General features: G+C 57.1%; 36 protein-coding genes (1 of these 36 cut by a window edge). 18 read left to right on the top strand and 18 right to left on the bottom strand.

What is annotated here, in order from left to right:
- The coding region (locus CHB79_RS20465; protein WP_217898874.1) for an ESPR-type extended signal peptide-containing protein at nt 1–1,933 on the bottom strand (1,933 nt) is incomplete at its 3' end.
- Between the two features lie 1,384 nt (nt 1,934–3,317).
- The gene (locus tag CHB79_RS20460) at nt 3,318–5,495 is read right to left on the bottom strand and encodes a malate synthase G (protein ID WP_089361249.1); all 2,178 of its coding nucleotides are present in this window, start codon (nt 5,493–5,495) and stop codon (nt 3,318–3,320) included.
- Between the two features lie 351 nt (nt 5,496–5,846).
- On the opposite strand from CHB79_RS20460, the gene CHB79_RS20455 reads away from it, so the two are divergent.
- A complete protein-coding gene (locus CHB79_RS20455) occupies nt 5,847–6,299 on the top strand; it encodes a GNAT family N-acetyltransferase (protein WP_089361248.1) in 453 nt (150 codons plus the stop codon).
- 72 nt (nt 6,300–6,371) lie between these two features.
- Nucleotides 6,372–6,890, top strand: coding sequence for a glycine cleavage system transcriptional repressor (locus CHB79_RS20450; RefSeq protein WP_010485943.1), 519 nt, complete (start codon nt 6,372–6,374; stop codon nt 6,888–6,890).
- Between the two features lie 482 nt (nt 6,891–7,372).
- Here CHB79_RS20450 and rarD read toward each other — a convergent pair whose 3' ends face one another.
- The 5 genes from rarD to CHB79_RS20425 form a co-directional block, all read right to left on the bottom strand.
- Entirely contained in the window at nt 7,373–8,269 is an 897-nt protein-coding gene (gene rarD / locus CHB79_RS20445; protein ID WP_089361247.1) for an EamA family transporter RarD, read from the bottom strand.
- 171 nt (nt 8,270–8,440) lie between these two features.
- Nucleotides 8,441–9,415: a serine/threonine protein kinase gene (locus tag CHB79_RS20440; protein ID WP_010485945.1), complete on the bottom strand. Its 975-nt coding sequence runs from the start codon at nt 9,413–9,415 to the stop codon at nt 8,441–8,443.
- Between the two features lie 191 nt (nt 9,416–9,606).
- Entirely contained in the window at nt 9,607–11,514 is a 1,908-nt protein-coding gene (locus CHB79_RS20435) for a PhoX family protein (protein ID WP_089361246.1), read from the bottom strand.
- Between the two features lie 78 nt (nt 11,515–11,592).
- A complete protein-coding gene (locus CHB79_RS20430) occupies nt 11,593–12,357 on the bottom strand; it encodes a TOBE domain-containing protein (protein WP_089361245.1) in 765 nt (254 codons plus the stop codon).
- A 49-nt stretch (nt 12,358–12,406) separates the two neighbouring features.
- The gene (locus CHB79_RS20425; protein WP_089361244.1) at nt 12,407–13,153 is read right to left on the bottom strand and encodes a ComF family protein; all 747 of its coding nucleotides are present in this window, start codon (nt 13,151–13,153) and stop codon (nt 12,407–12,409) included.
- A gap of 173 nt (nt 13,154–13,326) precedes the next feature.
- On the opposite strand from CHB79_RS20425, the gene bioB reads away from it, so the two are divergent.
- From bioB to CHB79_RS20390, 7 genes are all read left to right on the top strand, one after another.
- Nucleotides 13,327–14,382, top strand: coding sequence for a biotin synthase BioB (gene bioB / locus CHB79_RS20420; RefSeq protein ID WP_089361243.1), 1,056 nt, complete (start codon nt 13,327–13,329; stop codon nt 14,380–14,382).
- Nucleotides 14,383–14,467: 85 nt separating this feature from the next.
- Nucleotides 14,468–15,640, top strand: coding sequence for an 8-amino-7-oxononanoate synthase (gene bioF / locus CHB79_RS20415; RefSeq protein ID WP_089361242.1), 1,173 nt, complete (start codon nt 14,468–14,470; stop codon nt 15,638–15,640).
- Complete coding sequence (locus CHB79_RS20410; RefSeq protein WP_010485951.1) at nt 15,633–16,364, top strand: alpha/beta fold hydrolase; 732 nt, start codon at nt 15,633–15,635, stop codon at nt 16,362–16,364. Before bioF ends, CHB79_RS20410 begins: the two co-directional genes overlap by 8 nt.
- Entirely contained in the window at nt 16,357–17,172 is an 816-nt protein-coding gene (gene bioC / locus CHB79_RS20405; protein WP_089361241.1) for a malonyl-ACP O-methyltransferase BioC, read from the top strand. Before CHB79_RS20410 ends, bioC begins: the two co-directional genes overlap by 8 nt.
- Complete coding sequence (gene bioD, locus CHB79_RS20400; protein ID WP_089361240.1) at nt 17,169–17,852, top strand: dethiobiotin synthase; 684 nt, start codon at nt 17,169–17,171, stop codon at nt 17,850–17,852. Before bioC ends, bioD begins: the two co-directional genes overlap by 4 nt.
- Nucleotides 17,853–17,936: 84 nt before the next feature.
- Nucleotides 17,937–18,185, top strand: a complete 249-nt coding sequence (locus CHB79_RS20395) for a hypothetical protein (RefSeq protein WP_010485957.1) — start codon at nt 17,937–17,939, stop codon at nt 18,183–18,185.
- Between the two features lie 406 nt (nt 18,186–18,591).
- Complete coding sequence (locus CHB79_RS20390) at nt 18,592–20,397, top strand: phenylacyl-CoA dehydrogenase (RefSeq protein WP_089361239.1); 1,806 nt, start codon at nt 18,592–18,594, stop codon at nt 20,395–20,397.
- 189 nt (nt 20,398–20,586) lie between these two features.
- On the opposite strand, the gene CHB79_RS20385 is transcribed toward CHB79_RS20390, so the two are convergent.
- From CHB79_RS20385 to CHB79_RS20365, 5 genes are all read right to left on the bottom strand, one after another.
- Nucleotides 20,587–21,102, bottom strand: coding sequence for an Hcp family type VI secretion system effector (locus tag CHB79_RS20385; protein ID WP_089361238.1), 516 nt, complete (start codon nt 21,100–21,102; stop codon nt 20,587–20,589).
- 283 nt (nt 21,103–21,385) lie between these two features.
- The gene (gene rmf, locus CHB79_RS20380; protein ID WP_010485960.1) at nt 21,386–21,592 is read right to left on the bottom strand and encodes a ribosome modulation factor; all 207 of its coding nucleotides are present in this window, start codon (nt 21,590–21,592) and stop codon (nt 21,386–21,388) included.
- Between the two features lie 157 nt (nt 21,593–21,749).
- Nucleotides 21,750–23,342, bottom strand: a complete 1,593-nt coding sequence (gshA, locus tag CHB79_RS20375) for a glutamate--cysteine ligase (protein WP_089361237.1) — start codon at nt 23,340–23,342, stop codon at nt 21,750–21,752.
- A 181-nt stretch (nt 23,343–23,523) separates the two neighbouring features.
- Nucleotides 23,524–23,910, bottom strand: coding sequence for a PaaI family thioesterase (locus tag CHB79_RS20370; RefSeq protein ID WP_010485961.1), 387 nt, complete (start codon nt 23,908–23,910; stop codon nt 23,524–23,526).
- Complete coding sequence (locus CHB79_RS20365) at nt 23,907–26,228, bottom strand: Tex family protein (protein ID WP_089361253.1); 2,322 nt, start codon at nt 26,226–26,228, stop codon at nt 23,907–23,909. The genes CHB79_RS20370 and CHB79_RS20365 overlap by 4 nt, the downstream gene beginning before the upstream one ends.
- 332 nt (nt 26,229–26,560) lie before the next feature.
- On the opposite strand from CHB79_RS20365, the gene ompR reads away from it, so the two are divergent.
- Complete coding sequence (ompR, locus tag CHB79_RS20360) at nt 26,561–27,298, top strand: osmolarity response regulator transcription factor OmpR (RefSeq protein ID WP_089361236.1); 738 nt, start codon at nt 26,561–26,563, stop codon at nt 27,296–27,298.
- Between the two features lie 87 nt (nt 27,299–27,385).
- Nucleotides 27,386–28,699, top strand: a complete 1,314-nt coding sequence (locus CHB79_RS20355; protein ID WP_089361235.1) for an ATP-binding protein — start codon at nt 27,386–27,388, stop codon at nt 28,697–28,699.
- A gap of 65 nt (nt 28,700–28,764) precedes the next feature.
- Here the strand turns inward: CHB79_RS20355 and rimK are convergent, their stop codons facing one another.
- Complete coding sequence (rimK, locus tag CHB79_RS20350) at nt 28,765–29,670, bottom strand: 30S ribosomal protein S6--L-glutamate ligase (protein ID WP_089361234.1); 906 nt, start codon at nt 29,668–29,670, stop codon at nt 28,765–28,767.
- Nucleotides 29,667–30,134 (bottom strand): retropepsin-like aspartic endopeptidase RimB, encoded by a 468-nt coding sequence (gene rimB, locus CHB79_RS20345; protein ID WP_029529444.1) that lies wholly within the window; start codon nt 30,132–30,134, stop codon nt 29,667–29,669. Before rimB ends, rimK begins: the two co-directional genes overlap by 4 nt.
- Before the next feature lie 75 nt (nt 30,135–30,209).
- Between rimB and CHB79_RS20340 the strand changes: the two genes are divergently transcribed.
- From CHB79_RS20340 to CHB79_RS20320, 5 genes are all read left to right on the top strand, one after another.
- Nucleotides 30,210–30,608 (top strand): RNA-binding S4 domain-containing protein, encoded by a 399-nt coding sequence (locus CHB79_RS20340; protein ID WP_089361233.1) that lies wholly within the window; start codon nt 30,210–30,212, stop codon nt 30,606–30,608.
- Between the two features lie 128 nt (nt 30,609–30,736).
- Entirely contained in the window at nt 30,737–31,624 is an 888-nt protein-coding gene (gene hslO, locus CHB79_RS20335) for an Hsp33 family molecular chaperone HslO (protein WP_089361232.1), read from the top strand.
- Nucleotides 31,625–31,844: 220 nt separating this feature from the next.
- Nucleotides 31,845–33,386 carry a phosphoenolpyruvate carboxykinase gene (locus CHB79_RS20330; protein WP_010485972.1) on the top strand — a complete coding sequence of 514 codons (1,542 nt, stop codon included), beginning with the start codon at nt 31,845–31,847 and terminating at the stop codon, nt 33,384–33,386.
- A gap of 209 nt (nt 33,387–33,595) precedes the next feature.
- On the top strand, nt 33,596–35,395 hold the full coding sequence (locus tag CHB79_RS20325; RefSeq protein WP_089361231.1) for an acyl-CoA dehydrogenase C-terminal domain-containing protein: 1,800 nt from the start codon (nt 33,596–33,598) through the stop codon (nt 35,393–35,395).
- A gap of 168 nt (nt 35,396–35,563) precedes the next feature.
- Nucleotides 35,564–37,342, top strand: a complete 1,779-nt coding sequence (locus tag CHB79_RS20320) for an acyl-CoA dehydrogenase C-terminal domain-containing protein (RefSeq protein ID WP_089361230.1) — start codon at nt 35,564–35,566, stop codon at nt 37,340–37,342.
- 55 nt (nt 37,343–37,397) lie between these two features.
- Here the strand turns inward: CHB79_RS20320 and CHB79_RS20315 are convergent, their stop codons facing one another.
- Entirely contained in the window at nt 37,398–38,066 is a 669-nt protein-coding gene (locus CHB79_RS20315; protein ID WP_089361229.1) for an endonuclease, read from the bottom strand.
- Nucleotides 38,067–38,433: 367 nt separating this feature from the next.
- Complete coding sequence (locus CHB79_RS20310; protein ID WP_010485981.1) at nt 38,434–38,994, bottom strand: NADPH-dependent FMN reductase; 561 nt, start codon at nt 38,992–38,994, stop codon at nt 38,434–38,436.
- 264 nt (nt 38,995–39,258) lie between these two features.
- Here CHB79_RS20310 and CHB79_RS20305 point away from each other — a divergent pair, with 264 nt between their 5' ends.
- Both CHB79_RS20305 and CHB79_RS20300 read left to right on the top strand, forming a co-directional pair.
- Nucleotides 39,259–39,498 carry a hypothetical protein gene (locus CHB79_RS20305; protein WP_089361228.1) on the top strand — a complete coding sequence of 80 codons (240 nt, stop codon included), beginning with the start codon at nt 39,259–39,261 and terminating at the stop codon, nt 39,496–39,498.
- A 160-nt stretch (nt 39,499–39,658) separates the two neighbouring features.
- The gene (locus tag CHB79_RS20300; RefSeq protein WP_010485985.1) at nt 39,659–39,817 is read left to right on the top strand and encodes a YqaE/Pmp3 family membrane protein; all 159 of its coding nucleotides are present in this window, start codon (nt 39,659–39,661) and stop codon (nt 39,815–39,817) included.
- 173 nt (nt 39,818–39,990) lie between these two features.
- Here the strand turns inward: CHB79_RS20300 and CHB79_RS20295 are convergent, their stop codons facing one another.
- Entirely contained in the window at nt 39,991–41,544 is a 1,554-nt protein-coding gene (locus CHB79_RS20295; RefSeq protein ID WP_089361227.1) for an acyl CoA:acetate/3-ketoacid CoA transferase, read from the bottom strand.
- Nucleotides 41,545–41,626: 82 nt separating this feature from the next.
- Nucleotides 41,627–42,888, bottom strand: the 3' portion of a protein-coding gene (locus tag CHB79_RS20290; RefSeq protein ID WP_010485988.1) for a GntP family permease. It continues 124 nt past the right edge of the window; 1,262 of the gene's 1,386 nt are visible here — the last part of the coding sequence; the start codon falls outside the window, past its right edge; it ends in the stop codon at nt 41,627–41,629.

Raw genomic sequence — 42,888 nt, 5'->3', positions numbered from 1 at the left:
CACCCGCTGCCAAGGCATTGATGCCGGTTGCGCCATCGTTGTCGTAGTTAGCACCCTGCACGCCGTTGTCGTTGACGCTGTAGTAGTGGGTCTTGTTCTCTGTAATGCTGTTATCGACATAGTCCTTGTTGACGATGTTGTCGCCTTCGGTGATCGGGCCGTCGTAGTGGGCGCCGCTATTGTCGATATAGAAGTTGTCACCCAGCTTGGTATCGCCGTTGACTGTCAGGTTGTTGGTGGTGACGCTGTCGCCATTGATGACGGTATCACCGATGGTCACGCTATTGTCGATGTTGATGTCCGAGGCCAGGTCGAAGTTGACGTTGTCGCTGTCCACCGTTTTGCTGACCGCGATGTTGCCATCGGTATTGGCCAGGTCAACGCTCTCACCCGGCGCCACGTTGGTGCTGTTGGCTCCTTGGGCGCTGATGTTCCAGCCCTGACCGGCTGCATCGGCGGCTGCTGATACTGCATCAAGCTGAGCTACGTTTACCGCATCGCTGTCTTCGGTACCAGCCGCCACGCCAGTGATCTGGCGGAACTGACCGGTGGTGGCATCACCCACGCTGACCGCAGCCAGGGTGCTGGTTGTAGCGGTGATGGCAGCCATATGGGCAGCATCTGCGCTGCCTGGCATATAACCAGCGATACCGCCAGCGGTGTTGGCAACAGAGTTGCTGCCCAGTGCCACACCATCTGCCAGACTGGCAGAACTGGACGTGCCAATGGCGATTGTATTGCTTGCAGTAACATCGCTACCGGCGCCTGTGCCGAAGGCAATATTGTTATCTCCAGTGACATTCATCCCGGTCAAAGAGCTACCGATGGCAATGTTTTGTTGTCCTACAGTGTTTGCACCTGTGCCCGTTCCCGTCAGTACCGAACCACTGCCAATGAAAACATTCTGAGAACCTGAGGTGTATTGTCCCGCGCCATAACCCAGCGCTACAGAACGGCTGGCTTCCGAGCCTACTAGTGCGTATGAGCCTATGCCCACGTTGCCGCCGGTGGTTCCTGTACCGACTGTTTTGCTGCCTGCGCCCTTGCCAATATAAATGGCTTGTGGGCCGGTATCGGTACTATCCATCCCGGCCTCAGAACCCATAACAATGGAGTATTCCGTATGCGCTTCCGCTGCACGGCCAGCCGCTATAGTCTCTAGGGCACTGGCGTTGGTTTGTGTTCCCAATGCAATGCTGTCGACACCTGAGGCTACGGCATTGTTGCCGATACCTGTCGCCCTTATGCCTGTTGTCTCAGTCCCAGTACCCAAGGCAAATGAACCCAGGCCAGAAGCTACTGCTACCCGACCAATTGCCATAGCGTCATCAGCGGTCGCATGTGCTCCACTGCCAATTGCAGCAGAACGTGCAGCCGTTGCCCAGGCATTGGTGCCAACAGCGGTGGAGTCGACACCGGTTGCGTGGGCACCTTGGCCCATCGCGACGGCCCAGCCTCCGGTGGCAACGGCATCAGCGCCAACAGCAGTCGAAAATTGACTAGATTGGGATACAGCTCCGATAGCTGTTGCTGCTTGGCCATTGGCATTTGCCTGTTCGCCCACAGCTGTTGTGGCGCCTCCGTCCGCCAATGCATTAGTGCCTACCACCGTGGAATTCAAGCAGTCGCCCAGTGGTGATGGCGAACCATCGGGGCCAGGGCCGGCATTTAGGGTATTCTTGCAGACAACAGTACCTGTCGCGCCATCACCTACAACGGTATTTCCAGGGGCACCCTGAACCGCACCGTTGCCTGCCACATAGGCGGAGGCTGGCATCGAGAGCAAGGTCAGTGCTGGCCCAGTCAGCAGGCAACTCAGTGCGATGCCTGCTGCACGCACGGTCTTGGATTTGCTACGGCGGGTGGCGTGTTCGGATGCCACGACATGTCGGCCAAGTTTACGGTTCCAAATGATGTTGTATATCTTGTTCATTGTTGCTCCATTTCGCGCACTTAGTACGCATTCTTTATCGCGAGATAAAGCGCGTTTTAAATAACGGGCGCAGAAGTACTGCATCGCCTGTTGGTTGAGGTGATAGAGAATTTGGATGGATGTACTTGAGTGTCGATTGATTATTATTTGTCGACAACTATCCGGTTTTCACCCGTGATTAAACGAGCGCAACTCAGCTGCCAACTGCATAGCCCTGTAAGGGAGCAGTTGGTTGCATGAAGTTATTATTAGAAGTTTTTGCGCTTGTTTATTCGTGGTCAGGGCTCTGTTAAAGCCGTTTGGCATACTTAATAATGCGTGTGATCAAATTACCAAGCCAGAAAGTTGCTGGCTTTTATATGGGAACTTAGTAAGTCAATGCCTGACTGAACGGTCAGGTTAGCTTTGACAAGCGCTACAGTATGCTTGATAGGAAAGGGCTTCAATCAGCATTTCTCCAGCTTTGTGTAGGATTTTTCTGTTGGTAATGTAGGTTGTATTCGGATTGTTAGGTTGGTTTTCGGGGGTGTTTCGAGGGTCGCTATTGCTCGTCATGAGGCGACAGCTGTTTTGAATTCAAACTTTTAATTATGCTCTTTTGGTTGTGCTTTTTCTTGATCTGTGTCAATAAAATGAGTTGTGTAAATGCAGGTGCGTCGTTTGTGTTGTGATGGTTGCTTGCAGTAATTATGAAATGATTCTCATGTTTGAGTTTGTTTTTAATTGCGATGTGGTATTTAAGTTCGTCGCATTATCAGATAAAAGATGTGTTGTGTTGAATCTGACAGAATTGTTCAGATTTGCATGTGGTTAATTTAAAGGTGTGTGGTTGTATTCGGTGTTCTTGCTGGTGTTGAAATTGAATCGTTCTTATTTGATTGGCCTGTCGCTATTAGAGTGTGCTGTTGTAAGTTGCGGTATGACGGCGGCCACTCGCATAACCAGAGGCGTTTAAGGGCGGCTGAGGAATACGTCCGGACGCTTGACCAGGCCCCTGGCCTCCATCGACAGGCTCGCACTGAAGCAGGCGACTTTCGCCGATGGCGAGTGCGCCACTAAGCGCAAGCAAGCCCGCAGGGCTTGTGTCTAATAGAGGTGGGCGGAATGATGTCTGGAAAGCCGTAAGGCTGTTGGATCGGCTGTCAGGCCTGGGGTGGGGGAGGTTTGGCCGTGTGTGCGGTCTTGCGCCTGTAGATAGGCTGGGTTTGGAATCTGATCTCGACGAATCCACGCGTCTGGGTTTGCGCCGACGGCAGGGAAGCACGAGTTGGCGGCACGCCCTTTCCTGGATACATAAAAAATGCCCGCATCTCTCGATACGGGCATTTTCTGCATCAACCAGGCTAAGTTAGCCTGGGTTGGGCGGTTTTATGCGTCACTAAGCTCAGAGGCCGTTCTTGGCCTTGAATTCGCGACGACGACGGTGCAGGACAGGCTCGGTGTAGCCGTTTGGCTGTTTGGCACCTTCGACCACCAACTCCAATGCCGCTTGGAAGGCAATGTTGTTGTCGAAGTCTGGGGCCAATGGGCGATACGCCGGATCGTTGGCGTTCTGGCGGTCAACCACCGGCGCCATGCGCTTGAGGCTTGCGACAATCTGCTCTTCAGTGGCGATGCCGTGACGCAGCCAGTTGGCCAGCAGTTGGCTGGAAATACGCAAGGTGGCGCGGTCTTCCATCAGGCCAACGTCGCTGATGTCTGGCACTTTCGAGCAGCCTACGCCCGAGTCGATCCAGCGCACGACATAGCCCAGGATGCCTTGGGAGTTGTTGTCGAGTTCATTCTGGATTTCTTCAGCCGACCAGTTGGTGTTGCTGGCCAGGGGAATGGTCAGGATGTCATCGACCGAGGCTGCGGTGCGGTTCTTGAGCTCTTCCTGGCGGGCGAACACGTCAACCTTGTGATAGTGCAAGGCGTGCAGTGTTGCAGCGGTAGGCGATGGGACCCAGGCGGTGTTGGCGCCCGACATCGGGTGGCCAATTTTCTGCTCAAGCATCGCGGCCATCAGATCCGGCATGGCCCACATGCCCTTGCCGATTTGCGCACGACCTTGCAGGCCGGTCGCCAGGCCAACGTCAACGTTGTTGTTTTCGTAGGCGCCAATCCACTTCTCGGCCTTCATGGCGGCCTTGCGCACAACAGGACCCGCCTCCATCGAGGTGTGGATTTCGTCACCGGTGCGGTCGAGGAAGCCGGTGTTGATAAACACCACGCGTTCGCTGGCGGCTTTGATACAGGCCTTGAGGTTGACCGTGGTGCGACGTTCCTCGTCCATGATGCCAACCTTCAAGGTGTTGCGCGTCAAGCCGAGGGCATCTTCTACACGGCTGAACAGCTCGCTGGTGAAGGCGACTTCTTCGGGGCCGTGCATCTTCGGTTTTACGATATAGACCGAGCCGGTACGGGTGTTCTTGCGGCTGGTGTTGCCGTTGAGGTTGTGCATGGCGATCAGGCTGGTCAGCAGGCCATCCATGATGCCTTCCGGCACTTCAAAACCTTCTTTGTCGATGATTGCGTCCATGGTCATCAGGTGACCGACGTTACGCACGAACAGCAGTGAACGGCCATGCAGGCTCAATTCGGTGCCATCGGGCTTGGTGTAGACGCGATCCGGGTTCATGGTGCGGGTGAAGGTGGTGCCACCCTTGGCGACTTCTTCCGCCAGGTCGCCCTTCATCAGGCCGAGCCAGTTGCGGTAGATCACCACCTTGTCGTCGGCATCAACCGCAGCGACGGAATCTTCGCAGTCCATGATGGTGGTCAGTGCCGCTTCCATCAGGATGTCTTTGACGCCAGCGGCATCAGTGCTGCCGACTGGGGTATTGGCGTCGATCTGGATTTCAAAGTGCAGGCCGTTGTGTTTTAGCAATACGGCGATAGGTGCATTGGCGTCGCCCTGGAAACCCACCAGTTGGGCATCATCCTGCAGGCCGGTATTGCTGCCGCCCTTGAGGTTGACGAGCAGCTTGCCGTCGACAATTTTGTAGCCCGTGGCATCGGTGTGCGATGCGGCGGCCAGAGGGGCTGCCTCATCGAGGAAGGCACGCGCGAAGGCGATTACCTTGTCGCCGCGAACCTTGTTGTAGCCTTTGCCTTTTTCGGCACCGCCTTCTTCGCTGATCACGTCTGTGCCGTAGAGCGCGTCGTACAACGAACCCCAGCGGGCGTTGGATGCGTTCAGGGCGAAGCGTGCGTTCATCACCGGTACCACGAGTTGCGGGCCAGCCAGATGGGCGATCTCTTCATCGACATTGGTGGTAGTGGCCTGGAAGTCAGCTGGCTCAGGGAGCAGGTAGCCAATTTCTTGAAGGAATGCTTTGTAGGCAACGGCATCATGGGCCTGGCCGGCGCGAGCCTGGTGCCAGCTGTCAACCTGTGCCTGGATATCGTCGCGCTTGGCCAGCAAGGCACGGTTTTTCGGTGCGAGCTCGTTAATTACGGCTTCGGCGCCAGTCCAGAATTTTTCGCTGGAAATACCGGTTCCACCAATGGCTTCGTTGTTAACGAAGTCGAACAGCACTTTGGCGACCTGCAGGCCACCGACTTGAACGCGTTCAGTCATCACTTGCCTCACTCTGCTCAGCTTTACTTATTAGCCGCTTAGGCATCTCTGAAAAACTACTGCGCTGGCTACCTTTTTCAGAAGCTCCTACGGGCTCAGGACTCAGTCTTGTAGTCCAGGCCGCGGCATACTACATCAAGATCCATGGAAAATCAGTGGGTCGCGTCGTTATGCGACCAAAATGCGCTTAGCAGTCACGGCTGGAACGTTGTGCATGCAAAAACAGCTGATATTGTTTCATAAAACAGACAAAACGGTACACGATTTGTTGCATCTATCTTATTGGCTATTTCTTCCGCGCCTCAATGGCAGTCGACCTATACTGCTGGCAGGCTCCAGGAAGACTTAAGCATGCATATTATTCAGGCCACGTCAGATGATCTTGACCCGCTCAGCCACTTATTCGTCGATTACCTAACTTTTTATCAGGTCGATAAGCCGCTCGGTGCGGTGCAGGCATTTTTGGCTGCACGGATAGAGCAGGGCAGCTCGACAATCTTCATCGCCCGTGACGATGCCGGGAGCGCACAGGGTTTTGTGCAGTTATATCCGCTGTACGCTTCACTGGCATTGGCGCCGATGTGGTTGCTCAGTGATTTGTATGTGAAGCCGCAGGGGCGCCGCCAGGGCATTGCCGAGGCACTGATGAACACCGCGCGTGATCATGCGCAGGCTGCTGGCGCTTGCGGCCTGCAACTGGAGACAGCGAAGAATAACCACCCCGGACAAGCGCTTTATGAGCGACTCGGGTATGTTCGGGATCAAGCCTTTTATACCTATTGGCTGGCATTACCCGGTCAGTAGGTGAAGCAGCGGCCTGCCTGAATGCGCCGCTTTGATCGCCTTTATAGATGTCACAACAAAGTGAGGCCTGCCATGGATCATCTGGTATTAACCGTTATCGCTCAGGATCAACCCGGATTGGTCGAGCGCGTTGCCCAATGTGTGGCCAACCATGGTGGCAACTGGCTTGAGAGCCGCATGTCGCGCATGGCTGGGCAGTTCGCCGGGATACTGCGCGTGGCCGTACCTGCCGAGTCGCACGCCGAACTGGTCACTGCGTTACAAGAACTCAACGCCCATGGCATTCGTGTGCTCCTGGCTGAAAGTGGTGCCGAGCCGTCCTGTACCTGGAAACCGATCATGCTCGACCTGGTTGGCAATGATCGCCCAGGCATTGTCCGCGACATTACCCGATTGCTGACCGAACTGGGGGTCAACGTCGAAAGCCTGCAGACCGAGGTGATGCCTGCACCTATGAGCAGCGAGCCGTTATTTCATGCCGAGTCCATGCTTGCTGTACCGCTGGGGTTGTCGCTGGATGAGCTCAAGACCCAGTTGGAGACCCTGGCGGATGATCTGATGGTGGAGCTGAATATCCGCACAGACAGCTAAGGAGTCTCTGAAAAAATACTGCGCTAGGTATTACTGGCGCAGCCCCTGCTGCGGCCCCGAAGGGGTGAGCAACGCGAATCAAATGCTCAGTTAGGACAACTAAGGTCGAGCGCGACCTCGGTCGCTTTTTCGCATCTGTTCGCCTTGTACTCCCTTCGCTCGCGACCTTTTTCAGAAGATCCCTAGTTTCGGGCTTGCAACATATCCACGGCCTGTGTGCGTAGGGCTGTGGATAACTTGAGGGTACTTGAAGGGCCAGCTAGTGCCCCGCTGTTTTCCATGATCTGGTTAAAAAAGCAACAGTTTCAATGGCTTGTGCACAAAGGGCGGGGATGGATCTGTGGATAAGGTTGGGATGATCAGCTGCAGCCCAGGGTTGACTAGGTGTTGCGCGGGCTGATCATTTTTTGAACAGCTGCTTAGCGGTTGATTGGCCCACCGCTGTTCGGGTGGCAGATAGCAGGCTGCCACCCGAACGATAGCTAATTGTGGATTTTGCCTCGACGAATGCTCAGCCATGCATCGACGCTGTAAATCACCAAGCCAGCCCAGATGCAGATAAAGGCCAGCAGCTTGCTTGAGTCGAAGTGCTCGTCGAACAAGAAGATCGCTTGCAGTAACACCAAGGTAGGCGCCAGGTACTGCAGAAAGCCCAGGGTGGTGTATGGCAGGTGCCGTGCCGCGGCGTTGAAGCACACCAGGGGCACGAGGGTGATCGGCCCGGCAACGATCAGCCAGAACGCCTCGGAAGTGGTCCAGAACTCAGCATGACTGCTCACCGCATTTGGGTTGAGGACAATCCAGGCAATCGCCAGCGGCAATAAAATCCAGGTTTCGATCACCAGCCCCGGCAAGGCCTTGACTGGCGCTTGTTTGCGGATCAAGCCGTAAAAGCCGAATGTCAGGGCCAGAACCAGCGACACCCAGGGAATGCTGCCGACTTGCCATAATTGCTGGAGCACTCCCAGCGCGGCCAAGCCCACGGCAATCCATTGCAGGCGGCGCAGTCGTTCACCCAGTATCAGCAAGCCCAGCAAGACGTTTATCAGAGGGTTGATGTAGTAACCCAGGCTGGCCTCAAGCATGCGTCCATGATTAACCGCCCAGACGTAAACCAGCCAGTTGCTGGCGATCAATACACCGCTAAAACCCAACACGGCAAATTGCTTGGGGTTTTCGCGCAGTTCGCGCAACCAGCCTGGATGCTTCCAGACCAGTAACAGCAGCGCGCCAAAGATTGCCGACCAGACGGCACGATGGACGACGATTTCCAGCGCAGGTACTTCGGCAATGGCTTTGAAATACAGCGGGAACAAGCCCCAGATGATGTAGGCGCTAAGGCCCAGAATATAGCCGCGCTGTGGATTTGCGGTGGACATGGAGATCCTTGCTTAGGGTGCTAACTATGGGTGCCTAATTCTAGTCCTGTGCAACGCTTTTTGTCTGTTTGCCCAGGTTTTTATTGTCTGCCCGCCGATGGATAAGCGTAAGGCTTTTGTTACATCGGCGGTCAGGAATAAACCCCACAGTGTGTTGAGTGGGCCAGGCGACTAAAACAGTTTGAGCGGCTCTTCATCCAGGGCCGACAACTGTTCGCGCAGCATCAGAATTTGCTCGCCCCAATAACGTTCGGAGCCGAACCAGGGGAAACTGTGCGGGAAGGCCGGATCGTCCCAGCGCCGTGCCAGCCATGCGCTGTAATGCATCAGGCGCAAGGAGCGCAGCCCCTCGATCAAGGGCAGCTCGCGGGGATTGAAATCATGAAATTCCTGGTAGCCATCCATGAGTTCGGAAAGTTGGCCAAGGCGCTCGTGGCGCTCACCGGCCAGCATCATCCAGAGATCCTGCACGGCGGGCCCCATGCGGCAATCATCCAGGTCAACCATGTGGAAGCTTTCATCACGGCACAGCAGATTGCCGGGGTGGCAGTCGCCGTGTAGGCGAATGGCGGTGACGGGGTGATTGTTGAACAGGCTGTCGAGCCGCTTGAGCAAGTCACGGGCAACCGATTCGTATGCAGGTAGCAGGCTCTTGGGGATAAAGTTGCCATCGAGCAGGGTTTTCAGTGAGGCATGGCCGTAGTTCTCGACCTTTAGACTCTCACGGTGAGTGAAGGGCTTGGTCGCGCCAACCGCATGCATGCGCCCCAGTAACTGGCCGAGCCGATATAGCTGGTCAAGATTACCCGGTTCTGGCGCCCGGCCACCGCGACGTGGGAACAAGGTGAAGCGAAAGCCTGCGTGCTCGAATAGGGTCTCGCCGTCACGTTGCATGGGTGCAACCACTGGAACATCGCAATCGGCCAACTCAAAGGTGAAGCTGTGTTCTTCACGGATTGCGGCGTCAGTCCAGCGATCCGGGCGGTAGAACTTGGCGATGATCGGCGTTTCATCCTCGATGCCGACTTGATATACCCGGTTTTCGTAGCTGTTGAGGGCCAATACCCGCGCATCGCTGAGAAAGCCGATGCTTTCGACGGCGTCGAGAACCAAGTCTGGAGTCAGTGCTGCAAAGGGATGGGACATGAAATCTCCTGCGCGCGGCAGATCGCCACGTTCGACCGAGCATGGTAACGCAGGTTTAGTGCTTTGGGCTGTTGAATCCGTGTTGCCTGGGCCAAGTGACCAGAAGGACCAATGCAGCTTGGCGTTTTGTTCGTGTGCTGGCGGATAACCCGTTGTTTATCGCCAGCACACTTTTGCCAATTGCCTAGGTTCTAGGCGCCGATGATGCCGCCATCTTCGCGGGTGATGACCATCACCGAAGAGCGCGGCTTGCCGTTGGGCAGGTGTTCCGGAAAGCTGGAGCCGCCTTTTTCGCCCGGGTGTTGGATGCCCACGAACATCGTGCGTTGATCAGGTGCGAAGGCGATGCCGGTCACCTCGCAACCCACTGGGCCGACCATGAAGCGCCGAATTTCTCCGGTGTCCGGGTCGGCGCAGAGCATCTGGTTATTGCCCATGCCTGCAAAATCGCCGGCGTTGCTGCTGTCGCCGTCAGTCTGGATCCACAGGCGCCCTGCGTCATCGAAGCTCAGGCCGTCCGGGCTGTTGAACATATTTTGCGGGGTGATGTTTGTCGAGCCCGCAGCAGGTTGGCCTGCGTGCACCACGGGATTGCCAGCGACTACAAACAGATCCCAGGTGAAGGCGGTCGAGGCGTGATCGTCATTGGCTTCGCGCCAGCGCAGGATTTGCCCGTAAATGTTGTTCGCACGCGGGTTCGGACCATTGACCGGTTGGTCGGTCTGCCCTCGCTTGACGTTGTTGGTCAGGGTGCAATAGACCTTGCCATCTTTAGGGCTGACCACCAGCCACTCGGGACGGTCCATCCGGGTTGCCGCCACAGTGCTGGCGGCCAGGCGCGCGTGGATCAGCACCTCGGCCTGGCTGTTGAAGCCGTTGCTGGCATCCAGGCCGTTTTTACCAAAGCTCAGCTCGACCCAGCGACCGTGACCCTTTGGCAGGTTCGGGTTCTTGTCGCCGGCATCGAAACGGGCAACATAGAGCGTGCCCTGATCCAGGATGTGCCGATTGTGCTTGATCGCATCCGGGCCCTGGCCGCGCTTGATTTTGTCTTTGCTGATGAACTTGTAGATAAACTCGCCGCGTTCATCGTCACCCATGTACACCACAGCGCGACCGTCCTTGGTTTCGGTAAAGGCGGCGTTCTCGTGCTTGAAGCGACCCAGTGCTGTGCGTTTGATCGGGGTCGATTGCGGGTCGAATGGGTCGATTTCGACTATCCAGCCGTGGCGGTTGAATTCGTTTGGATTCTTGGCCATGTCGAAACGCGGGTTGTGCAGGTGCCAGTCGTTGCCGTCACCAGTGATGGACGCACCGTAACGCACCTGGGCCGCGTCAAACTGCTGCGCCGGATCTGTGCTGCCAAAGCAATCGTCGAAATTTTCTTCGCAGGTCAGGTAGGTGCCCCAAGGGGTTTTACCGTTGGAGCAGTTCTGGAAGGTGCCGAGAACATGCTTGCCTGTTCGGTCATCTGCGGTTTTCAGCCAGTCATGGCCTGCGGCTGGCCCACTGACGCTGATTGGCGTGTTGCCATGAATCCGGCGGTTGTATTTTGAACCCTGCACAAACTGCCATTTACCATCGAGCCTTTGCACTTCGATTACCGAGACACCTTCACTGGCCAGGGCCTTGTGAACTTCCTCGGCTGATTGCGGCAGGCCTGCGTGGTCGAGTAGATACTGGTAGTTGGTGTATTCATTGTTGATCGCCATCAGCGCGCGATTTTCATCGTCGGCGAAGGGGAAGAAGCTCATGCCGTCGTTGTTGTCGCCAAATTGCACTTCGTGAGCGGCAGCCGAGTCTTTGCTGGTTGGGTCGAAGGCCGGGCCGTTGGCTGCCAAGGGTTGGCCCCAACTGATCAGCACCGAGGATTTGTATCCTGCAGGCAGGGTAATGGTGTCTGTGGTCGCACTTGCAATGCTGTCAAAGCCAAGTAGCGTACTGTTGGCACTGCCGACGGCCAGTGCGCTACGGCTGAGCAGGTTGCCGCCCAGGAACATGGCTGCACCGCACAAGGCGCCTGCGCTTATAAAGCGGCGGCGGCTGATACCACTCATTTGTTCTAGATCGGTTAATTGGTTGTCTTCTAAACGCTTCATCAGGTAAGGCTCCGTGCCAAGAATGGCAGTACCTTAATCAGCGTCCATGACGAAATTGTTGCAGGTTCGGTGATTGCCTTAAATTGGCGTGCCCAGCAGTACTTGGGTTGGGGAGCACTGCACGCGTACTGCGCTACCAATTGTCAACTGCAAGGCATCGAGCTGCGCTGGCTGGGCCAGGGTGCACAAGGTCTGGCCGCTTGGCAGAGTGATTTTGACTTCCGTCGGGCTGTCGGGCGCGTCCAACAGCTCCTCTATCCGGCCTTGCATGCAGTTATAACCCGGCGTTACGGGCTGTTGCAGGGTTTGCAGTTCCAGCCAGCCAGCCTTGATCAGGGCAATCACCTGGCTACCGATTTCCAGCTCAAGGTTTTGCGTGCTGTCGTGGGTGATCTGCGCCGTCAGATATTGTCCGCCCGCCAGTTCGAGGCGTATCAGGTCATTGCGCCCGTGGCTGTCGATTGCAATGACCTGGCCATGCAGTTGGTTGCGTGCGCTGGTGCGCAACATCAGGCGGCTGAGTAAATCCAGGTCACTGATGTCTTCAGCGGCTTCCAGCACTTGGGCTTGCAGGGCTTGCAAACGCTGGTACAGGCGCAGAACGCGCTCGCCTTCCAGTGATAACCGCGCACCGCCGCCACCCTTGCCGCCAACACTGCGTTCAACCAATGGCTTTTGCGCCAGGTTGTTCAGTTCATCAATCGCATCCCAGGCTGATTTGTAGCTCAGGCCGGCGCTTTTGGCGGCGCGGGTGATCGAGCCTTGTTCGCAAATGTGCTGCAGCAGGGCGATGCGCTGCGGGCGACGAGCAATGTACTGGGCGAGCACGGAGGTAAGCGACATAAGGGCTGGATGTGTATGGAAGAGATTTCCAACGGTGGCGATTTGCTGATTACAAGTCAAGCTGGGTTCCGGGTTTTGGTGTCCGGGCCAGGCAATAAACATCCACCCGGGCAGCGCCTGCTTTCAATAGCAGCTTGCTCAGGGTTTGCGCCGTGGCGCCAGTGGTCAATACGTCATCCACCAATGCCAGGTGCCGCCCTTGAAGTTCAACTTCTGGTGCTACGAAAAATGCGTTGCGCAGGTTCTTTTTCCGGGTGACGGCATCGAGACCTTGCTGGGCCGGAGTATCGATGATGCGGCTCAAGCCGCGACTCAGCAGCGGAATATGCAACGCCTTGCCCAGGCTATTGGCAAGCATTTGTGCCTGGTTGAAACCTCGTTGACGCTGGCGTTGTTTAGTCAGTGGCACGGGTAAAAGCAGGTCGGGGCGAACCAAACCGTCAGCAAAGCTGTGCAGCATATGATCGCTCAGCAAGTCGCCTAGCAAACGTCCCAATGGCCATTGAGCTTGATGCTTGAAGCGATTGATCATGCCCTGGACTGGAAAGCTGTAGCTCCAGGGCGCCACGACTTTGTCGAATGAGGGCGGATTTTTCTGGCACTCGCCACAAATCCATTCAGCGCCGTGCATGGGCAGGGCACAGACACTGCAATGCGCGCGCAACCAGGGCAACTCCCTTTCGCAGTCGGTGCAGATCGGCAGCCGCTTGCTTTCAGTGGTTTCATCACAGAGCAGGCACTTCAAGCAGGGTTGAAGTGTTTCGAGCTGATGTTTGAGCCTTTGCCAGATAGCCATAGCGTTCTTCCTTGAAGCGGGCTAGGTGTGTTTGTTTTTTGATCAGATGTAAACCTGTGTCTTGTCTTGGGTTGACAGCGTCGAAACACAACTTATGATGCCTTGAAGCCTGATTCGCGGCGCTTGGCCCGCACCCTGACAACAGACGCAGTTGAGCGTCGAAGGAACCCTCAATGAATGCCACCGCATCCATCGCAACTCGCCACGACTGGTCGCTAGCCGAAGTTAAGGCATTGTTCGAGCAACCGTTCAACGACTTGCTGTTCAATGCGCAGACCGTACACCGCGCGCATTTCGATCAGAATCGGGTGCAGGTCTCAACCTTGCTGTCGATCAAAACCGGCGCTTGCCCGGAAGATTGCAAATATTGCCCACAGTCCGGTCACTACAACACCGGGCTTGAGAAAGAGAAACTGCTGGAAGTTCAGAAAGTCCTGCAAGCGGCCGCTGATGCCAAGGCCATTGGCTCAACTCGTTTCTGCATGGGCGCCGCCTGGAAGCACCCCTCGGCCAAAGACATGCCCTATGTGCTGGAGATGGTCAAAGGGGTGAAGGCGCTGGGCCTGGAAACCTGCATGACCCTGGGCAAGCTGGACAAGGAGCAAACCCAGTCGTTGGCCGAAGCCGGGTTGGATTACTACAACCACAACCTCGACACCTCGCCGGAGTTCTACGGCAATATCATCACCACCCGTACCTACGCCGACCGTTTGGAGACACTGGCGCACGTGCGTGATGCCGGTATGAAGATCTGTTCGGGCGGTATTCTTGGTTTGGGTGAGTCGCTGGACGACCGTGCTGGCCTGTTGATCCAGCTGGCGAATTTGCCGGAGCATCCCGAGTCAGTGCCCATCAACATGTTGGTCAAGGTTAAAGGCACGCCGCTGGAGAATGAAAAGGATGTCGATCCGTTCGACTTTATCCGCACCCTCGCCGTTGCGCGGATCATGATGCCTAAATCCCACGTGCGCCTGTCCGCTGGCCGCGAGGCGATGAATGATCAAATGCAGGCGCTGGCTTTCTTTGCCGGTGCCAACTCGATTTTCTATGGCGAGAAACTGCTGACCACGGTCAACCCGCAAGCGAACAAGGACATGGAGTTGTTCGCACGCCTGGGCATCAAGCCGGAGGCCCGTGAAGAACATGCCGATGAAGTTCATCAGGCAGCCATCGAGCAGGCCTTGGTTGAACAGAAAAGCAGCGAGCAGTTCTACAACGCGGCTGTTTAACCAACCGTCTGGCACTTGTCTTGATCTGGCTCCTTGAACCTCGCAGCCTGCGAGGTTCAAGCGGCTGCGTAAACAGGTAAATACCATGTCTTTTGACCTCGCCAGCCGCCTGGCTGAGCGCCGCGCCGCACAGCTATATCGGCAGCGTCCGTTGCTTGAGTCGCCGCAAGGCCCGCAGGTCGTGGTGGATGGACGCGAGTTATTGGCGTTTTGCTCAAACGATTATCTTGGTTTGGCTAACCATCCGCAGGTGATTGAAGCCTGGCAGGCCGGGGCTGCACGTTGGGGTGTCGGTGGCGGGGCTTCGCACTTGGTTGTCGGCCACAGCACGCCACATCATCAGTTGGAGGAGGCGCTGGCCGAGTTTACTGGACGGCCGCGCGCGCTGCTGTTCACCACCGGCTACATGGCTAACCTTGGCGCGGTTACCGCCTTGGTCGGGCAGGGCGATACGGTGCTCGAAGACCGCCTCAATCATGCCTCCTTGCTCGATGCCGGCTTGCTCAGTAATGCACGCTTTTCGCGGTATCTGCATAACGATGCCAGCAGCCTCGCCAGCCGCCTGGGCAAAGCCGTGGGTAATACCCTGGTGGTGACGGACGGCGTATTCAGCATGGATGGCGACGAGGCTGATTTGCCGGCATTGTGCGCCGAGGCCAAAAAACGCAATGCCTGGGTCATGGTTGATGACGCCCACGGTTTTGGGCCTTTGGGGGCTACCGGTGGCGGTATCGTCGAACAGCAGGGGCTGGGTGTTGATGATGTGCAGGTGCTGGTCGGCACCCTGGGAAAGGCGTTTGGCACGTCCGGGGCATTTGTAGCCGGTAGCGAAGAATTGATCGAGGCACTGGTGCAGTTTGCCCGTCCGTACATCTACACCACCAGCCAGCCACCTGCCCTGGCTTGCGCCACCCTGAAAAGCCTTGAGCTGCTGCGCAACGAACACTGGCGCCGCGAGCATCTCAATACGCTGATCAAGCAATTCCGCGATGGCGCACAAGCGCTGGGCTTGCAGTTGATGGACAGCGCAACGCCAATTCAACCTATTGTTATTGGTGACAGTGGCCGCGCCATGCGTTTGTCGGAGCGGTTGCGTGAGCGCGGCATTCTGGTTACCGCGATTCGCCCGCCAACGGTGCCTGCAGGCAGTGCCCGCTTGCGGGTGACCTTGTCGGCGGCGCACAGCACCGCTCAGGTGGATTTATTACTTTCTGCGCTGGCTGAGTGTGGCGCGGGTGAGGAGCAACTGGATGCGTAATCGCTTGGTGTTATTGCCGGGGTGGGGCTTGGGTACTGCGCCTCTTGAGCCGCTGGCCGAAGCATTGCGCGGGCTTGATCCGCACTTGCATGTGCAGGTCGAGCCGTTGCCTTTATTGGTCAGCAGTGAGCTCGATGAATGGCTCGATGAACTCGACGCCAACCTGCCTGAAGGTGCCTGGCTCGGAGGCTGGTCCCTGGGTGGAATGCTTGCTGCAGAGCTGGCCGCCCGACGTGCCGAGCAATGCCCTGGGCTGATCACGCTGGCCAGCAACGCCAGCTTTGTTGCCAGTACAGATTGGCCCCACGCCATGGCTGAGGAAGCCTTTGATCTGTTTCGCCAGGGCTGTGCTCAAAACCCGGTGATCACGCTTAAACGCTTTGCTGCCTTGTGCGCGCAAGGTGCCGCCGATCAACGTGGCATGGCGCGCCTGATGCTGGGCGGTGCCCCCCACGAAAGCGGTGAACTGCTGCTGGCCAGTCTTGATTTGCTCGCGAGCCTGGATACCCGCGCGGCATTGCAAGGTTTTGTCGGCCCGCAATTGCACCTCTATGCCGGACAGGACTCCTTGGTGCCCGCTGAAGTGGCTGGCGATATCCTGGCTTTGTTGGGCGATGTGGAAGTGGGTTTGATTGATCATGTCAGCCATGCCTTTTCGCTTGAGTGCCCCCATGAGCTTGGCGCGGCGATTCAAGGCTTTTTGCATGAGGCCGGCGATGATTGATTTGGCCCGGGATGCCCATTCCGGCTTGCCGGATAAACGACAGGTCGCCGCATCCTTTTCCCGCGCTGCAGCCAGTTACGACAGCGTTGCGGCGTTGCAGCGCGCGGTTGGCAGCCAGCTATTGCAGCGTCTGCCAGCAACAGTTTCCCCCCAGCGCTGGCTGGATTTGGGCAGTGGAACTGGCTACTTCAGCCGGGCCTTGGCCGAGCGGTTTCCCGAGGGGCAAGGCATTGCGCTGGATATCGCCGAAGGCATGTTGCAACACGCCCGCCCGCTGGGCGGCGCCGAGCAGTTTATTGCCGGTGATGCCGAGCATTTGCCATTGCAGGCGGAATCCTGCGGGCTGATTTTTTCCAGCCTTGCCCTGCAATGGTGTGATTCATTCGATTCGGTATTGGCCGAGGCGCAACGCGTGCTGCGCCCGGGTGGCACCTTTGCGTTCAGCAGTTTGTGTGTTGGCACCTTGCGCGAGTTGCGTGACAGCTGGCGTGCGGTGGACGGTTTTGTTCACGTTAATCGTTTCCGTCATTTTGACGACTACCAGGGACTATGCGCGGCCAGTGGCCTAACGGTCCTGTCACTGGATACCCAGCCCGAAGTATTGCACTACCCGGATTTGCGCAGCCTGACCCATGAGCTCAAGGCGCTGGGAGCACACAACCTCAATTCCGGAAGGCCCAGCGGTTTGACCGGGCGTGCGCGCATGCGTGCCTTGGTGCAAGCCTATGAGCGCGAGCGCCAAGTGCTGGGGCTGCCTGCAACCTATCAGGTCGTATACGGGGTTTTACAAAAAGGGATAAGACCATGAGCAGCGCTTTTTTCGTCACCGGTACCGATACCGAGATCGGCAAGACCACCATTGCCGCTGGCCTGCTCTACGCGGCCAAAGAGGCGGGAATGTCGACCGCTGCAGCCAAGCCGGTTGCATCCGGCTGCGAGCAGACCGAGCAGGGGCTGCGTAATGAAGACGCGCTGGCACTGCTGGAACAGTGTTCAGTCGAGCTGACTTATGAGCAGGTTAATCCCTTGGCGTTTGCCCCTGCGATTGCCCCGCATCTGGCGGCTCGCGAAGCTGGCGTGGTGTTGAGCGTCGCTAGCCTGTGCAATCCAGTACAGCGGGTTCTGGATAAGGCCGCTGACTTCACAGTGGTCGAAGGCGCAGGCGGCTGGCGCGTGCCGCTCTCGGGGCAGGCGTCCCTGTCGGACTTGGTGGTGAGCCTGAAACTACCGGTGATCATGGTCGTTGGGGTGCGCCTGGGTTGTATCAATCATGCGGTGCTCACCGCTGAAGCCATTGCCGCTGATGGCTTGGAGTTGGCGGGTTGGGTGGCCAACGTCGTTGATCCAGGCACCTCGCGGCTGGAAGAGAACCTCGCGACCCTGGCCGAGCGATTACCCGCACCATGCCTGGGCTATGTACCGCGCCTGAAATCGGCCAATCCGGCGGCCGTCGCCGCTTGCCTGGACCTGAGCCTGCTTGGGATTTAAGTGTTATGGCAAAAAGCTATTATCGCAAAGCTCCGGGTTCTGCTTTAATGCAGCTTGTCTGCAGCCTTGAGCGGAGTGAAATAGATGAATGCCATAACGGGCAGCGCCTTTAACGCCGGTCTTGCCACGGTCCAGTCGGGCCAGCAACGTCTCGAGCGGGCTGCACAGACGATCGCCAGTGGCGCGGCGCCAGATGCCGCGCAAGCCGGGTCGCCTGAAATCACTGATCAGTTGATCGAGCTGCGTGTTGGCCAGTATCACGCCCAAGCGGGTGCGCGCCTGCTGGAAACAGCTGATGAAGTACTTGGCACCTTGATTGATACCCGCGCCTGACCCCGCCAGCTCTCTTCGCTTTATCGCTCGTCCCTGAGCTATTGCCTGCAATATTTATAGGCCTTACTACTGCCAAGTAGCGTTCTTGGTGGATGCCTGACGCTTGCCTGGCGCCCTTTGTGGTGGCCTGTAATTTAGACCAGCGGTATGGCCCTGTCTGATTTCAAAGTGTTTCTGTTGACCGCGAATAATAGTTGCATGGCTCAAGCGCGGGCTTCTGAGCCGTAGGCAGTGGGGCAATTATCCTTTGTCTTCGTCTTAAACCACGCTTGACAATGGCTAGGCGTAAACGTATGTTTCAAACACCTGTTTGATTGTTGCCGTGTTGCAGCCTTCAAGCATTCGGGAAATCCCGTTCAAACAACTATTCGGTCACCCATACCGACCACCGCAGAGGTTATTAGCTATGCCTGATTACAAGGCCCCCTTGCGTGATATCCGATTCGTACGCGACGAGCTGCTTGGCTATGAAGCGCATTATCAAAGCCTGCCTGGCTGCGAAGATGCAACGCCAGACATGGTCAATGCCATTCTTGAAGAAGGCGCCAAGTTTTGTGAGCAGGTGCTGTCTCCGCTGAACCGTGTGGGTGACATCGAAGGCTGTACCTGGAGCGAAGACGGCGTTAAGACGCCGACTGGCTTCAAGGAAGCCTACAAGCAGTATGTTGAAGGTGGCTGGCCAAGCCTGTCCCATGATGTCGACCACGGCGGCCAGGGCCTGCCTGAGTCGCTGGGCCTGGCCATGAGCGAAATGATCGGCACCTCCAACTGGTCGTGGGGTATGTACCCAGGCCTGTCGCACGGCGCAATGAACACCATCTCCGAGCACGGCACCGAAGAACAACAGCACACTTACCTGACCAAGCTGGTCAGCGGCGAGTGGACTGGCACCATGTGCTTGACCGAGCCGCATTGCGGCACCGACCTTGGCATGCTGCGCACCAAGGCTGAGCCACAGGCTGACGGTTCGTACAAGGTTTCCGGTACCAAGATCTTCATCTCGGCTGGTGAACACGACATGGCCGATAACATCGTCCACATCGTGCTTGCACGTCTGCCGGATGCTCCAGCGGGCACCAAAGGTATCTCGCTGTTCATCGTGCCTAAGTTCATGCCTAACGCAGACGGCGGCGTTGGTGAGCGCAACGCAGTGAGCTGTGGCTCGCTGGAACACAAGATGGGCATTCACGGTAACGCGACCTGTGTAATGAACTTCGATGGCGCCACTGGCTACCTGATTGGCCCGGCCAACAAAGGCCTGAACTGCATGTTCACCTTTATGAACACTGCGCGTCTGGGTACTGCCCTGCAGGGGCTGGCCCACGCTGAAGCAGGTTTTCAGGGTGGTCTGAAGTACGCTCGCGAGCGTCTGCAAATGCGCGCACTGACTGGCCCGAAAGCGCCGGACAAAGCAGCTGACCCAATCATCGTTCACCCTGATGTACGCCGCATGCTGTTGACCATGAAGGCGTTCGCTGAAGGCAACCGTGCAATGGTTTACTTCACGGCCAAGCAGGTGGATATCGTCAAGTACAGCCAGGACGCCGAAGAGAAGAAGCAAGCCGATGCGCTGCTGGCCTTCCTGACGCCGATTGCCAAGGCCTTTATGACCGAAGTCGGTTTCGAAGCGGCCAACCACGGCGTTCAGATCTATGGCGGTCACGGTTTTATCGCCGAGTGGGGCATGGAGCAGAACGTTCGCGACAGCCGCATTTCGATGCTGTACGAAGGCACCACCGGTATTCAGGCTCTCGACCTCCTGGGCCGCAAGGTGCTGATGACCCAGGGCGAAGCACTCAAGGGCTTTACCAAGATCGTGCACAAGTTCTGCCAGGCTAACGAAGGTAACGAAGCTATCAACGAGTTCGTTGCGCCGCTGGCCAAGCTGAATAAAGAGTGGGCTGATGTGACCATGAAGGTCGGCATGGCTGCGATGAAAGATCGCGAAGAAGTCGGCGCGGCATCGGTTGATTACCTGATGTACAGCGGTTATGCCTGCCTGGCTTACTTCTGGGCCGACATTGCTCGCCTGGCTGCTGAAAAGCTGGCTGCCGGTACCAGCGAAGAAGCCTTCTACAAGGCCAAGCTGCAGACTGCACGCTTCTACTTCGCACGTATTCTGCCGCGCACCCGTACCCACGTAGAAGCCATGCTGTCGGGCGCTGACAACCTGATGGACATGGATGAAGAGAACTTCGCCCTGGGTTACTAAGTAGCCCGAGCCAAAGCGCTCGACATGGCATTTGGTTGGCCGCGGCGGTTAAACGCAACGGCTGATCCGGTGAACACTCAACACCCCGCACAGGCTTGGCTTGTGCGGGGTGTTTTGTTTTACAGCAACTATTGGCGACACTCGGGGCCGTTCGTGCCAGCCCCTGGTTGCAGCCATTGCATCAAGCAATCATGCGACCGGGGTGCGCCAGTCGTCAGAGCCCGAAGTCCCGGAGACTTCATGGGTCCAGATAATTTTACGGTAAGTCAGGTACACATCTTCCAGATGGGTAAAGTGACTCATGTTCGGGTCTTGGCAGTTGGGCATGTGGGATTGCACATCAACCACAATTGCATCTTCGAGTTCGATGGTGAAGTAGTGTTCCTGGGTGCCGGTCGCTGAGGTGCGGTACCACTCAAGGCGGCATTTGGTCAGGCGTTCACCGGAGGTCAGTGCGTTGAAAATCAGGGGTGATGCCTTGTCGAAAACCTTGGTGATCATCAGTGGCTTGTGCACGCGCTGGCCGGTTGGCTGGCCGGATTGCGGGTCACGGGGGATGATTACCTGATGATTGAAACCCTGTACGAGTATCTGGTCTTCGTGGCCTTCCTGGTAGATGTTGCCCACTGAATCTTCGGTGAATGTGTTGGCCGTCATCAGGCCTTGCTTGGTCCCTTCGAGGGTCAGATATGCAGGTGTTGGCATGAGAGCGTTCCTTGCTGAAATGGGTGAATCAGGATTGACTCACTCAACAAGGTAGAGCGATTCCCGTGCCACTCTTTCAATAGCTTATGCAAATCAACCGGTTAGGGTTGCTTTGGGCTTGAGCCGAGGGATTATGCCCAGTGTCTGGCTATTTTTTGTGCAAGTTGTTGCGCAGCGCTGTGCAGATTGTTGCGCAACTTGAGCAAGGCCAATGTTGGCGGGGGATTGCTGCGGGTATGGGGTGGCGGGCAGGCGTTACCTGTGCAAGAAATTGCGCAAACAACTAGGCCGACTCTCGTTTGACCAAGTCATATTGTTCGTGCCCGTCATCCCAGCCCGCTTCCCAGGCAGCACTGAGCACTTCGGCTGTTTGCCTGGCAGGGGTCTTGGGTTGTCCGGTTAGACCGGCCATATAACCTTGTTGGTACGCCTTGTTAAGGTTTTCAAGGCTCCAATCCTGATTTTGCTCGCTCTGCGACTCTGACGCCATGGGAGTACCCAGTTAATTCAACTAGTGCTTATGCTAGCTGTGTTGAGGCGCTATAACTGGGCCGCTGGTCTCGGCTTTTGCTCCGCTGGTTATATTTGTGACCTGTGCCTCTATCTGCCGGCAACAGTCGCTGCGCGGCAGAAGTTCAGGGGCGTGCCTAGCTTGATAGAGGCTCGTCGTGGCCAAGTATGCTGGCTTGGTAAGTGGCGACAAAGGTGTCGAAGTCGCCCTCTTGATTGGCTTCGATTTCAGCCTGCTCACGCAGTGAGTCTGCACTGGTTTGCTCAAGTTCTGCGTTTTGCTCGGGGCTCAACGGTTGGCGATTGAAGTAGTCGGCATGCAGCTTGCTCTGGCGCAGCGCAAACTGGGCAAAGCTTTCGCCCTGTAGTTGCTCCAGCACCTGGGCGGATGGCGTCAGCCTGACGTCAGCGACTTTCTCACGTTGAGCTTGCAGCGCCTGGCTATGGCTTACGCCACCATGGCTGCGGTCGAGCAAATCGGCCATTTGCTGGATTTCGTCGAGCAATTGATTGGCCCAGGCCTTGAGTTCGACCTGTGCGCCCTTACGCTGCAAATGCAGGCCAGGACGTCGACCTTCCTTGACCACCTTGAGGAAGTTCTCGGTGCAGGCCATGCACTCGTCGTGATCGAGCGCCGGGCTTTCCTGAAGTGCGCAGTAGAGCAGGAAGGCATCGAGGAACTGTGCTTGCTCAAGGTTGATGCCCATGGGCAAGAACGGGTTGATATCGAGGCAGCGCACTTCAATGTACTGTACGCCGCGGGCAACCAGCGCCTGGATAGGGCGTTCACCGCTGTAGGTTACGCGCTTGGGGCGAATGCTTGAGTAGTATTCGTTTTCAATCTGCAAAATATTGGTATTGAGCTGCAACCAGTCGCCATTGGCGTTGCGCGTACCGATTTCAACATAGGGCAGGTAAGGTGTGCCGACCGCTTGGCGCAGGCTATCGGTGTAGCTGGCAAGGTCGTTGTAGCAGGGTGTCAGCTCCGCCTGGGCATGGCTTTGATAGCCCAGGTCGCTCATGCGCAGGCTGGTTGCATAAGGCAGGTACAGGGTATCTGCATCAAGCTGCTGCAATGAGTGTGGGCGCCCGCGCATAAAGCCGACATCAAGCGCCGGCGAGGCACCAAAGAGGTACATCAGCAGCCAGCTGTAGCGGCGAAAGTTACGGATCATCGCAATGTAGCTTACGGATTGATAATCCTGCGCACATTGGTTGCAGCTATCGAGGCTTTGCAGCAGCGGCCAGAGCTGATCCGGCAAGGAAAAATTGTAGTGGATGCCCGCAATGCATTGCATGGTCTTGCCATAGCGCAAGGCCAAACCCTGGCGGTACACGTACTTCAGCTTGCCAATGTGCGAATCGCCATATCGAGCGATCGGGATAACCTCTTCGGCTGGCAATGCGCAGGGCATTGACTGGCTCCACAGGTACTCGCCCCCAAGCTTGCTGTAGGTATAGCGGTGGGTTTGCTCGAGGCTGGCCAGTGTCGACGCCGGATCGGCCAGCGCCGGGGTGATGAACTCCAGCAGCGCTTCGGAATAGTCGGTGGTGATCTGCGGATGGGTCAATGCCGAGCCAAGCGCCTTGGGGTGGGGCGTCAGTGCAAGCTGGCCATCGCTATCAACCCGCAGGCACTCGCGCTCGATGCCATGCAGGCACTGAGTCAGCAGCGAGAGGTGGTTTGGCTCGCCAAGCAGTGCCACGCGGCGGGATAACAAATTGCTCAAAGTTGAATTCCTTCACCCATCAGTCGGGCCAATATGGGGGCACATTGAACAGTCTGCAAGGGGGGGCAGCAATTTGCCTGGCCGTTTAAGTTAATGGCAGCTGGTTGTCGCAGCACCACAAGTAAAGGGACTGCGACAACTGCCAACCAGGCTGTTTATACAGCAGCATAGCTCAGGCCAGTTACACGCGAGCGAAGGTGCCTTGCGCTGTAGCGACAAGTTTGTCGTCCTGATGCACCTGGGCTTCCACTACTAAAGTTCGGCGGCCTGAGTGCAATACTTTGGCGACGCAGATAACTGCGCCCTGGTCGATTGCGCGGATATAGTTGACCTTGCATTCGAGCGTGACGCTGCCCTGATCGAAGCCGTGGGCGCTGGAGCAGGCCAGTCCCATGGCAATGTCGATCAATGAAAACAGTGCGCCGCCATGCAGTTTTTTGTGTCGATTGCGCAGTGGGTCGGTGAGTTCAAGGCGCACCCGGGCCTCACCATCAGCCACGCTCAGCGGTTCTACGCCGAGCAGTTGGCTGAATGCGCTAGAGGTTAATTCCTCTGGCAGATCGGTCATTTTTTCTTCAACTGTTTGGCGTTGGCGAACAACGAGGCCATTGCATTGTTGACTGGTGCTGGTTTGTTTTCCGGGCGCGGGGCGGGCGTGTTGCTGCGCGAGTTATTACCGCGATTACCGCCACCGCGAGGGCCTTCGACCTTTTCGCCAGGGGTGTCGCTCATACGCATGCTCAGGGCTATCCGGTTGCGCGGGATGTCGACTTCCATGACCTTGACCTTGACCACTTCCCCGGCCTTGACCGCCTCGTGAGGGTCCTTGATGAATTTCTCGGACAGTGCGGAGATATGCACCAGGCCATCCTGATGCACGCCGATATCGACAAAGGCACCGAAGTTGGTGACGTTGGTGACTACACCTTCGAGAATCATCCCCAACTGCAAGTCATTGAGGGTTTCAACACCTTCCTGGAACTCGGCAGTCTTGAACTCCGGACGTGGGTCGCGCCCCGGTTTTTCCAGTTCCTGAAGAATGTCGCCAATGGTGACCAAGCCAAAGGTTTCATCGGTGTACTGTTTTGGATCAAGCCGCTTGAGGAAGCTGCTGTCGCCAATCAGTGAGCGGATATCGCGGTTGGTGTCCTTGGCAATGCGTTGCACCAATGGATAGGTTTCCGGGTGGACGGCCGAGGCGTCCAGCGGGTTGTCGCCATTCATGATGCGCAAGAAGCCTGCTGCTTGCTCGAAGGTCTTGTCGCCCAGGCGCGGGACTTTTTTCAGCTCGTCACGGGATTTGAATGCGCCGTTGGCATCACGGTGGGCAACGATATTCTGCGCCAGGGTGCTGTTGAGGCCGGAGATACGTGCGAGCAGGGCGCTGGAGGCGGTATTTACATCAACCCCCACGGCGTTTACGCAATCTTCAACCACGGCGTCCAGGCCACGGGCCAGTTTCAGCTGGGAAACGTCGTGCTGGTATTGGCCAACACCAATTGATTTCGGATCGATCTTTACCAGCTCCGCCAGCGGGTCCTGCAGGCGACGGGCAATGGATACCGCGCCGCGAATGGTCACGTCCAGGTCCGGGAATTCCTTGGCCGCCAACTCGGATGCCGAGTACACCGAGGCGCCAGCTTCGGAGACCATGACCTTGGTGGCCTTGAGCGCTGGGTACTTCTTGATCAGCTCAATCGCCAGCTTGTCGCTCTCGCGGCTCGCGGTGCCGTTGCCGATGGCAATCAGGTCAACCGAGTGCTTGGCGCACATTGCCGCCAGGATCGAGATGGTTTGATCCCACTGGTTCTTCGGTGCGTGTGGGTAAACCGTGGCGCTGTCGAGCAGCTTGCCGGTGGCGTCGACCACGGCGATTTTGCAGCCGGTGCGCAAGCCAGGGTCCAGGCCCAGTGTGGCCCTTGGTCCAGCCGGGGCGGCGAGCAGCAGATCGTTAAGATTGCGGGCGAATACCGAGATGGCTTCGTTTTCAGCCTGTTCGCGCAGGTCGCTGAGCAAGTCGGTTTCAAGGTGGGTGTAAAGCTTGACCTTCCAGGTCCAGCGCACGACTTCGGCCAGCCATTTGTCCGCGGGGCGTGCTTGATTGCTGATGCCAAAGCGCTCGGCAATCATGCCTTCGCACGGGTGCATGGTGCCCGGCAGTTCGTCGCCTACTTTCAGGCTGGTACTGAGAATGCCTTCATTGCGGCCACGGAAAATGGCCAAGGCCCGGTGCGAAGGCATGCCCTTGAGCTTTTCATCGTGCTCGAAGTAATCGCGGAACTTGGCGCCCTCGGCTTCCTTGCCTGCAATCAGGCGGGCACTGATGGTCGCGTTGTCGCTCATGAAGCTACGCAGGCTGGCGAGCAGGGTCGCGTCTTCGGCGAAGCGTTCCATGAGGATGTACTTGGCGCCTTCGAGCACGGCCTTGGTGTCGGCAAAGCCTTTTTCAGCATCGATAAAACGCGCAGCTTCGTTTTCGGGTGTCAGGCCTGGGTCGTTAAAGAGCGCGTCGGCCAGTTCACCAATGCCAGCTTCCAGGGCAATCTGGCCTTTGGTGCGGCGTTTTTGCTTGTATGGCAAGTACAGGTCTTCAAGACGGGTCTTGGTGTCGGCCAGGCTGATTTCACGCTGCAACTCGGGGGTTAGCTTGCCTTGCTCTTCGATGCTGGCAAGGATGCTGGCACGGCGATCATCCAACTCGCGCAGGTAGCGCAGGCGCTCTTCCAGGTTACGCAGCTGGGTGTCATCCAGGCTGCCGGTCAATTCTTTACGGTAGCGCGCAATAAAGGGTACGGTCGAACCTTCATCCAGCAGCGCCACGGCGGCGGCAACCTGTTGCGGGCGTACGCCCAGTTCTTCGGCGATGCGGTTGTTGATGCTATCCATATATAAAAAACTACCCACACTGGAACGAAAAACCAGCCTCGCAAACGAGCGATCATCCGAAAAAAAACCGCTTGTTTGCGGCCATAAATTTTCAAATGCACCTTGCGGGCTAGACACTAAAGCGGCGCATTATAAACACCGTAATGGAGTGAACTGAGACCGTTCGGGGAAAAATCTGCTAACAATGGGTCGCAACAGATAATCTGGCGCTTGAGCCATAATGCTTGCATTGGAGACTATCCAGTGGTTATTACGCCTGCAAATAACGGCTGCGCCCGTGGCTGCAGGGGGTTATAAATGACTGGAACAGCGTCTCGGTCTAGGAGTTATACATGAGTGGCACTGCACCTGTGGTTGAAGGCGAAAAAATTCTGATTGTCGATGACGATGCCCGTCTTCGGCGCTTGCTTGAACGTTTCTTTGAAGAACAAGGCTATCGCGTGCGTGCGGTAGAGAATGTTGAGCAAATGGACCGTGTCCTGGCGCGCGAGTTGTTCAGCCTGCTGGTGCTTGACCTGATGCTGCCGGGCGAGGATGGCCTTTCTGCCTGCCGCCGCTTGCGCGAATCGAATAATCAAATGCCAATCATCATGCTTACCGCCAAGGGTGACGAAGCCAGCCGGATTCAAGGCCTGGAGCTGGGTGCGGACGATTACCTTGCCAAGCCATTCAATCCGCGCGAACTGCTGGCGCGGGTCAAGGCCGTGCTGCGTCGCCAGGCACCAGTGGTGCCGGGTGCGCCAGGTAGCGAAGAAGCCAATGTGACCTTTGGTGACTACGAGTTATCCCTGGCCACTCGCGAGCTGAAAAAGGGCGAAGAAGTACACATGCTGACCACCGGTGAGTTTGCCGTGCTCAAGGCCCTGGTACAGCACGCCCGCGAGCCGTTGACTCGTGACAAGCTGATGAACCTGGCCCGTGGCCGTGAGTGGGATGCGCTGGAACGTTCGATTGACGTACAGATTTCCCGCCTGCGCCGCTTGATCGAGCCTGACCCGTCCAAGCCACGCTATATCCAGACCGTCTGGGGCGTTGGCTATGTCTTCGTGCCGGACGGCAACAAGTCCTGATTGGCTGGCGATGCTGCTTGATTGAGACCGCATAAAGGCTGGGCGCTTCGGCGCCCGGTTGTCATTTCCCTGGCTTGAAAGTGACTGATGAAAGCACCCCTGTGGTTCCCACAAAGTTTCTTCGCACGCACCTTGTGGCTGGTGTTGATCGTCGTACTGTTCTCCAAAGCCTTGACCCTGGTTTATCTGTTGATGAACGAGGACATGCTGGTTGATCGTCAATACAGCCATGGCGCCGCGCTGACGCTTCGGGCCTATTGGGCTGCCGACCCGGAAGACCGTGATCGCATTGCCCAGGCCGCTGACCTCAAGCAAGTGCCCCGTAAGGTGGTGCCGGCGAGCGAGCAGCACTGGCCCTACAGCGAGATTTTCCAGCGCCAGATGCAGTCGGAGCTCGGCCCGGAGACTGAAGTGCGGGTGCGCGCCAAGAGCCCGCCCGCGTTGTGGGTGCATGCGCCGACCTTGGGCGAGGGCTGGATTCGCGTGCCCCTGTATCCACATCCATTGCGTAGCCAGCAGATCTGGAGCGTGCTCGGCTGGTTCCTGGGTATCGGCTTGCTTTCGACTGCGGCGGCGTGGATTTTCGTTCGCCAGCTGAGTGCGCCGCTCAAGGGCCTGGTGTTTGCCGCGCGGCAATTGGGTAAAGGTCGCAGCGTGCGCTTGCCGGTAAGTGATACGCCCAACGAGATGATGGAGGTGTATCGCGCCTTCAATCAGATGGCCGAGGATGTCGAGCAGGCGGCTCGCGAACGTGAGCTGATGCTCGCCGGGGTTTCCCATGATTTGCGCACGCCCTTGACGCGCCTGCGTTTGTCATTGGAGTTCCTGCAGAACGACTCGGAACTGACCGATGACATGGTCCGGGATATCGAGGACATGGATGCAATCCTCGACCAGTTCCTGGCCTTTATCCGCGATGGCCGTGACGAGCCTGTCGAAGCGCTTGATCTGCTGGCGCTGGTGCGTGAGGTGGTGGCGCCCTACAACCAGCAGCAAGAGAAGGTCCGGCTGTGCCTTGAGCCGGTGCCGGTGTTCCCGTTGCGGCGTATTTCGATCAAGCGCCTGCTGGCCAATCTGATCGAAAATGCGCTGCGTTACGGTGGCGATACCGCAGAGGTTGCGGTGTCAATGTCGGGCGACAGCAGCGCGCCTTATGTGGTGTTGAGCGTGCTTGATCGCGGCGTCGGGATCGATCCGTCCGAGCTCAACAGCATCACCAATCCCTTTATTCGTGGCGATCGGGCGCGTGGTGGCCAGGGGGCAGGGCTGGGCCTGGCGATCGTCAAGCGTATTGCCGCCTTGCACGGCGGCAGTGTTGAGTTGCGCAACCGTTCCGGCGGCGGGCTTGAGGCGCGTATCTGCCTGCCGCTAGGCCTGTTGCTGCCGCGCGATGCGGTCTGAACCAGCCAAGGCAGGATGTAAGCGTTAGGTGTCAAGACTGGGCCTGACCTCCAGCGCAGCGGCGGTCAGCCTTTGCCTTTGGTGCGAGTCAGGCGTGGGCTGCTGTTCTTTTCGAGGTATTGAATGATGATCCCGGCGACATCCTTGCCCGTGGTTGATTCAATGCCCTCAAGACCAGGCGAAGAATTGACCTCCATCACCAGCGGACCGTGATTGGAGCGCAGGATATCCACCCCGGCAACGCTGAGGCCCATGACCTTTGCGGCGCGAATCGCGGTCATGCGCTCTTCCGGGGTGATCTTGATCAGGCTGGCAGAGCCGCCGCGATGCAGGTTGGAGCGAAATTCGCCGGGCTTGGCCTGGCGTTTCATGGCGGCAATGACCTTGTCACCGACCACAAAGCAGCGAATGTCGGCACCGCCTGCCTCCTTGATATATTCCTGCACCATGATGTCTTGCTTGAGGCTCATGAAGGCCTCGATCACTGACTCGGCGGCTTTCTCCGTCTCGCACAGCACCACGCCGATGCCCTGGGTGCCTTCCAGTACCTTGATTACCAGCGGCGCGCCGTTGACCATGTGGATCAGGTCCGGGATGTCATCGGGGGAGTGGGCAAAACCTGTCACAGGCAGGCCTATGCCGCGCCGCGAGAGCAGTTGCAGCGAGCGCAGCTTGTCGCGCGAGCGGGCAATCGCCACGGACTCATTGAGGGGCACCACGCCCATCATTTCGAACTGGCGCAGTACCGCGCAGCCGTAGAACGTCACCGAGGCGCCTATCCGCGGGATCACCGCATCAAAACCTTCAAGTGGTGCGCCCCGATAGTGGATCTGCGGTTTATGGCTGGCGATATTCATGTAGGCGCGCAGGGTGTCGATAACCATCATTTCATGCCCTCGCTGCTGGCCGGCTTCGACCAGGCGACGGGTTGAGTAAAGTCGCGGGTTACGCGACAGCACAGCGATTTTCATTGAGCACCCGAGAGGTCGATAAGCGAAGGTTTGTCTTGTACGTAGGTGAGCGCCGGGTTGACCACCAGCTGGCCGGCAATCAGCGCCTTCGAGCCGAGTAGAACCCTGTAGCGCATGGTCTTGCGGCATGCGAGGGTAAATTCTATTGGCCACAACCGGTCGCCAAGTGACAGGTTGGTCCGGATCACATAGCGATTTTGCGTCTGGCCATTGGAGCTTTTAATCCGTTTAACTGTCACCAGAGGCGCTTCGCAGCGATGCCGGCTTTGCACCAGTGTGCCGATGTGCGCGGTAAAACGTACCCATTGCTCGCCGTCACGTTCAAAGGGCTGGATGTCCGAGGCATGCAGGGTCGAGGTGCTGGCGCCGGTATCGATTTTAGCGCGGATGCCGACCATTCCCAGGTCCGGGAGGTTGATCCACTCGCGTAAACCGATCACGTTTAAATGGTCAAATGTCTTCAATAGGGTACACCCACCTTAATTCCCGGCATTCTAGACAACTGCAGCAGGCAATATTCACAAAATATGGCTGAAATAATGAACGATAAAGATGACGACAAGGTTCGCCTGGACAAATGGCTCTGGGCTGCACGTTTTTTCAAGACCAGGGCCCTGGCCAAAGCGGCGATTGAAGGTGGCAAGGTCCATCATCGCGGTGAGCGCTGCAAACCCTCCAAGGAGCCCAAGGTTGGCGATGAACTGGTTATTCGCAGCGGCTTTGACGAGCGTACGATTATAGTCCAGCTATTGTCCGGCGTGCGTCGTGGGGCACCCGAGGCGCAAACCCTGTACCGTGAGACGCCAGAGAGTATTGAACGCCGCGAGCAGGCCGCCGCGCAACGAAAAGCCGGAGCCTTGGGCATGCAGACCGATGGCCGGCCGAGCAAGAAACAGCGCCGCCAGATTCATCAGTTTCGCGACAATCAGGATGGCTGAAGCTGCAAAACAGCTCGCTTTGCAGTGGCCGATAGACTTTTTTGTCGGCAATGATAGATAAGAGGCGCTTGGTCAGCTCGGCATTTGCGCCTAAAATCCACGGCCCGGTCACTTATTGTGAATTAGGCATGTCCGATTCTACTCAACGTTTTTTGTTCGACGACACCGATATTCGCGGTGAAATGGTCAGCCTGACTGACACCTACAGCCATGTCCTGGCCAAGCACCCGTATCCGCAACCTGTCGCCCAGCTGTTGGGCGAGCTGCTGGCGGCTGCCTCGCTGCTCATTGGTACCCTGAAGTTCGATGGCCTGCTTATCCTGCAGGCGCGCTCTTCCGGCGCAGTGCCTCTGTTGATGGTCGAGTGTTCCAGCGCCGGCGAGCTGCGTGGCATTGCTCGCTATGACGAAGCGCAAATCACGGCTGATGCCGGTTTGCGCGAACTGATGCCCGAAGGCATGCTGGCAATGACCATCGATCCGGCCAAGGGCCAACGCTACCAGGGTATTGTCGGTCTGGAAGGGGATAACCTGGCCGAGTGCTTCTCCAGCTATTTTGCGACATCCGAGCAGTTGCCGACCCGTTTCTGGCTGAGCGCCGATGGGCAACGCGCACGTGGCTTGTTGCTGCAGCAGTTGCCCGCCGACCGGATCAAGGACGCCGAAGGCCGTGAAGCCAGCTGGCAGCACATCTCGACCCTGGCCAATACCCTGAAGACCGAGGAATTGCTGGGCCTGGACAATGAAACTGTGTTGCACAGGCTGTATCACGAGGAGCCTCTGCGGGTATTCGAGCCACGCGCCTTGCAGTTCCGTTGCAGTTGCTCGCGTGAACGCTCAGCCAATGCGCTGGTCAGTCTAGGTCAGGAAGATGCCGTTCAATTGCTCGATGAGCATGAGGGCAATGTGGTGATCGACTGTCAGTTCTGTAATCAGCGTTACTCGTTTGACGCTGCAGATGTTGCCCAGCTCTTTGCAGGCGGCGGCAGTCAGTCGCCATCCAGCACCCGCCATTGAAGGCCATGCTGAAAACTTAGTGTGTTGAGCTGTTCGAGGCCGTCAATGCTGGGCCTCGACAGTGCCAAACATCAATAATGCGACTGTTTGGTCTGATCAGAGGCTGCACTTTTCAGTTTCTTTTCTGGCATAATCCGGCGCACTTTTTTCTATGTAGTAGCGTGTAAGGCCTACTACAACACGCACGAAGGAATCGGCCAGCCGGCCGACGGGGACTCACATGACGCAAGCCAATAACGCCGTGTACACCGACATCAGCGCCGCCCAACTGGTTGAAGAGGCCCTGCGTCGCAGTGAAGGCGAATTAGCCGATAACGGTTCACTGGTCGTTCGCACTGGTCACCGTACCGGTCGTTCGCCTGCTGATCGTTATATCGTTCAAGAGCCGAGCACCGAGTCGAAAATCGCCTGGGGCGCCATCAACCGTCCGTTCCCTGCCGACAAGTTCGACGCGCTGTGGGATCGCGTGCAGGCCTTCTCCGACGCTCAGGACAGCTTTGTCTCGCACGTCCATGTCGGTTCGGCCGAAGCCCACTACCTGCCGGTCAAGATGACTACCCAGACGGCTTGGCAAAATCTGTTTGGCCGCTGCCTGTTCATCAATCCTGAGCAGTACAACCCGGCTGGTCGTGATGAGTGGCAAGTACTCAACGTAGCCAACTTCGAGTGCGTGCCAGAGCGTGACGGCACCAACTCCGACGGCTGCGTGATTCTGAACTTCGCTGCCAAGAAAGTCCTGATCGCCGGCATGCGTTACGCTGGCGAAATGAAGAAAGCCATGTTCTCGGTGCAGAACTTCCTGCTTCCGGAAGCTGACGTGCTGCCAATGCATTGCGCGGCAAACATCGGCGAAGAAGGCGATGTAACCTTGTTCTTCGGTTTGTCCGGTACTGGCAAAACCACCTTGTCGGCTGACGAAAGCCGCTACCTGATTGGTGACGACGAGCACGGTTGGGGCAAGGGCGTTGTGTTCAACATCGAAGGTGGTTGCTACGCCAAGTGCATCGACCTTTCCGAGAAGAACGAGCCGGTCATCTGGAAAGCCATTCAGTTTGGTGCCGTGCTGGAAAACGTCGTACTCGACGAAAACCGCACTCCCAACTACGCCGATGACAGCCTGACGCAGAACAGCCGTGCGGCCTATCCGCTGGAGCTGATCGAGAAGCGCTCCGAGAAAAACCTCGGTGGCGAACCCAATGCCGTGATCTTCCTGACTTGCGACCTGACGGGTGTATTGCCGCCGGTGTCGATCCTGAACGAAGAGCAAGCGGCCTATCACTTCCTGTCTGGCTACACTGCCTTGGTGGGCTCGACCGAAATGGGTTCTGGCGGCGGCATCAAGTCGACATTCTCGACCTGCTTCGGTGCGCCGTTCTTCCCGCGTCCGGCAGGTGAGTATGCCGAGTTGCTGATCAAGCGCATCCGTGGCTTTGGCTCCAAGGTGTACCTGGTCAACACCGGCTGGACCGGTGGCGGTTATGGTGTTGGCAAGCGTTTCAACATCCCGACAACCCGTGGTGTTATCGCTGCGATCCAGAGCGGCGCGCTGATCGGCACTGAAACCGAGCACTTGCCAATCATCAACCTGAGCGTGCCCAAGTCGGTACCGGGCGTTGAAACCAACTTGCTCAGCCCGCGCAATACCTGGGCCGACAAGAACGCCTACGATGAAGCCGCAAAAGGCCTGGCCAAGCTGTTTATCGACAACTTCGCCAAGTTCGATGTGTCGGATGAAATCCGCAACGCAGGTCCGCAGCTCTAAGAGACCTTAGGCTGCAACTGCCGTATGGCCAAACACCCCGCGCTAGCCAGCCTAGCGCGGGGTGTTTTGTTTTCAGGTAATGGTGCTTGCATGCGACTGGCCAGTTTATGGCAGCGCATTCATCGAGGTGAGCTTGATTGCCCGGTGCAGGCTGTCGAAGTAGTTTGAAGTCATTACGCGCCCCGCGCGCCTGCTGATGGAGAGCGAACATGCCTGATTACAAAGCGCCAATGCGCGATATGCGTTTTTTGGTCGATGAAGTTTTTGATTTCCATACAAGCTACGCAGCGCTTGGCGCGACCGATGCCTCGCCGGATATGGTCAGCGCCATTCTTGAGGAAGGTGCAAAATTTTGCGAGCAAGTGCTGGCGCCGATCAACCGTTCTGGTGACGAGCAAGAATGCCAGTTCGACAACGGCGTAGTGACCACGCCCGAGGGGTTCAAAGAAGCCTTCGCCCTTTATGTAGAGGGGGGCTGGAATGGCTTGGCCGCGGACCCGGCGTATGGCGGGCAGGGCTTGCCGCATTCACTGGGGTTGATGATCAGTGAGATGGTTGGTGCCAGCAACACCTCGTGGGGCATGTACCCGGGGCTGACCCATGGCGCGATGTCGGCCATTCATGCTCACGGCAGTGAAGCGCAAAAGCAGACCTACCTGACCAAGCTTACCGAAGGCACCTGGACCGGTACCATGTGCCTGACCGAAGCCCATTGCGGCACGGATCTAGGCATCATCAAGACCCGCGCTGTGCCCCAGGCAGATGGCAGCTATTCGCTTACCGGTAGCAAGATCTTCATCTCGGCCGGTGAGCACGACATGAGCCAGAACATTGTCCATCTGGTGCTGGCCAAGCTGCCGGATGCACCCGCAGGCACTAAAGGGATTTCACTGTTTATTGTGCCGAAATTCCTCCCCGATCCGGCAACGGGCGAGGCGGGCGAGCGCAACGGTGTGTCGTGCGGTTCCATCGAACACAAGATGGGCATCAAGGCCTCGGCGACTTGCGTGATCAACTTTGACGGTGCTCGTGGCTTCTTGATCGGAGAGCTGAACAAGGGCCTGAACTGCATGTTCACCATGATGAACCATGCACGTTTGGGCACGGGCATGCAGGGCCTGTGCCTGGGTGAAGCCAGTTTCCAGGGCGCGATCAAATACGCCAACGAGCGGCTGCAAATGCGTTCGCTCACCGGGCCCAAGGCGCCGGAAAAGGCCGCTGACCCGATCATCGTCCATCCCGATGTACGCCGCATGCTGCTGACCATGAAGGCCTTCAATCAGGGCAATCGCGCCCTGGCCTACTTCACTGCACAGTTGCTCGACCAAGCGCACCGTGCGGACAGTGCCGAGGCACGTGAAGAAGCGGAGAACCTGCTGGCTTTACTGACACCTATTTGTAAGGCCTTTATGACCGAGACGGGTCTTGAGGTGACTAACCACGGCATGCAGGTGTTCGGCGGCCATGGGTTTATTCGCGAGTGGGGCATGGAGCAACTGGTACGTGACTGCCGCATCGCGCCTATCTATGAAGGCACCAACGGCATCCAGGCGCTGGACCTGCTTGGGCGCAAGGTCCTGGGCAGCCAGGGCAAGCTGTTGCGCGGCTTTACCAGGATCGTGCACAAGTTCTGCGAAGCGCAAGCCGCCAACCCGCAGTTCAGTACCTATGTCAGCCAATTGTCTGGCCTGAACAAGCAATGGGGTGAGTTGACCCAGCAGATTGGCATGGCCGCGATGAAGAATCCGGATGAAGTCGGCGCTGCTTCCATGGATTACCTGATGTTCTCAGGCTACGTCATCCTGGCGTACCTCTGGCTGCGCATGGCGCTGGTCGCCTCGGATAAGCTGGCCGCAGGCAGTGGCGATGCCGAGTTCTACCAAGCCAAGCTGGCAACCTGTGAGTTTTACTTCAAGCGCTTGTTGCCACGTACCGCCACGCACCTTGCTGCTGCCCAGGCAGGCAGTGATTGCATGATGAGCATGAGTGCTGAAAGCCTCGCATTCTGACCAGCGGCCGGCTGACCAAGACCTGCCATTTGGCAGGTCTTTTTATTTCAATAATATGCAAACGGTTTGTGAATTACTGGTCACAACTCGACCCTATGTGTCACCAATGTTGTTCGGGTACACTCCAAAGACTGTTGCGAATCTGTATTCAAGTTTTGAGGAATGACCATGGCGGACTACAAAGCTCCCCTGCGCGATATGCGTTTTGTACTTAACGAAGTTTTTGAAGTATCAAAGCTTTGGGCTCAGTTGCCGGCTTTGGCTGAAGTGGTTGATGAAGAAACCGCCAATGCAATCCTCGAAGAAGCAGGCAAGGTCACTGCCGGTATTATTGCCCCGCTCAACCGTAGCGGCGATGAAGAAGGCTGCAGCTGGAGCAACGGTGCGGTGAAAACCCCGGATGGCTTCCCGCAGGCCTATAAAACCTACGCCGAAGGCGGTTGGGTGGGTGTTGGTGGCGATGCCATGTTCGGCGGCATGGGCATGCCCAAGGTGATCTCGGCCCAGGTCGAGGAAATGGTCAACTCGGCCAACCTGTCGTTTGGCCTGTACCCTATGCTGACCGCAGGCGCTTGCCTGTCGATCAACGCCCACGCCAGCGAAGAGCTCAAGGAAAAGTACCTGCCAAACATGTATGCCGGCACCTGGGCAGGCTCCATGTGCCTGACCGAGCCGCATGCCGGTACTGACCTGGGCATTATCCGCACCAAGGCTGAGCCGCAGGCAGATGGCAGCTACAAAGTCAGCGGTACCAAGATCTTTATCACCGGCGGTGAACACGACCTGACCGAAAACATCATTCACCTGGTATTGGCCAAGCTGCCAGATGCGCCAGCGGGCCCGAAAGGCATCTCGCTGTTCCTGGTACCCAAGTTCATGGTCAACGCCGATGGCTCCCTGGGCGAAGCTAACAGCCTGTCCTGCGGTTCTATCGAGCACAAGATGGGGATCAAGGCTTCGGCAACCTGCGTGATGAACTTCGACGGCGCGACCGGCTACATCATTGATGCACCGAACCGTGGCCTGGCGGCAATGTTCACCATGATGAACTACGAACGTCTGGGAGTGGGTATCCAGGGCTTGTCGACCGGTGAGCGTTCTTACCAAAGCGCGATCGAATATGCGCGCGAGCGTATCCAGAGCCGTGCGCCGACTGGCCCGGTTGCAACGGACAAAGCCGCTGACCCCATTATCGTGCACCCTGATGTTCGGCGCATGTTGCTGACCATGAAGTCGCTGAACGAAGGCGGTCGTGCATTCTCCAGCTATGTTGCCATGCAACTCGATACCGCCAAGTTCAGCGAAGATCCGGCCACGCGCAAACGTGCCGAAGAGCTGGTTGCTCTGCTGACGCCCGTGGCCAAAGCCTTCCTCACCGACGTCGGGCTGGAGACTACAATCCACGGCCAGCAGATTTTCGGTGGTCATGGTTTTATACGTGAGTGGGGCCAGGAGCAGTTGGTTCGTGACTGCCGTATCACCCAGATCTACGAAGGCACCAATGGTATCCAGGCGCTTGACCTGGTTGGCCGCAAGGTGATCGGCAGTGGCGGGGCGTTCTACAAGCACTTCGCTGACGAAATCAAAGCCTTCACCGATTCGGCCGACTCCTCGCTGTCCGAGTTTGTTGAGCCGCTCAAAGGTGCAATCAGCATTCTTGAACAGATGACCGCGGACTTGCTGGAGCGCGCCAAGAGCAATCCGAATGAGATCGGTGCGGCTTCGGTCGAGTACCTGCATGCCTTTGGCTACACCGCCTATGCCTACATGTGGGCGCTGATGGCGCGCACGGCATTGGCCAAGCAGGGTGAAGATGACTTCTATGCAAGCAAGCTCGGCACAGCGCGCTTCTACTTTGCCCGTATCTTGCCACGCATTCATTCCTTGAGTGCTTCGGTCAAGGCCGGTAGCGAAAGCTTGTATCTGCTTGACGCTGCGCAGTTCTAAGCAGTCGCTTCGGCACTAAAAAACCCGCTTCGGCGGGTTTTTTAGTGCTGGAAAATCAGTTGTTGCTGATTCGCTCGGCCAACGATGGATCGTCAATAAAGCGGTTGCGGATGCCTTGCAGCTCGGCGATTTTATCGTTGCGGGCTTTCTCGGCGGTATCGGGCGGGTCGATCTGGTTCCATTTCTTGTACATTTGCACCGGGCCAATAATTGGCAAGTCGTATTCGCTGGCCATATAGAAAATTGCCCGGGCAATGTTGCCCTTGGCGTCATCGCGAGGTTCAACCAACTGAAAGGTTGCCTGCATCTGGCAGCCAATGTCGGCCAGCTTGTTCGCCGCGTTGTCATCCAGTTCCCCGAACTGTGCGTTGCGTCGAACCAGTTCGGCGCGGGCAAGTGCCGGGTAGAGGTTATGCAAGTCGGCCTTCATGTAGGGGTAGCGTGGGTTGACCACCGCACATTGGTTGTCGGTGGTACAGCGCAGGGCGCGCTTTAGCTGCTTGCCGTTGTAGACCTCGCTAAGCGTCAGCAAGCCGCTTTGCTGGTCGAATGCCTGGCCGCAATAGAGGGTTGCGCCGCCGTTTGCGTAAACAGTCTTCCACAGCAGCTGTTCGGCGCTCTTGTGGTCAGCCGTTTGTGTTTGTCCCCCGGTCGGGCCTGCGAGGCTGGTAATGCAGGCCAGGCTGGAAAACGCGAACAGGATCAGTGGTTTTAGAGATGGCATGGCAGTTGGCGTTAGTCTGATTGTTTTATGTAAATGTGAGCAAAATCGCAGAAGAACGCAAGCCGATCAAACGCTTGGTTGGTTTTATATAGCGAAATGCTTACAAGCAGCGTCATGTTTTAGCCCTGTTGCCTATAACGGCAATAGCCTAAATTAGATCGCGTGGACGTAGTGCAGGAAGCACGTATTACTATCATGGATACGATGGAATGCCTGCCAGGATGGCAAGCAGGTCAAGGAAGATCGGATACAGTCTGCATGAACCTCGCTTTTAAAGCGGGGTTTTCTTTTTTCCGGGGTTTGCTTTTTGCAAGCTCCAGCCCCTTTGTCCTGGGGGCGCCGCAACAATAGCGGCGCACCTCTTTACTCAGGCCTTGTGGTGCAGTTCGACCCACTTTGCATAGGCGTCGATAAACTTTTGCAGGAAAGGTTTGACGCTGTCGCTGAGCTGGCCGTTGTCGTCGAAGAAACTGCCGGCACCGCCCAGATAGGCTTCTGGTTGCTGCATCATTTGCACATTGAGAAATACCATTGACTGGCGCAGGTGATGGTTGGCGCCAAAGCCGCCAACGGCGCCCGGCGATGCGCTTAGCACCGCACCTGGCTTGTCACTGAATACACTCTGGCCGTAAGGACGCGAGCCCACATCAATAGCGTTCTTCATTGGGGCAGGCACCGAGCGGTTGTACTCGGGAGTGACGAACAGCAGTGCGTCGGTTGCCTTAACTTGATTGCGAAACTCGGTGTAGGCGTCCGGTGCGGGTTCGACATCGATGTCTTCGTTGTACAGCGGCAAGGCTCCGATTTCGATGATCTTCAACTGTAATGACGGGGGAGCCAGATCAGCCAGGGCCAGTGCAAGTTTGCGATTGATCGAAGCTTTGCGCAGGCTGCCGACCAAGACGGCGACGGTGTATTGCTTGCTCATAAATGCTCTCTCTGCTGATTAATGGAAACGCAGCTCTACGGATGCGGTAGAACAGACTATAGCTACAAAAGCTTGACAGTCGTATTTCGCAAAGGTTTGAACCTAAGCAGAAAAGGGCGGAACCTGTTGTGCAATTGTCATTAATTGTGTGGATATTCAAATTACAAAAAAACTTCGCCTCAGGATACAGCCTGGGGTTTTGCACGTTTTTTTAGCTGAACTGCCTCCTGAGCTCTAACCCATGAAGCCTTCAAGGAGAACACCATGAATACCTACAGGCTCACCCACTTTGATTTGTTCGACCCGGCACAGCAGCTAGAAGCTGAAGAATGCCCGGGCCAATTGTTGGCGTTTGACACAATCGCGAAGCAAGAAACCGCAGCCGTGGAAAGGCCCGGTATCCATCAGAAAATTGCTGGGGTCATTACCCTGGTCGAGCAGCTAAATCGCCAATTGGGCGGTACTGCAAGACAGTCCAAAGCGGTAAATCGCTTGCAGCCTTAACCTGGTCCGGAGGTATATGCGGCGCCGGTTTCAGCCACTGTTTGCTGGACGCCGTTGCCAGGGATGGCGCTGAGTAAACACACACAGGCTGAACTGTCGGGGCAATGACGAGTCAAAATTTACGTACCCAATGCCGGGGCATCCACAAAGGAGCTTTTCAATGGATCTGATCCGAATTTTGATCGCCATTTTGTTACCGCCACTTGGTGTTTTCCTGCAAGTCGGCCTGGGAGGCGCTTTCTGGCTGAATATCCTGTTGACCTTGTGCGGTTACATTCCAGGTATCGTTCACGCCGTCTGGATTATTGCCAAGCGTTGAGTGCAGCGCCTGACGCCGCACTTGATGTGCGGCGTTGGAGAGTCATCCAACACCCTGCGAAGACGAAGTTCTCGCAGGGTGTTTTCATTTCTGGGCCTGAACCACATCAGGGCATTCACTCTGCGAGTGGATCAGGCCAGGCTGGCAAGGCCCGGTGGGCGCGCTGCTAATCCTCAAGCCAGCGTTGCTTTCAGGCCCATGGCACCTTCGGCGAACAGCCTGGCGTCCATCAGCTTGGGGTTGCGTACAATGGGGGCGAATGCCATGCGCTGCAATATATCGCGCTGCAGGTCTACACCGGGGGCTATTTCTATCAGCTCCAGGCCCTGCGCTGTGAGTTGGAACACGCAGCGCTCGGTAACGTACAGCACAGGTTGTCCGCGCTCGGTAGCGTGCTGCCCGGAGAATGTACGGTGCTCGACCTGTTCGACGAACTTGCACATATCGCCGTCCTGATTGATTTTCAGTTGCCCATCGACAATCTGGATATCCTGCTTGCCCGCACTAAAGGTGCCGACAAATACCACACGCTTGGCGTTCTGGCTGATATTGATAAAACCGCCAGCACCCGCCAGGCGACTGCCAAACCTGGATACGTTGAGATTGCCTTCAACATCGGCCTGGGCAAGTCCGAGAACAGCCAGGTCAAGCCCGCCGCCATCGTAGAAGTCGAATTGATAAGGCTGGTCGAGCAATGCGCTGTGATTGCTCGCGGCGCCAAAATCCAGTCCTGATGCAGGGACGCCACCAATCACGCCGGGCTCAGCCGTGAGCGTGAGCATATCTATCATGCCTTCCTCGGCTGCAACGGCCGCAACACCCTCGGGCATGCCAATACCGAGATTGACCACGGCGCCAGATGACAACTCCATGGCCGCGCGCCTGGCAATCAGCTTGCGTATCTCAAGTGGCATGGGCGCGAGGCTGTCGAAGGGGACGCGTGTTTCGGCGGAGAATGCCGGGTTATAAGCTGTGGCAAAGGTCTGTTGATGGTTTTCTGGTTGAGCGACCACGATGCAATCGACCAGGATTCCAGGAATCTTCACATCTCGCGGATTGAGCGTGGCGCTTTCAACCATACGCTCGACCTGTGCAATGACCAGGCCGCCGCTGTTGTGCGCAGCCATGGCGATGGCCAGGCTTTCAATGGTCAGGGCTTCGCGTTCAAAACTGAGGTTTCCTTCGGTGTCGGCGCTGGTTGCACGGACGATGCCGACATCAATCGGGAAGGTCGGGTAAAACAAATAATCCTGGCCATCGATTGGCATCTTGCGCACCAGCTCGGCCTGGGTACGCTGGTTGAGTTTGCCGCCGCCAAAGTCCGGGTCGACAAAGGTGCCCAGGCCGACCTTGGACAGTTGCCCGGGTTTGCCGGCTGCGATGTCGCGGAACAGTTGCGAGATTACTCCTTGCGGCAGGTTGTAGGCTTCGATGAGGTTATCCACCGCGAGCTTCTGCAAGCCTGGCACCAGGCCCCAATGGCCACCGATAACCCGACGCACAAGCCCCTGGTGGGCAAGGTGGTTGAGGCCACGTTGCTTGCCGTCACCTTGACCTGCGGCGTACACCAATGTCAGGTCGCGCGGGCTTTGCTCCTGTTGAAAACGCTGTTCCAGGGCGATGGCGATTTCTTCGGCAAACCCGATGCCGACGAATCCGCCCGTGGCGATATTGCTGTTATCGGTTATGCGCGCCACTGCCGCGGCTGCGCTCATGACTTTACTCATGGCGAATACTCGAAAACTAAGGAAGTCCAAGACTGGCGTGAACCAAGCATGCCGAGGTCGAAAACCCCGGCATGCTTGTGGTTTAAAAACTACCGAACAGGGTGCCGAGGGTAATGACCACCGCCAATGCAAGCATTGGAAAGGCCACGGTATTGACGAAGATGAACTTGTACGACTCGCGGTGAGTGAGCTTGCAGATCGCCAGCAAGGAGATGACCGCACCGTTATGTGGCAAGGTATCCATGCAGCCCGAGGCCATTGCCGCGACGCGGTGTAAGAGCTCCGGGCTGATACCCGCTGAAGTGGCCAGTGTCATGTACTGCTCACCGAGCGTTTTAAGGGCGATGGACATGCCGCCGGATGCCGAGCCAGTAATACCGGCCAGGATATTCACCGCCACCGCTTCGGAGATCAGCGGGTTATCGGAGACGCCCAAGACCAGGTCGCGGATCACCACGAAGCCTGCCAGGGAAGCGATGACCGTGCCATAACCGACTTCGGCAGCAGTATTCAAAATCGGCAGCATTGAGCCAAACGAGCCCTCGTTGACGGTTTTCTTGAGGTCCATCCAGCGCTTCCAGTGCAGCACAATCAACAGCAGAACCGCGACGGCCAGGGCCACGATAATCGCCCAGATACCAATCAGGGATTTAGCGTCAGACAAACCGCCAAATTCAGGCTTGGCCAGGTAGCTGGCATCGATATTTGGCAAGATTTGCTTGGCCATCAGGAAGTTCAGGCCAATCACCAGCAGTATGGGCAGCAGTGCCAGCCAGAAGCTAGGCGTGTAGGCGTGCGTTTCCAGAACCGGGTCATCCTGATGTTCGCCATAGCCTTCGCCGGCTGCCTTGAGTTTGCGCGCTTGGGAGGTCAGCCACCAGGTTCCCAGGCCAAACATGATGGAGCCGGCAATAATGCCAAGCCCTGGCGCGGCAAAGGCGTCGGTGCCAAAGAAGGGGTTGGGAATCGCATTCTGGATGGCCGGAGTGCCGGGCAGCGCGGTCATGGTAAAGGTAAATGAACCCAGGGCAATCGCGCCCGGGATCAAGCGCTTGGGAATACCCGCCTCGCGAAACAGGGCGGCGCCAATTGGATACACGGCGAATGCCACCACGAACAATGAGACGCCGCCGTAAGTGAGAATGCCGCAGGCCAGCACAATGGCCAGAATGGCGCGCTCGCTGCCAACTTTAGCGACGATGCCATGGGCAATGGCGCGAGCAGACCCCGAGTCGTCCATTAACTTGCCGAATAATGCCCCAAGCAGGAATAACGGGAAGAACTGGATGACGTAGCCGCCCATGGCCTTCATGAATACTTGGGTGTAGGTGGGCAGCAGCATGC

It is taken from the genome of Pseudomonas segetis (genome assembly GCF_900188155.1).
Taxonomy (GTDB): Bacteria; Pseudomonadota; Gammaproteobacteria; order Pseudomonadales; family Pseudomonadaceae; genus Aquipseudomonas; species Aquipseudomonas segetis.
This window is presented reverse-complemented; position numbering and strand designations above follow the sequence as displayed.

Coding starts and splice junctions, on each gene's coding strand:
- CHB79_RS20310 (WP_010485981.1), bottom strand. CDS start 38,994: ATGAGCAAGCAATACACCGTCGCCGTCTTGGTCGGCAGCCTGCGCAAA.
- rmf (WP_010485960.1), bottom strand. CDS start 21,592: ATGGCGTCAGAGTCGCAGAGCGAGCAAAATCAGGATTGGAGCCTTGAA.
- CHB79_RS20370 (WP_010485961.1), bottom strand. CDS start 23,910: ATGACCGATCTGCCAGAGGAATTAACCTCTAGCGCATTCAGCCAACTG.
- CHB79_RS20450 (WP_010485943.1), top strand. CDS start 6,372: ATGGATCATCTGGTATTAACCGTTATCGCTCAGGATCAACCCGGATTG.
- CHB79_RS20395 (WP_010485957.1), top strand. CDS start 17,937: ATGAATGCCATAACGGGCAGCGCCTTTAACGCCGGTCTTGCCACGGTC.
- CHB79_RS20430 (WP_089361245.1), bottom strand. CDS start 12,357: ATGTCGCTTACCTCCGTGCTCGCCCAGTACATTGCTCGTCGCCCGCAG.
- CHB79_RS20390 (WP_089361239.1), top strand. CDS start 18,592: ATGCCTGATTACAAGGCCCCCTTGCGTGATATCCGATTCGTACGCGAC.
- CHB79_RS20340 (WP_089361233.1), top strand. CDS start 30,210: ATGAACGATAAAGATGACGACAAGGTTCGCCTGGACAAATGGCTCTGG.
- CHB79_RS20460 (WP_089361249.1), bottom strand. CDS start 5,495: ATGACTGAACGCGTTCAAGTCGGTGGCCTGCAGGTCGCCAAAGTGCTG.
- CHB79_RS20320 (WP_089361230.1), top strand. CDS start 35,564: ATGGCGGACTACAAAGCTCCCCTGCGCGATATGCGTTTTGTACTTAAC.
- CHB79_RS20325 (WP_089361231.1), top strand. CDS start 33,596: ATGCCTGATTACAAAGCGCCAATGCGCGATATGCGTTTTTTGGTCGAT.
- bioD (WP_089361240.1), top strand. CDS start 17,169: ATGAGCAGCGCTTTTTTCGTCACCGGTACCGATACCGAGATCGGCAAG.
- bioB (WP_089361243.1), top strand. CDS start 13,327: ATGAATGCCACCGCATCCATCGCAACTCGCCACGACTGGTCGCTAGCC.
- CHB79_RS20305 (WP_089361228.1), top strand. CDS start 39,259: ATGAATACCTACAGGCTCACCCACTTTGATTTGTTCGACCCGGCACAG.
- CHB79_RS20435 (WP_089361246.1), bottom strand. CDS start 11,514: ATGAAGCGTTTAGAAGACAACCAATTAACCGATCTAGAACAAATGAGT.
- bioC (WP_089361241.1), top strand. CDS start 16,357: ATGATTGATTTGGCCCGGGATGCCCATTCCGGCTTGCCGGATAAACGA.
- CHB79_RS20455 (WP_089361248.1), top strand. CDS start 5,847: ATGCATATTATTCAGGCCACGTCAGATGATCTTGACCCGCTCAGCCAC.
- bioF (WP_089361242.1), top strand. CDS start 14,468: ATGTCTTTTGACCTCGCCAGCCGCCTGGCTGAGCGCCGCGCCGCACAG.
- CHB79_RS20355 (WP_089361235.1), top strand. CDS start 27,386: ATGAAAGCACCCCTGTGGTTCCCACAAAGTTTCTTCGCACGCACCTTG.
- CHB79_RS20365 (WP_089361253.1), bottom strand. CDS start 26,228: ATGGATAGCATCAACAACCGCATCGCCGAAGAACTGGGCGTACGCCCG.
- CHB79_RS20410 (WP_010485951.1), top strand. CDS start 15,633: ATGCGTAATCGCTTGGTGTTATTGCCGGGGTGGGGCTTGGGTACTGCG.
- CHB79_RS20300 (WP_010485985.1), top strand. CDS start 39,659: ATGGATCTGATCCGAATTTTGATCGCCATTTTGTTACCGCCACTTGGT.
- ompR (WP_089361236.1), top strand. CDS start 26,561: ATGAGTGGCACTGCACCTGTGGTTGAAGGCGAAAAAATTCTGATTGTC.
- hslO (WP_089361232.1), top strand. CDS start 30,737: ATGTCCGATTCTACTCAACGTTTTTTGTTCGACGACACCGATATTCGC.
- CHB79_RS20315 (WP_089361229.1), bottom strand. CDS start 38,066: ATGCCATCTCTAAAACCACTGATCCTGTTCGCGTTTTCCAGCCTGGCC.
- CHB79_RS20295 (WP_089361227.1), bottom strand. CDS start 41,544: ATGAGTAAAGTCATGAGCGCAGCCGCGGCAGTGGCGCGCATAACCGAT.
- CHB79_RS20385 (WP_089361238.1), bottom strand. CDS start 21,102: ATGCCAACACCTGCATATCTGACCCTCGAAGGGACCAAGCAAGGCCTG.
- rimK (WP_089361234.1), bottom strand. CDS start 29,670: ATGAAAATCGCTGTGCTGTCGCGTAACCCGCGACTTTACTCAACCCGT.
- CHB79_RS20425 (WP_089361244.1), bottom strand. CDS start 13,153: ATGGCTATCTGGCAAAGGCTCAAACATCAGCTCGAAACACTTCAACCC.
- rarD (WP_089361247.1), bottom strand. CDS start 8,269: ATGTCCACCGCAAATCCACAGCGCGGCTATATTCTGGGCCTTAGCGCC.
- CHB79_RS20330 (WP_010485972.1), top strand. CDS start 31,845: ATGACGCAAGCCAATAACGCCGTGTACACCGACATCAGCGCCGCCCAA.
- CHB79_RS20440 (WP_010485945.1), bottom strand. CDS start 9,415: ATGTCCCATCCCTTTGCAGCACTGACTCCAGACTTGGTTCTCGACGCC.